This window comes from Methanoregula sp. (assembly GCF_035543475.1).
In the GTDB taxonomy this organism is placed as follows: Archaea; Halobacteriota; Methanomicrobia; order Methanomicrobiales; family Methanospirillaceae; genus Methanoregula.
On record NZ_DATKKA010000009.1, the window covers coordinates 1 to 56996 of the forward strand.

Consider the following 56996-nt stretch of genomic DNA (forward strand, 5'->3'; position numbering starts at 1 on the left):
TTACCAAGGACACCAAGAAGGTCCGGCTCACGATCAGCTGCTACACCTTCGCCCGCGCCAACATCGCCCAGGAGCACGCACTCCGGAACGCGATCACGGCCGCCCTCGCTGCCCAGGCGCAGGCATGGGACCTAAACGCGCTCGTCAACGGAATCGTCTCGGGCGAGATCTCCAAGGATCTTTTCAAGAGCGTAAAGACCCTCTACCCCACCCGCCGGGTCGAGATCATCAAGTCCAAGGTCGAGCAGGTCGCAGCACCGGTCTCCACCGCCTAAATCTACCCTTTTTTGTTTCCCGTTTCCACCGGCCATTCATCCCCCTGAGGCATACAGAGGACTGTTTTTTCGCGGTCGATAAAACCGGGAAACATAATTAATCCGCGCGTCCAACCATTCCGTAAGAATGACCGCCCGCAGGATCCTTTTCATCGTCATCGACGGGTTGTCCGACCGGCCCTGCCCGGAACTGGGCGGACGGACCCCGCTTGAGGCGGCGCATCATCCGGTGCTCAACCGGCTTGCTGCCGAAGGGATCTGCGGGATCATGGATACGATTGCAGCCGGGGTCCGGCCCGGTTCGGATACGGCCCACCTCGCCCTGCTCGGTTACGACCCCCATACATACTACACGGGCCGGGGCCCGCTCGAATGTGCAGGCTCAGGGATCCGGATGGAACCGGGTATGATCGGGTTCCGGTGTAACTACGCGACACTCTCGCCTGCAGGACTTGTAACCGACAGACGGGCCGGGCGGATAGCGGACACAAAATCCCTCTCGCGGGCGGTGCAGGAGGGAGTCGATCTCTCCGGTTTTGGCGTAGAGTTTGTCTTCCGGTCCGGCGCCGGCCACCGTGCCGCCCTCGCCCTCAAGGGCGAAGGACTGGGCCACTGCGTCTCCTCCAATGACCCCAAAAAGGATCATGCAGCCCCTCTTGCCATCGTCCCGGTCCGGGACAGGGTGCAGGACCGAAAGACTGCAGAGGTCTGCAACGAGTTCGTGCGCCAGTCGCAGCGGATCCTCGTGGAGCACCCGGTAAACCGCGAACGCCTTGCCCGGGGCGAAAATCCGGCAAACATTGTGCTGATGCGGGGTGCCGGCGAGATGGGCAATTTCGAGCCGTTTTCGAAAAAGTACGGCATGGAGGGGAGCGTGATCGCCGCAGCACGCCTGATCGCCGGCATCGGCAGTGCCGTCGGGCTTGAAGAGATCCCCGTGGACGGGATTACCGGCTCACAGGAGAGCAACCTTGACGGGAAGATCGCGGCAGCGGTCCGCGAGCTCGCGAGAAAAGAGTTCGTGCTCGTCAACATCAAGGGGGCCGATGAATCGGGACACGACGGGCTTGTCGCCCAGAAAAAGGCCTTTATCGAGAGGGCGGATGCAGCCCTTGCACCACTTACCAGTCTCCGGGACTGCCTGATCGTGGTCTGTGCCGACCATTCCACGCCCTGCGCAATCAGGGACCATAGTGCCGACCCGGTGCCGGTGCTGATCCACGGGGACGGTGTCCGGGTGGACGACGTGACAGAATTCGGGGAACGCACCTGTGCACGGGGCGGTCTCTGCCGGATCACGGGGGCAGGACTGCTCCCGATCGCCCTTGACCTGGTCAACCGGGCGCACAAGTATGGGGCCTGATATGGTGAAACGGAATATTTCGGGGGATCAATGAAGGGAGAATCGGTGAAGAACTGGCACAGGCACTGCCTCCTGCCGGACGGGACGGAACTCCAGGAGCACAGCATCAAGACCGACCGGGACATCGTGGTCGGGGAATTCTGCCAGATCGATTACGGGCTGCGGGGCGCTGATGTGTACGTCGGGGAATCCACGAAGATCCGGGAGTACGTTTGGGCAAACGGCGACGCGAGGATCGGCAATCTCTGCGAGATCGGAAGCGACGTGGTTGCAAAACAGGACGCGTACATCGGCGAAGGAGTAAAGATCGCCGGCAAGCTCGTAGTGAGCGGGGCGCTCGATATCGGCGAGAAGGTGGAGATCGCCCAGGGATTCGAGGCGACCGGGGAGATCGCGGTCCGGAATCCGATGCCGGTCATTGTCTTCATCCTCATCTACCTCATGACCATGCTCCATATTGAAAACGAGCGGGAGCTCGACCGGATCCTCGACAATCTCTTCTCCGAAGACGACGCGAAGGTTGAGGTACCGCTCATGATCCCGGCCCGGTCCCGGCTGAATATGAAGGTTTTCTCCGTTCCCTCGTCGATGAAGATCGGGAGGAAGTGCCGGCTGCATGGCAACATCCGGGCCGGTTCCATCGAAGTTCTTGAGGGGACCGTTATCTTCGGGAGCCTGCGGGCCCGGGGCACCATCAGCGTGTCGGGCGGCGTCACTATCCACGGGAACGTGGAGGGCAGCGGGAAGGTGTACGTAAAGAGAGGAGCCCATATCCTTGGCGACGTGATCGCCAAGGAGATCTTCCTTTCCGACGACGCGAAGATTGACGGGATCATCGAGGCCCCGCACGGGATGCATATCGGAGGGGAATGAGCACAAGAGCAGCCACGATCCTTGAGCTCGAAGCCGTCACGTTCATCGAGCCCTCGTTTGCCGCTCTCACCGACCCGCTGTACACGGACCTGCTGGCCCGGGACAACGCGGATGAAGGCCGGATGCTCGTGGACGAGAGGAACGATCCGGTTGCGGTCGCCTTCCACGAGCCCGGCGGCTGGATCGCCGGCTCGTTTACCTGCCGGCCGGCGAGTGTCGCCCTGATCGATGCGTTCGAGCAGGTGAATGGCGAGATCTACCAGGAAGACCGGGCGGTCTGGGAGGCTGCAATACGGGAATATTTCTCCCTCCGGCTCGCTGCAGAAGTTCCGGCGGCCATGGAGGACCTCAACCCGGCACGAAAGGGCATCCTTGCGGATGTGATCACCGGGGTCTGGGGAAAGGGGGCCGGGGAAACCTGTATCGACTGCGGCTGTGGATCCGGCGTGGGTTCGCTCGTGCTCCGCGAACTGGGCTTCACCCCGCTCTCGTACGACAACGATGCGTCACTCTTAACTCTCGGTATCGGGAAAGGCCGGCTGCTCCCGGAGGAGACAATGTGCATCGATGCCACGCAGGTCGCAGCCTATACCCGGCCGGTGCCCCGGGGCATCGGGATCATGATGGGGGAGATCAACTCTTTCTCGCAGGAGATGTGGCAGCAGATAGCAAACGGGCTCTTTTCCGTTACCGGCGAGACGCTGATCACAGTGGGAACTGAGCCGGAGGCATTGCAGATCCGGGAATGGGGCAACGAGGCCGGCCGCCCGGTCGAGATCCGGGAGAATCCCGGGGATTCCTTCTACGACCACTGGGTCTGTATTGCCCGACCGGCGGGCACAACCAGGTAGGGGCAATCTTTTTTGAACATTTCCGGCTTATCGGCCATTTGTTTCCGGATACCCGGGGATGTTCCAGGATCACCGCAATGGTGACGGGTATCTGGGAAACCGTTGTCCCACCGCGGTAAACACCGGCTCCTTTTCCACACCAGCGGCCAGGGACTCATGCGGGATCAGAGTATGTTGCCCTCAATAGTGATCGTCTTATCTACCACCGGGATCGTCTTTCCGGATTTTTCCAGTGCCTGATCGACGACATACCGCACGCCGCTGCAGCACGGTACCTCCATGTGGACGACCGTGATTGACCGGATCGTATGAAGGGAGAATATCTGGCTGAGTTTCTCAATGTACCCCTCGATATCCGTATCCAGTTTCGGGCAGAAGATGATCACGATCTTTCCTTTCAGGAGCTCTGTATGGAACCCGGCACAGGCAAACGGTACGCAGTCAGCGGAGATCAGCAGATCCGCGTTGTTGAAGTACGGGGCTGACGGGTGGAGCAGGCTGAGCTGGATTGGCCACTGCCGGAGCTCGGAATCGGTCGTCCCGCCGACCGGCTGGCGGGGCCCCCGGCCTCTCCGGATACTCCGTGCAGCGGCGCCGGGACACCCGGCGAACGGGTGGGCCCCGTGGGGCCCGGGGTGACAGACACCCGGGACAGAGGCAGCGGATCCCGATCCTTTTGCTTCTCCGGTCTCTGCGGCTTTCCCGGTACCGGATTTGTCCGGCCCAATATGATCGGGAACCGGTATTCCCTTTTCGGTGAGGTACCCGATTGCCTGGTTGTAGAACGGGATCTGCCCGTGGCCTGCAAGGTGTTCAAGATGGGCCCGGATGACCGGGGCACCCTGCTTTACGATGGTCTCCATCACGGCTTTTTCATCGTACGGCACAGCCTCCCGTTCGACCACCGAGATGGCTCCTTCCGGGCAGGTCCCGATACACGCCCCGAGCCCGTCGCAGAACAGATCGGAGACCAGACGTGCCTTTCCGTCAATAATCTGGAGTGCTCCCTCCGGGCAGTCCGGGATGCACTGGCCGCATCCCGTGCATTTCGTCTCATCGATGCTGATAATCTTTCGTTTCACAGGTCTCATCCCTCACTGGAGTTTTAGAGTACACAGATCTTGCAGTCCTGGCCACCACAGGGGATATTGTCGATCTTCCACCTGAGTGCCCACGTCTTGATCCCGCGGATCACATTCACGAGTTCGAGGCCGCTTGCGGTCAGGGTATACTCGCTTTTCACCGGGAAGGTGGTGGCATCCACCTTTTTCTGTACAATCCCCTCGGCCTCGAGCTCTCTCAACCGTTCCGACAGGACCTTCTGGGTGATCCCGTCCAGCGCATCCTTGAGGTCAGAGAACCGGCGGGTATAGCCCTCTCCCTTGTAGAGCTCGAGGATGATGAGGAGCGTCCATTTTTTGGTCAGGTACTTCACGGTCAGGTTGACCGTGCACGATTCGTCCATGGTATAGTTTCTGAAACTCTCGGCTATTTATAATTTAGTATACAAAAGAAACCTTGTAGGAAAAAGATACGAGAGGCTGACAAACCATGTTCTGTTACCAGTGTGAAGAGACCGCAAAGGGAACCGGCTGCACCGTCAAGGGTGTCTGCGGGAAGGAAAGTGTTACTGCAGGGCTCATGGATGTCCTGATCTACCTGTGCAAGGGGATTGCCGAACGAAACATCGCTGCCGCAAAGGCAGGAAAGGAGAACAGGGAGGCCGGCCTGTTCATCGCCGAGGCACTCTTTGCCACCCTCACCAACGTGAACTTCGATGACCAGCGGTTCCGGGCAATGATTGCGCAAGCGATCGCGATCCGGGACGCGCTCCCTGTCTCGGCTGCCCATGAGCCAACTGCCTGCACGTGGACCCCCGGGAACGATGCGGAGATCGCGGCAAAGGCAGAGGAGATCGCCCGGGAGTCAAACGTAAACGACGATGTCCGGTCCCTGCGGGTCCTCCTCGTCTTCGGACTCAAGGGCGTAGGTGCGTATTACCACCACGCAGCGATCCTAGGATACACCGATGAGAAGATAACCGCGTTTATGGAAAAGGGGCTCGCATCCACCCTCCATGACCTGCCGGCAGCGGAGATGACCGGGCTCGTGCTCGAATGCGGCGCGATCGGTGTCGCAACGCTTGCCCTGCTCGACGCGGCAAACACGAAGACCTACGGCATCCCGCAGATCACCCCGGTGAAGACGGTTGCGAAAAAGCGCCCGGGCATCCTTGTCACCGGCCATGATCTCAAAGACTTCGAGATGCTTCTTGAACAGTCCAGGGACAGCGGCGTGGACATCTACACCCACGGAGAGATGCTGCCGGCGAATGCCTACCCTGCGTTCAAGAAATACGCAAACCTTGCCGGGAACTACGGTTCCTCATGGTGGCACCAGAAAGAGGAGTTCGAGAAGTTCAACGGGCCGGTGCTCGTGACCACCAACTGCCTTGTGCCCCCGAAAGACAGCTACAAGGACCGGATCTATACGACCGGACCGGTCGGTTACCCCGGCGTGAAGCATATTGCTGCCACAAAGGACGGGAAAAAGGACTTTTCCGCGCTGATCCAGCACGCCAAGACCTGCCAGCCCCCGCAGGACCTCGGCTCGCCCGGCCGCGACCTCATCACGGGCTGCGGCCATGACGCGGTGCTCGCCCTTGCCGGGACTGTGATCGCGGCGGTGAAGAAAGGGGATATCAAGCGGTTCGTGGTCATGGCTGGCTGCGACGGCCGCCATGCGGAGCGTGAGTACTACACAAAGTTCGCCCAGGCACTGCCCAAGGACACTGTCGTCCTGACGGCGGGCTGCGCCAAGTACCGCTACAACGGCCTTGACCTCGGCACCATCGGCGGCGTCCCCCGGGTGATCGATGCGGGCCAGTGCAATGACTGCTACTCGCTCGTGGTGATCGCCCAGGCCCTTGCCGGGGCATTCGGGGTCGGGATCAACGAACTCCCGGTCTCGTACAATATTGCATGGTACGAGCAGAAGGCAGCACTTGTCCTCCTCGCTCTCCTGCAGCTGGGCGTAAAGAATATCACGCTCGGGCCCAAGCTCCCGGCCTTTGTCTCACCCGGTGTGCTTAAGGTGCTCGTGGACAACTTCGGGATCGCAAAGAACAGCACAATCGAGGCTGACCTTCCCCGCCTTGTCCCGGGCGCGACGGTGTAGAACAGGAAATGAATCTGTAAAAATCTCTTTTTTAAGTTGTACTCCCCCTTACGCCAGCCCTGCCCCCAGGGGGGAGGGGGCGTTTGCGATGCCTCTGTATTACTACCTGTGTCAGGATACAGACATGAGTACAGGTAATACGGCATTATCGCTCAGCGGGGGATGCCCACGCGGCGGGGGCGGAGGCATGCCGGAGCCCCCAAGAGCGTTCACTAGCTGTTCAGAAGGTCTCCAAAATCAAAATATTATGACCAAATCAGGAGAATTACCGTCTCCCGCGACCCTTTTTGTGCCCGGGAGCTGCCTTCCCGCCCTTTCCCTTTTTCTCTGGTTCGCCATCGAGACCCTCACTCTCCAGCTCCGCGATAATATCAAGGGGATCGTCGAGCTCTTTGACCAGATGCATGACCTCAAGAAGCCGTTCCAGACCGATGAAATGCTCGGACATCACCCGGGCGAGCGGGGAGAGGACCAGTTTTGTCCCTTCTTTATGTACGAGCCTGTGTGCGACCAGTTCCGGCAGCACCGGCTCCATGCTCCCTACCATCGTGGTGTTGATCCGGGCAAGGTCCGCCTCTTCGCCCCCGCAGGCAACCGCGTTTGCCACGTACTCTTCGGAGCTCTGCTCGAGGTCATGGACAGGCGCCACCTCCTCCATCTCCCCTTTGAGGAGTTTGAGCGCAATCTCCTCTTCCGTACCCCGGCTCTCGCGGGAATAGCTCCCGCCAGGCTCGGCAAGGAGCACAACTTTCCCGAGGTCGTGGAAGTCCGGCCGTCCGGCACGACCGGCCATCTGGTTGAACTCCTGCACAGTGAGCCATTCCCGGCCCATGGCAAGGGCATCGAAGATCACCTGCGAGGCAGGGAAGTCAACCCCGGCCCCGAGCGCTGCGGTGGTGACGACCGCCATCAGTTTCCCTTCAAGGAACTTGTTCTCGACTTCCCGGCGCTCCTGGCTGGTGAGCCCCGCGTGGTAGGCCGCGGCCCGCATCCCCAGCGCATCGGCGATCGTGTGGCACCGGGCCCGGGCATTGGTGAAGATGATCGTCTGGCCCCGGAAACCTTTCGTGGAGGTCTTTGCGTACTCTTCCGTGGTCAGCTTCTTGATCGTCGGGATCTTCTGCTTTCTCTCGGTAAAGAGAAGGTAGCGTTCGAGCGCTACCGGGCGGTCGTCATACCGGACGAGCTGGCAGTTGAGCTTCTTTGCGAGCAGCCTAGGCACCCCGATTGTGGCCGAGAGATACAGGAACTGGGCCTGCGGGGCGAGATACTTGAGCCGGGCGACAAGCCCGTCGAGCCGGTGGCCCCGGTCGGGATCCTCGAGCATCTGCACCTCGTCGATGACGACCGTGGCGATGTTGGACATCTTCTGGCCGCACCGGATCATGTTATCCACGCCCTCGTAGGTGCCCACGAGGATCGGGGCCTGCGGGTTGCGGTCCCCGACCTTGCGGGTCTCGGGGAGGTTGAGGCGCGAGACTCCGGTCAGAAGGCCGGTCTTTGCAAGGGCGCCGTACCGCTCGGAGAACCGCTCGTACTTCTGGTTGGCGAGAGCCACAAGCGGCACGAGAAAGAGCATCCGGCCCCGGCCGGCAAGGTAGTTCTTCATCCCGGCCATCTCGCCGATGAAGGTCTTGCCGCTTGCCGTAGCCGCGACCACGAGGAGGTCTTTTCCAAACAGCAGGCCCGCCTCCACCGCAAGCTGCTGGGCCGGCATGAGTGATTCCACCCTGCATGCAGTGACAAAGGCATGCGGGAGCGGCAGCTCGGTGATTTTCGCGGTGGTAAGAACCGGGTGAGCCTCGATCCGGTCGAAAAGCGCCGCCTTCATCGAGACCTTCTCCGGCTGGACGAGCGCGATCACGCGGTCGAGGTTGCGGGTCGCTACCAGCAGCTCCTCGAAGTGCTTCAGCGTCTCCCGCCCCATGTGCCCGATCGGGGCGATCTCGCGCCGGAGCTCCCGGCGGGCGCAGTCCAGGCAGATCTTCTCGTTTTTACCGAAGATCACGAAGTTGTCATCATTGATCGGGGTGTACCTGTCATCGAGCAGGCAGATCCGGCAGGCATTGACGGTGCCGGCCCGGATCTGGAAGGCGTGCAGGAACTCCTCGAAGACCGGGTCGGGGCGGACCATCCGGACGTCCGCCTCGCGGAGCTGGGCAACAAGGTCCTTCGTGGGTGTTGCCCGGTACTCCCTACGCGACCCCCAGCGGAGCCGGTACCGGACGGGCCGTGGCCCCTTGGGGGTCTCGGTCATGTCGCAGATACCGACACCCATTACGTGCCCATCGTCGTAATAGAGGAGCTTGTAACTGCCTTTTGTCGGCTGGACGAGGATCTTCATGGGGAGATCAGGTCCACGATGCTGTACGAGAGGCCGACACCCTCGAGCCTTTTTAAGAAATCCGTGAACTCTTCGTCAACGATCACGATCACGCAGTCAATCCCGTGGAAGGCCGCTTCGATGACCCCTTCCCGGGCCCCGAAGAAGAGATCGGGCTTGTGGCCGGCAGCCCGGAGGGCGATGTATGCCTCAAGGCCCACGGCCGCCACCATGCCGGCCGGCCTGGCGAGATCCCTGAGCCGGTCCAGGTGCACCCGGCGCGAGCCCCCGTGCTGGACCCGGGGTACCTTGCAGATCGTGATCGCACCCTCGTGGTGCTCGATGATCCCGTTGAGCCGGGCCACTCCCACGTCCTCGTCCTTTTTCGCATCTGCCACAACCAATCCCATGGCGGGCTGCGGCTTTTTTGTGGCGTATAAAAAGCCGCCTTTCATGAAGACCCCGACCTCGTCACCGGCGCTGAGGTTCTCGGCCGCAATTGCCGTCCAGATCGAGACCTGCTGGATGATGTCGCGCCGGATGTGGCGGGCATAGGCCTCCAGTGACTCGGCGTTTGCAAGCACCCACTCGATACCGGCCTTCGTAACCTCGTAGTTCCCGCGGCCGCTCGCCGAGACCATGCCCTCCTCGGTCAGTTCGCGGATATACTCTGAGATCGCCTGCGGTGTCACACCGAGCTTGGTGGCGATCTCCTGCTGGCGTACCGCCGGCTGGTGCTCGGCGATCTCCACCAGAATCTGTAATCGTGAGACTTCGCGCTTGCTGCGCAGGATGGAATAAAGAGGATCCTTAGCGTCCGGTGTCAAGGAGCACCAGTCCCTGTCCCTTCACGTCCAGGTGAGGTATCCTTTTCGCGAGGCCCCGGATGAAGACCGGGCTCACGCCGAATTTGCGCGAGAGATCGGAGATGGAGGTGTTGCCGTTCCCGAGTTCGGCCTCGATCCGGCCAACCACATCACGGAGGTTCTCATCGTTCGAGAGCGAGATGTAGAGGATATCGGAGAGGTCCTGCAGATTGCACTGGAAGTTTGCCCGGAACTTGTTGTAGGTTCCCCGGAACTCCTTTACCGGTTTCTCGCCGGGCTTGGGCATCCGCCACTGCTCCTCGACAAGGTTACCTTTCTTTAAGATCTGGAGGCAGACCGCGACCGATTCGTCGTTCACCTGTGCCTGGATCTCAGCCTCGGTCATCCATGACTTGCTCAGTAGATCGTACACCTTCTTGAACGCAGGACTGTTGAAGGTCATGAGAAGGGGGACCAGTTCGACAGGATCGTTGACAATTCGGATGTGTCCCGGCACAGTGAAAACCCTATACATATATGGCCGTGTAATTCAATAAATTTTTGCGGCTTTTCCATGCAGACAAAGGGCAAAATACTGGTTCGCGGCATCGTCCAGGGTGTCGGGTTCCGCCCTTTTGTCTATGCCCGGGCAGTTGAGCTCGGGATTTCCGGCCGGGTCAAGAACCTCGGAAGCGAGGTGGAGATCTATGCCCGGGGAGAACATTTTCCCGAGTTCCTCGCAGCAGTCTCCCGGGGCCCGCGATTGTCCCGGATCGATTCGGTCGAGGTGTTTGATACCGATGCAGCAATCCCCGACGGGTTTGTGATCGAGAGCAGCGGGAGCGGCTCCTTCTCCGGCATGATCCCCCCGGACATTGCGATCTGCGACGACTGCATAGCCGACATCTTCACTCCCGGGGGGCGGTACGAGGGATACTGGGCCACCTCCTGTGTCAATTGCGGGCCCCGGTACAGCATCATCCGGGCAATCCCCTATGACCGGGAGCGGACATCCATGGATGAGTTCCCCATGTGTCCTGCCTGCGCCGGGGAATACGGCGACCCGTATTCCCGGCGCCACCATGCGCAGACGATCGCCTGCCATGCCTGCGGCCCGGCCCTCCGGCTCCTGGACCGGGCAGGGTCAAAAATCCCGTGCGCGGACCCGGTCCGGGAGGCTGCAGCACTCCTTGATGCCGGGAAGATCCTCGCGATCCGGGGCGTGGGGGGCTTCCACCTGGCCTGTACAGAGGAGTCCTCCGGTGAACTCAAAAAGCGCCTCGGCCGCGTCGAACAGCCTTTTGCCGTGATGACGCGGCCGGGCTATACCGGAACAATAGCCTATGTCTCACCGGCCGAGCGCGGGCTGCTCGAGAGCCCGGTCCACCCGATCGTGGTGCTCGAGAAACGCGATCATGCCGCGCATTCCTCTATCAGCAACCTGCACACCATCGGCTGCATGCTGCCCTACACCGGGCTCCATCACCTCCTCTTTGCACACCTGACCCACCCGCTCCTGATCATGACGAGCGCGAACATGCCCGGCTACCCGATGATCACGGACACGGACATTGCACTCGCAAAACTCGCAAAGGATGCCGATTATTTCCTTGTCCACGACCGCACCATCGAGAACCGGGTGGACGATTCGGTGATGCGTGACGGGCTGATCCTCAGGCTCTCCCGGGGGATCGCCCCGAAACGGACGGCAATTGACCTCGGGACCCGCTGCATCCTCGGGGTCGGTCCCGAGCTGAACGCGAACGCCACGATCTACAAGGGCGGGTTTGCCATCACTTCTCCCCACGTGGGCAATGTGCGGAACCCGGCAACACTCGCCTATCTCCAGGAGACCGTGGCAAAACTCCAGCGGTTGCTGGGGGCCGAGTACGAACTGGTGGCCCACGACCTCCACCCGCAGTTCCTCTCCACCCGGTTTGCCCGGGAGATTGCCGAAGAGCGGGGGATCGGGCTTGTCCCGGTCCAGCACCACCGGGCACATATCGCCGCCACCACCACCGAACCCTGTATCGGGATCGCGATCGACGGCGTGGGCTACGGGGACGACGGCACGGTCTGGGGCGGCGAGGTCTTTTGCGGGCAGGTACCGGATCTTGCCCGGGTTGCCCACCTCGAACCGGTGGCGATGCCGGGCGGCGACCTTGCCACCCGGTTCCCGGAGCGGATGTTGTACGGTATCCTGCCCGACGATGCGGTCCTCGGCCTCCTCCGCGGCCGGGGCTGGTCGGAGGTGGAGATCGGGGTGATGAAAAAACAGGTCGCAACCGGTTTTAACGTTACGATGACGAGCAGCACCGGGCGGGTGCTCGATGCAGCGGCAGCGCTTCTTGGGATCTGCCGGGAGCGCACCTATGACGGGGAACCGGCCATGAAACTCGAGGCCGCCGCTGCCGGCGGGACCGCCGAGGCATGGGAGCTGGTCTTTACCCGGCTGGGCGGGTGCGAGTGCCTCTCTACCCGGGCGATCCTCAGTACAGCCCTTGACCGGTTCTCCGCTAACCGGGCATCGGTCCGGGATATCGCGGCATCTGTCCAGTATAACCTTGCCCGGGGGATCGCGGCGCTCGCCATCCATGCAGCCGGGAATGAGGGCATTTCCCGGGTTGCTCTGAGCGGGGGCGTGATCGCCAACCGTGCCATCCGGGAGACCATTCGTGCGGAGGTCACCGGCGCCGGTCTCTCCCTTCTCATCAACGAGGCCTACCCGCCGGGCGACGGTTGCGTCTCCTTTGGCCAGTGTGTCTGGGCGGGGATGCTTGAACGGCAGCAGAAATAGATGCCGGCAACGCGAAAAATCCCAAAACAAGCATTTTTCTTAACAGAAGTATAAAGATGAGATCAACGTTCGATGTATCCGCTGGACATCATTCAGGAACAGGAAAAAAGGATCCAGAGCCTGGAAAAGGAGCTCACCGAGCTCCGGCAGGGACTTGCGGCCGTACACGACTATTTTCTCCAGATAAAGGCCCAGGCCGATGCACAGAGCATCTCTGCGGAGATCAATCTCGGGATTGTCCGGCCGCAAAAAGACGATGATGCTGAGTTCGAGGGGATCTGGGACTTCCACGAAAAAATGCTCGTGAGTGATCCCAAGGGCACGATCCCGCTTGACATCATGTACGACACCTATGCCCAGTTCTGCCGGAAGAGCAACAAGAAGCCGGTAGACAAGGACGCCTTCGAGTACCTCCTTCCGCAGATGGAGAATCCGCGGCCGGTGGTCTTCCGGGGAAAATGGCAGGGATGCCGGTTCCGGTAACCGCGCCTGCCGGGCGGGCATGAATCATGGTACATGTCCGCATCACCGCTGATTCAGGTATCCCGCTCGTGGGATCGCTCTATTTTGGGGTCATTGACCGGGGCACAAGCCTCCTCCAGGTACGCCCGAGCTGCGGATGCAACCTCAACTGTCCCTTCTGCTCGGTGGATGCCGGTCCGGCCTCGACCACGAGGGCCGCAAGTTACGAAGTCGAGCTGGAGTACCTCCTCTCTGCCGTGGAGGAGATCGCCCCGTTCAAGGGTACAAATGTCGAGTGCCACATTGACTCCCCGGGCGAACCGCTGATGTATGCCCGGCTCCCGGAGCTCGTGGCGGCGCTCAAGGCAATTGAAGCTGTCTCAGTCGTCTCCCTCCAGACCAACGGGACACTCCTTGACGAGAAGAAGATCGAATCACTCGCCGCGGCCGGTCTTGACCGGGTGAACCTCTCGCTCCATGCTCTCGATCCTGCGCTTGCCCGGGAGCTTGCCGGGGTGGAGTGGTACGATATCGAAAAGGTAACGGATGCAGCCCGGGCGGTGGCGGTGAGCTCTATGGATCTCCTCATCGCTCCGGTGTACATGTCGGGAATCAATGATGCCGAGATCCCGAAACTGATCGCCTTTGCCCGGGAGTGCGGGGCGGGAAAGAGATTCCCGCCGCTCGGGATCCAGAAGTTTGAACGGTACAAGTACGGCCGGACGCCCAAAGGCGTGAAAGTCCAGAGCTGGTGGCAGTTCTTCAACCGGAGCATTAAGGAATGGGAGAAAGAGTCGGGTCTGCACCTCCGGCTCAATCCCGAACGGGACTTTGGAACCGTCCGGCGCCCCTCGCTCCCGCAGGTCTTCAAAAAAGGCGAGAAGGCGACCGTCGAGATCAAGGCGCCCGGCTGGATCCATGGTGAGCAGCTGGGCATTGCCCGGAACCGGGTGGTCTCGGTCTTTGGCTGCGACAAAACACTGGGGCAGGTCCGGGTGAAGATCGTAGCCACGAAGAACAACATCTACGTGGGCGTGCCGGTATAAGGTACGGGAGCCTCCGCTCGATGGTGAGGCGGATGCAAAGAATCGATCGGAAAACAGCTTGCCTGCGGGGATGCAGGAGAAAGAAAAAGGATTAGCCGAACAGGGCACCGAGCCCTGCCATGCCGCTCTCTTCTTCTGCCTTCTTGTCCTCTTCCTTGTGCTCTTCCTTGGCCGGTGCTGCGGCTGCGTGGCCTGCTGCGGGTGCGGCTGCAACGGCGACCGGTGCTGCGGCTGCCTTGCTGATAGCCTCCTCAATGTTCACGCCGTCGAGGGCTGCAATAAGCGCCTTGATGCGGGACTCGTCTGCTGCTACACCTGCGGCGGTCAGGACTGCCTTGACGCCGTGCTCATCGACCTTCTTGCCTGCCTTGTGCAGGAGAAGTGCTGCATAGATATATTCCATCTCTAATTCACCTCAAATACTGTTTATTTTACCAGGCTCTTGATTGCCTGGCTTTCTCTCTGGGCTTTACCAATAATCGCATCGATAACGTCCTTTTCGTAGACGTCTGCCTCGATCGCAAGGCCGCGTGCATCCCTGACGGCCTTCGTCAGGATCGCTGCCATGGTCTCCTTCGTCGGGATCGCCGCATTCACCGACAGGTTGAATGCCTGCTGACCCGCGAGCTGGAGCTGGGCGAGGAGTTTCTCCTCATCCACCGCGAGCACGGACGGCTCGTAGATGGTGCCATCGTGGAAGGCTACCTGGAGGGCGAGCCCCACGTCCATGGGCTTGATGTCGAGCTTGACGAGCACTTCGGCGAGCTTTGCCGAGATGACTGCGCCCTTCTTGACAACGGTCTTGGTCTCCCTGATCTTGACCTTGCCGCCTTCGATGGCTGCGGGAATGCCGGCCTGCTGGAGTTCACCGACAATCGGACCGGGCTTGAAACTGGTTGGGCCCTTCTCGATGACGATGTCCTCGGGAGCGGTCTCACCCGCTTTTGCGGCCATCTTGGTCTTGGTCTTTTCGAGCTGCTTGTAGAGCTTGAACGGGTTGTCGTTGGAGAAGATCACCGCGGAGTGACCCGAGATGAACTTCGTGAGTCCCTTTGTGTCCCCGCCGATCTCGGCAAACGCGTGCTCGATTAAGGTGTTCCTCGTGACCTTGATGACTGCCTTGCCCCGGAGGTTGCGCCGGATCTGCTGCACCTGCTGGGCGGGGATGCCGTACATGTCGACAAGCCCGATCAGGGTGAACTCCTTGGCGTGCTTCTTGATATCCGCGACCTCGTCTTTTTTCCACGCGGGCAGGTGGTGCGTGTAGACTGCCATTTAGACCAGCCTCACGGACGGACCCATCGTGGTCTTGACATAGATCGAGCGGACGTTCAGGTGACCCTGTTCGAGGACGGACTCGACACGCTTGACAATCGCGTCGATGTTCTCGGATACCTGCTCCGGTGTCATGGCCGTCGAACCGACCTTGGTGGAGAAGACCGTCTTGTCCTTGGTCCTGATCTTCACCGAGTTCCTTAGGCGCTCGACAATCGGGCGGATATCGGTCTGCCCGGGGATCGGCATCGGCATCCTGCCCCTCGGACCGAGCCGGGGACCCAGGAAACGACCGACCTGCGGCATGACCGCGGTCTCGGCAAGGAAGTACTTGTAGGTACTCGCGACCCTGCGTGCTTCACGCGGGGCGCCTCCGAGCCGTTCTACCTCTTCAGGGCCGATAATCAGATCAACCTTGGCTTCCTTTGCCTGCGTGACGATATCGCCTTTCCCGATAACACAGATACCGGTCTTTTCTCCGGTCCCGTTCGGGAGCAGTATCGTCTCGTCGATACGATTTTTCGGCTGCGCCATATCGATATTCTTGAGATTGATGGTAATATCGATGCTTTCGGAGAACTTCCGCTTTGGCGCCTTTTCAATCGCCGTTTTTACGGCTTCCAGAATTTTGGCCCTTTCTACCATCAGATTCCTCCATAGTTTGCGACCGAACCCTTCGATCTCCTATGGTGTTTTCCTGACCTATTTCAGAAGGACGCTGTCATACTTGCCAGCAGCGATGTCGGCGAGCACTTCTTTTGCGCGCTTGCCGTCAACGTTGACTCCCATGCTCACGCACGTGCCCACGACTTCCTTGGTGGCAGTCTTGAGCTCGTAGGAGAGCATGCCTTCGAGTTTCATCTTGGCAATCCTGACAGCGGCCTCGAATGGCAGGTTTCCTGCCACTTTGGCGTTGGGCTCTGCGGAACCTTTCTCGATACCGGCCTCTTTCTTGATGAGAGCCGTCGTCGGGGGGATACCCACCGTGACCGTGAACTGCTTTTTGTCGTTGACTTCGACCTTGACCGGGACCTGCATTCCGTTGAATGACGCGGTCTTGGTGTTGATCTCATCGACGACTGCCTTCACGTTGATACCGAGTGGTCCGAGCGCGGGTCCTAATGGCGGACCTGCGGTTGCCTTCCCGCCGGGTACTAAAACCTCGACCACTTCTGCCATAGTTTTGCACCATGCCGTCCCGCCTATGTACGGGCACTCAGCTTGGGTCTGTTACATTTGACGTGAAGGGAAATAAAGGTGATCGTCTGGTGGAGATGGGATAATTTATACCAGCGAGGTCCCGATGAGGCGGCCGGGCGACCCCCGCAGGGGGTGGGCAAACTCGTTATCTTTCGTAACCAGATTCCGAGATTAACAATCTTCCCGGCTCAGCACTTTTGGATAACGTGACCCACCTCACGCCCGTCCTGCATCCCGGTCCCACAATCTCACTCAATTTTCTCTCTTAAAATGAATGCCACGACCGGCCAGAATCCGTGCAAAAACACAGGACCCCTGATGGGGGTCACACGATCCATTTCTGTACAGGGCAGCTGCAGACGCTTCAAAAATAATACATTTTTATGACGTGAATAATCCGGATATGCCCTGACGCAGCAGATCACTTTGTACCAATGTGACCCCCTTTACAGGTTGTGAACCGGATGGGCCGGGTAACGTTTACTTTTTTGACCCGGGACAAGTGGATCCGCGGGGATTCCGGGCCGCATATTCACCGGCCAGCATCCCGTAATAGCAGGTCGAGCGCCAGTGATCACGCAGCCAGACGTTCTCGCGGAGCGTACCCTCGTACACGAGGCCACCCTTCTCCAGGCAGTGGGCCGAGGCCATGTTGAGCTCGTCGCACTTCCCGTATAACCGGTGGAGGCCGAGCGGCCCGAACCCGAACTCGAGCAGCGCCCGGAGAATTTCCGAGGCATAGCCGTTCTGCCAGTACTCCGGCCGCAGGATGCACCCGACCTCGGCAGTGGTCGGCTGCATAGGGTCGATCTCCAGAAGAACGAAACCGGCGAAATCCCCGGTTCCCGGGATCCGGGCCGCAAGGATGTACCTCTGACGATCCGGCCGGGCCGCCTCTGTGATCGCGTGGCGCACGAACCCCTCAACCTGCTCCTCGTTCTCGAGCCAGATCCAGACAAACTTCATGACCGCATGATCGCGGGCCATGCGCCGGACAGGATCGAGATCACGCTCGGTCATGTCCTCTAAGATCAGCCGTTTCGTGGAAAGAGAGAAAACCATTACAATGCTCCGTGAAAAAGATCGGCGAACAGGTTCACCAGCCGTTCCTGATCTCTGTATACCGGTGATCGTTTCAGCCGGCATCGTATAACAATGGCGGTGAGTGAAAAATATCCGGCAGCTCTTTTCACCCTTCAGCCGGGGACTCCCCGGCCCGCTGCCCGCCAGCCGGTTCAGATGAGGGATAAAGCTCGGCCATGGTCCGGGGCCGGTGGTCCTCGAAAACCTGATCGGCGCACCACTTGGCCCCAAAGGCAAGGAAACCCGTGAGGATCGGGATCGTATCGTTCCCCTTTTCCGTAAGCTCCCATTCCACCACCCGGGGGCTCTCTTTGATGACCCGGGCCCGGAGAAAGCCCGCCTCTTCGAGTTCCTGCAGCCGCAGCGTAAGCACCCGGGGCGTAAGGCCGGGAAGGGAGCGGCGGATCTGGTTGAACCGGGTGATCTTCCGCAGCGCAATGTCGCGGAGGATAAGGAGTGTCCACTTCTTTCCCAGAACGCCAACCGCCGCGTGAATCGGGCAGGTCACGAACGGGACGGCCGGGCCTCCCGTCCGGCATACCGTGGGCAAAAGATGGTTCCGGTGCATGGTATACATTTGGTTCCTGCCATCTTAAAGTGATATTATTAGTATACTGGATCTGAGACACCGCGGATGAGTACGCGGGGGAAGGGGAATGACTACCGGAATATCCGCCACGGAGACAGTGTACAGGGACGAAGGCGCGACTGCCCTTCCCGGGCAGGCACCGGGCACCGATGCGGAGGAATTCCGCCGGGTCGCGACCAGGATCGCCACCGCACAGACCAGAGGGGAACTCGGGGCGATCCTTGCAGAGGAGATCGGCCGGTACACGCTTGCGGACCTCCAGGTGATCGGCGGGAGGCTGTACGCGGAGATGGTCCGGCTGCCCCGCCCGTACCGCGACCAGGTCCACCCGTATATCACCGAACAGATCCTGGGCGCGTACCACCGCCTCCTCCTCATGCACCGCGCTGGCACCTTTGCGTCCCTGACCGGGCCCATCGCCGACCGGGAGACATTTGCAAAGTTCTGCACCATGATCCCGGACGGGTGCTTCCGCTGGGACGAGGCAGCAGAGCGGACACCGTTTCCCTACACACCGCGTCACCGGTTCTTTTACTACCTGGTCTCGGCATTCACGATCTTCTTGCTCGACCGCCCGGGCCACCCGGTGGGAATGCCCTTCCCGGGGGGCTATAAGGTAGAAGAGCGCAATGGCACGTTTTACTGCCTCATCCGGGACCATGAAAAAGAGGTCCCCTTCTCGATCTGTAACTTCTGCCCTGCCTGCCAGACCCCGGGCGTGTAAGACCCGGTCACTCACAAAAAGAGGATTAAAAGATGACACCGCACCATCAGGACAAAACGGACAGAAACGATCCTGCTTTATGGATCGAAACCGCCATCCGGGAATTCTGCGAGACTTCCCCGGAAAACGACATGCATTATCCCGAGCGCGAACCCCTCGCCGACGAGCCGTTGGTCGGGTTCTCCTCCGCAGCTGACCCGCTCTACGAGCATCTCAAACAGGATATCGGCGCCCCGTGCATGACCCCGCTCGAACTCTTCCGGGCAGCATTCCCGGACACCGATGCGGATGCCGGCGATCTTACGGTCATCAGCTGGATCCTGCCCCAGACCACGCTCACCAAGGACGAGAACGGCAAAGAGACGCAGTACCCGTCGGAACGCTGGGCACGGGCCAAACACTACGGGGGCATATTCACCATCGCCCTCATGAAGTATCTCACCGGTGTGCTGGCCGATCGGGGCATCCCGGCCGTGGCCCCGGCCCTTTCCCCGGAGTGGACGCTCGGTGTCTCGGAAAAATACGGCATTGCCTCGTCCTGGTCAGAACGTCACGCAGCGTATGTCTCGGGCCTCGGGACGTTTGGCCTCTGCGATGGCCTTATCACACGAAAGGGCAAGGCCATGCGGTGCGGATCACTTGTCGCCCGCATCACGATCCCCCCAACCCCGCGGCCCTATACGGATCACCGCGCCTGGTGCCTCTATTATGCCAAAGGCACCTGTAAGCTCTGCATCAAGCGGTGCCCGGCGGGGGCGATCTCCGAACAGGGGCACGACAAGAACCGCTGCCGGGAGTACTGTTTCGGTGTTGCCCAGGATTATGTCCACGAGCAGTACCATATCGACAATTACGGGTGCGGGCTCTGCCAGGCCGGTGTCCCCTGCGAATCGAAAAATCCCGTACGACCCAAGAAAGGGGACAGGGCCCCGGCGTAAGCGCCGGTACTGCAGCCCGCGGGGACCGGCATGTACGCTTCCGAACTGCTCTCCCGGATCCGCTGCGATCTGGATACGATCCCGGAGTACATCGCCCGGATCGAGCGGGAGCGTCAGGCCGTACGGGAAGATCCGCCCGGGACGTTCACCCTTCTTGGGGACTACAATTACGCCACGTACACCGAGATCCGGGGCCGTTGCGCCGTTGATCCGGATTTTGCCATTGATCCCGGGGCTGTAAAGGAATGCGAAGACGTGCTGGACCGGTACCTTGAGCGGTATGCCCCCGGGAACGAGAACCTGAAACACTACGTTACCGCTCTCTCGCTCTACCTGGCCTTTATCGAGCAGAGACCGCTCCATCCGCCCGGCGTACCGTTCTCTGATGATATCCGGATCGTGAAGAGAGGGGACGGTTACTATTGCACCGGGAAGAGACGGTACCGGGACGATCCCGCCGCGCTCTGCCGCTTCTGTATCTGTAAACCGGTTTCCCGGTAATTTTCCCCGCCGGGCTGGTCTGACTGGTGCTTATCTGATCATCCCAGATGAAAGGGATTGACGGAGAACCAGGTTTACCTTTGCGGTACATCTCCCGCAAACAAAAAGATACCCTCATATGATCCCGCCCGGTAACAATTGTACAGGAAACCTTACATGGACATCATTGAGGCTGATCATCTCAGCAAGTCCTTTGATTCTTTTTCGGCTGTTGACGATGTCAGTATCTCCGTTAAAGAAGGGGAGATCTATGGTTTTCTGGGCCCGAACGGCGCCGGGAAGACCACCACCATCCGGATGCTGACCGGGGTCCTGACTCCGGATACCGGCGCTGCCCGTATCTGCGGGATTGATATCGGCAGGCACCCGCTCGAGGCCAAGCTCAAAATGGGGATCATTCCCGAGAACGGCACGGTCTATTCCGACCTCACCGCCGAACAGAACATCCTCTGGACGGCAAAGTTCTACGGCATGGACCGCACCTCCCGCAAAAAAAGGGCAGAGGATATCCTCGCCTATCTGGGACTTACCGAACGCAAGGATGATATTGTCCGCACCTTCTCCAAAGGGATGCGGCAGCGGATCAGTATCGCGTGCGCCATTGTCCCCTCGCCGCCGGTGCTCTTCCTAGACGAACCCACGGGCGGCCTGGACGTGTTCAGCCGCCGGCTCGTGCTCGATACAATCCGCCGGATGAACAACGAGGGAAGCACGGTCTTTCTGACCACGCACAACATCGAGGAAGCAAACGAGCTCTGCACGGTTATCAGCGTCATCAACAAGGGAAAGATCGTGGCAACGGGCAGCCCGGAGCGGCTTAAAAAGACGTTTGATACCGCAAAATACGTGGAGGTCGCGTTCGAGCAGCCGGTGAGAAGGGAGCTGCTCGAAGCGGGGGGAGCCTTCCGGGTGGAGCCCCACGGCGACAAGTGGCGGCTGTACACGGATGACGCTGATCCTGCCGTCAAATACCTCGCCGCTCTTGCCGAACGGGAACACCTCAAGATCATCTCGGTTGCGACCTCAAGCCCGACGCTCGAAGAGGCATTTGTCCAGCTCACCAGAGGTGCGTGATGGATCCCCGGCTCTTTGTACGGAGCGTCCTCCTTGTGGCCGAAAAAAACATGCGGATCTACTATTACAAGGGAGCGGTCGTGATCTTTGGTCTCCTCTTTCCCTTCCTCATGTTCCTGACCTTCTTTATCGGGCGCAACCTCGACCTCGTCCTCTTCTTCCCGGCGTTCCTGGGCATGATGCTCTTCTTCTCCTCCTCCTCAACCGGCCCGCTGATAACGCCGTGGGAGAAGCGGGAAAAGACCTACGAGCGCCTCCTCTCCCTGCCGGTGACACTGGAGAGCATCATCCTGGGCGACATCCTTGCCGGGGCGCTCTTTGGGATCGTGATCACCACGATTGTCTGGAGTGCGGGAACCCTCCTCCTCCACCTGCCTCTTGCCCATCCCCTGCTCCTCGCGGTTACGCTCGTCCTTGGCGGGTTTACCTTCGCAGCGCTCGGCACTCTCCTCTCATCCCCGGCCATGAGCAACCCCTCCAACGTGATGATGGTCTCCAACCTCATCCGCCTGCCCCTGATCTTTGTCTCGGGCATCTTCATCCCGCTCGCCCAGCTCGGGAGCTGGAGATGGACAAACGAGCTCTCCCCGCTCACCTACCTGGTCGACTTGTTCAACGGGGCGATCACCAACACCGGGGTCTACTCCCCGATCATGGATATTGCCGTCCTTGGGGTCGTCATCGTGGCATTCGTTATAGCGGCAAAACTGATCCAGCAGTACAACCTTTCAAAAGGGATTTAGGAGAGAGGGCCGGGTTAAACCCCCTTTTACCTCGGGGCGCATTCGTGTATTCTCCGGTGCGGCCGGAACCCGGTCGGGAGAGAGGATGAGGACCCGCGGGAGTGTCAGGTAATATCCACGGGCACTTCCTCAACAGGTTCCGGTCCTTCATCCGTATTCCCGCGCCCTGCCTGGTTCTCGTAGACAAAACGCGAGCCGGTCATGGAGGCAAGAACCGCCGCGATCACCGAGAGCAGGGCCCCGATGTAGAATGAGAGCCTCAGCGAGGGCATGAACGCATTCGCGAGCGTTGTCGGGAACCACGTGGTGCCAGTCAGGACCGCGACCGTTGCCGGGCTGATGGCGGCAACGGTTGCCTGGGGGAGGGCGGCAAGGATCGTGTGGACCGGGTTGTAACCGAGGAAAGCGGCAAAGAGGGCGCCGGTCGGCGGGATCGCGCTCATGGGAACGATCAGTTCCGGGGCTCCTGCAGTGGTCAGCGATGAGGCCAGTTCCGGCGGGAAGAGGTGGGTGAGGCTCACGATCACGATGGTAAAGAAGAGTGCCATCGAGACCACCATCCCGCTGTTCTGGAGCATCGACCGCATGCCCGAGGCCACGCCCCGGTCTTCGGGGGGAACCGAGTTCATGATGGACGCGATGTTGGGCGACCCGAACATGCCGTTTCCTATCCCCATGATGAGGAGAGCCACGGCAAAGACGGTATAGTCGAAGTCATAGGGCAGTGAGGCGAGGATGACAAACGAGAGAGCAATCAGGAGCAGGCCGGATGTGGCAAACCACCGGGCACCGTACTTGTCCGAGAGCCATCCGGAGAGCGGGCCCATGATCACGAAACCTGCCGTGAGCGGCAGCATGAAGATTCCGGCCCAAAAGGGGGTCGACTCATAGCTGTAGCCGTGAAGGGGGAGCCAGATGCCCTGCAGCATCAGGATCAGGATAAAAAACATGCCACCCCGGGCAAGGGCGCTCAGGAAGCCGGCGGCGTTCGCAAGCGAGAAGACCCGGATCTTAAAGAGGTTGAGCCGGAACATCGGGTCCTCGACCCTGCTCTCGATGATCGGGAACGCGGCTAACAGGAGGAGACCGGCGGCAATCGCCGCAATGACCCACGGGTTGCCCCAGCCCATCGGGTCGTTCCCGTAGGGAAGGAGCGCGTAGGTGATGCCGATGAGGAAGATCGTGAGCCCCGCGACGAAGGTGATGTTGCCCCAGATATCGATCTTCCGGGCCTTTTTGGGAAGCGGGGTCTCCCGGAGCTTGAGGTAGGCCCAGATTGTGCCCAGAACGCCGACCGGCACGCTCACCAAAAAGACGTACCGCCAGTTGTAGAACGCCAGGACACCGCCAAGGATCAGCCCCACGAACTGCCCCGACAGAAAGGAGATTGTGTTGAGTCCCAGCGCCTTGCCCCGCTCATCGGGAGGAAACGCGTCAGTCAGAATCGCTGCGCTGTTGGAGAAGGTAAACGAGGCGCCCACGCCCTGGACAAGACGGAAGATGATAATCTCAAGGGCGCCTGCGTTCCCCTTGTCCGGTGTAAGGAAGAGCAGGATGGACCCGAGGGTAAAGATCGCAAAGCCGAGATTGTAGAGCTTCACCCGCCCGTACATGTCCGAGAGCCGGCCGCAGGAGAGGAGAAGGGTGGCAGTAACGAGACTGTAGCCCATCAGCACCCAGATGAGGTACTGGAACGAGGTGAGCGGGTCGATATTGATCCCGTTGAAGATCGCAGGCAGCGAGATGAGCGTGATGCTCCCGTTCACGGAGACCATGAACATCTCGATGGTCGTGATCGAAAGGACGATCCACTTGTAGTCGATCCCCTTTTTTACGGCCCCGGCCTCCTGTGTCTGGGTGGTTTCCATGCGCTCTCCTCTCCCGGTCCTCTGTACAGGTGCCGGGAGATGTAAAATACAGTTTACAGGGTTGATCGTGGGGGGCTATAATGATTATAGTTCCCGCATAGGATGCAGAAATCTGCCGTGAGAGGAAACCTTGAAACCCCTCACGGTTAATCACTCCACAGAGGTGGGATGCATGAAATACGCTGATATCGACAGGATTTACCAGACCCTGCCCCTCGAAACAATTCCCTGGTACAGCGAGACTCCTCCCGATGCGCTGGTACAGCTGGTGCAGGAAGGCATTGTCCGGCCCTGCAGGGCCGTTGACCTGGGGTGCGGTGCCGGCAGCTATGCGATCTATCTTGCCGGTCTTGGGTTTGATGTCACGGGTGTGGACAGCTCCCCTGCCGCGATCCGGATCGCACAGGAGCATGCCAAAAAACAGGGGGTCCGGTGCAGATTTATTGTCGCAGATCTGCTCGGCGACCTGCATGAGGTGACCAGTACCTTTGACTTCGCCTATGACTGGGAACTCCTGCACCACATATTCCCGGAAGACCGGGAGACGTATATCAGGAATGTCCATAAAATCACCAGGCCGGGCGCCTTGTACTTCTCGGTCTGCTTCGATGAGAGCGACCCCCAGTTCGGCGGAACCGGCAAATACCGCACCACCCGGATCGGGACGACTCTCTATTTCTCTTCGGAGACCGAGATCCGGGACCTCACCTCCCCGTATTTTGACATCCGGGAGCTCAGGACCGTGGATATCCGGAGTAAATTCGGCCCCCACCGGGCCGTATACCTGCTGGCTATCCGCCGCTGAAATTAAAAAGGTCTCGTGAAATCATTGAGCCTCTTATTATGGCGCTCTTGGGGGCTCCGGCAATTCCTGCCTCCGCCCCCGCCACTGGGGCATCCCCCGGTTGCGATGATGCTGTATTATCTGTACAAAAATTTCCGAAGTCCACATGAATACCGGTAACAGGGGGTCATCGCACGCGTCCCCGCCCCCTGTGGGGGCAGGGCTGACGCAAAGGGGGGCTGCATATCCGGAAAAAGAAAAATCCCCCCGGCCCTACTTAACCAGATGGCGGGGGAAGGCGACCTGCGGCCGGCGGGTAATGAACGAAGCATCGAGATTTTCCACCATCCGGGCGGCCATCCCCGCGGGGATCCCGAGCGCCATCATCTCCGGCGGGAGGGAATGGTTCTGCGTGGGGTCCTGCGGGCCCATGAATGCCGTGTTTTTCGGGGTGTTTTCAGCGAGACCCGCCGGGAAGGTAATAAAAGTAGAGCAGGCAGAGCCCCACGGGACAATGACCGGCGAGAACGGGTCGTCCCGGTCGAAATGGATCAGGGCCGCCATGTTCCGGATCTGCTCGCCATTCCCGAAGATGCAGAGGGAGAGAACGTCGGGCATGGAGTCGGGGAGGGCATCGCATGCCTGCACGACAAGATACTTCCCCGGCGGGTGGATCGGCCCGGCAGCCACCGAGCAGCGGTCAACCAGCTCGGGACTTGCCTTCAAAAATTCCGCTGCCCCGCCGCGGACATCCTTCCTCCCGGTCGAGACGAAATATTTGATATCTGCCGGTACCGGGATGTATCCTGTGTGGAAGAGCCCGCCCATGCAGCAGCCTTCGGTTGCCCCATCACCGATATAGATCGCCGAGAGCTCACGCCCGGCCGCCATCCGGTACAGGGAGACCGCAAAACACCGGTTGATCCCTGCCATCGGGGGAATACCTGCAGGCAAAACATCCGTCCCGTACACGGCAAGGGGGCGCGTCTGGAGCCGGAATGCCGAGGTAAGTTTCGATCCGATCTCGCGGAAATCCGCTTGTTTCATGATATCACTCCTTTCTTCTCCTTTACCAGACCCTTCCAGATCGGGCCGTCGAAAACACCGTCCCGGGCCTCCTCCTCCATCTCACGGTAGAGCGAGTACGGCACCGCGAACGTGAACATGTTTTCCGGTATGGTCTTTCCCACGTTTTCCCGGGCTGCAAGGTCGGTGTACCCGAGCACGGCCCGGGGACACTCCTTTTTCGCCTCGTCGTACACGAAGGCCCCGATCTGCTGGCAGGCGGCCATAGGCGGGACCCGCACGGGATCCGTTCCCTCGCGGACAGCGCCCACGAGGGTAACAAGGCCGGTTACCTGGAGGGGATCGGCAAGGAACACCACGACCACCGGCCGTTCGCCGGGTTTTACTTTGCTTAAGGGAGTAAAGATCACGTACTTCTCGGCGATATCCGTGATCGGGAGGTCTGCGGTCATGAACCGCTTTGCCTTCTCTGTATCCCTGTGGAGGCGCTCGCCGTGGATGAACTTCTCGCGCTCCCGTTCAGGGATGTGCTGCAGGGTGGCGCAGTAGGCCTCCGGGTTTTTGCTGCTCTCCGCTCCTTTCACAAAGAAGGCGGACATAAAGTCCACTCCGGCGCCGCCGAAGGCATCGTAGTACCCGTTCCCGAAGCCGAGACCGGCCCGGGCACCGGGACAGCCATAGCTCTCCCGGTCGAATACGGCGGTCTTCCCTTTCATTGCCACTTGGGCAAAAAAGGGCATGATGCAGGCATGGCCGTGGGGCTTTATCTGGAGCGCCCCTTCGGGCTTTGTGTTGCTCCAGAGGATGGCCACGGGTTCGTGGGCAAGCCCGAGTTTTTCCGCGGTGAGGCTCTTCATGGCCGCTTCTCCCGGCTCACTTCATCCAGCCCATCTGTTCGTACCACTCGTATTCGTGTGCGAACCGGTCCTTGTTGAACTTGACCAGCTGGCAGAAGTACTCCCGCTTCTGCCGATGGATCTCGTCCTGTTCGGGATAGGTGATCTCGCCCCGGATAGCCTGTGCAAGCGTCTTTCCGAGCGTATGGGCGTCCCCTTCCGCTCTCCCGAGAGCCGAGGGATCACGGCCGATCGCCACGCCCACGCCGCCAACGGTGGATGCCCCGAGCGTGGAGAGTGCCTTGTTCATGTACCCCATCACCTCGTTCTCACCGGCACCGCCGGCGGTACAGACCGAGCACCCGAACTTGCCGGTAAACATCTGGCAGTGGATTGCGTCCGCCATCCGGTCAAAGAGCGCCTTCATGGGGGCCGGCACGCAATCGATGTAGTTGGGAGCCCCAAGAACGATCCCGTCAGCGTTCATCATCCGGTCAAAGAGGTCGGAGAAATCGTCCAGAAGCGTGCACTCGCCGGTGGCGTAGCAGGTCCCGCAGGCCGTGCAGTACTCGATGCGCAGCGTGTAGAGATCGATCAGTTCTGTTTCCGCTCCTTCTTCCTTGGCCCCTTCAAGAACTGCGTTTGTGAGCCGGAGGGTGTTGCTCTCCTTTCCGCGGGGGCTTGCGTTTATTCCAATGACTTTCATGGTTATCTGCTCCTGCAAAGAGGGGAATCAGAGGAGGACGCTAATAAACATATTGGCTTGCACCTGATGGACTCCGGTTTTAACAACGGGCCGGAGCAGGAAAAAGAGAGAGCCGACCGGGACCTACTGCCCGGCTGCGGTTGTCATCATGGCCATGGTCTGGTTACCATGGTGGAAACTCCCGGCCGGGAAGCCGAAGGCCGCCCGGAGCTGGTCCGGGGTCACACCGAGCTGGTTCGCTGCATCGGTGAAGTTGACCCGCTGCCCGTTGGTGGGCGTGAGGGCGTTTTTAAGGTCCTGCTCGGGAACACCGAGCTGGGCTGCAGCCGAGCTCATCAGGGTCTCGTTCGTTAAAAAGCCCTGCCCGGAGAACTGGTGACCCCCGTAACTCGCGTTGCCGGCATACGTACCGGCTGGCGTGACCTGCTGGTTGTCTGTGGCTGCAGGGGCGCTGCTGCCGGATTCCTGCGTGCATCCTGCCACGAGAACCCCGGCGAGCACCAGGGATACGGCAAGGAGCATGATAACGGATATCGTGATTGGCTTCATGGGTGGATATCTCCACAAAGGCACCCGGAGGGTGCCGTTGTAATGTATAGATTACATTTTGTAATATAAAATTGATGCGGTAACAACATCTTTCCCGGAACCAGAAGGGCCGGGGGAGCAACCGGAGGGAGATGGATACCGGTACATCTGTGGAAGGTGCAAGGAGATCGGGTATGAAAAAAGATTAGCGGTCGCTGACCTTGTCAACGACACGGACATTGTCGCCGCGGACCGTGATCGGGATGGGGACCACGCTCTCGTACAGTTCCACCGTGATCTCTTCCTTGGCGGAATCGACACGCTTGACCACGGCCTTCTCACCCTTGAACGGCCCTGCGATCAGCTCGACGATGGTGCCCTCATCGATACCGGAGACCACCGGCTTGGGGATCAGGAAGTGTCCGACCTCGGCAAGGGTGGTCTGGCCCTTGGCCACTGCACGGGCATGGGCGATCATCTCCACGAGCTGTTCGATCCGGTTGCGCTGCTCCGGGGTCTCCACCAGGACATACCCCTGGAGTTCGTTGGGGACTATGATCGAGGTGACCTTGATGTCGGTCGCCTTCGTCTCGATCGCCTTGAGGATATTGTCGGCAACGGTCCGTTCCTGCTTGGAGGTCGTCTTGATGGCAAAGATGCGGTTATTGAAGACCTCGGGGGCGGCAGGTGCCGCTGGCGCCGGCGATACGGGGGTAGGTTCTGCTGTCATGGCCATCAGGATCTAGAATCCCAGCAGTTTCTTGTGTTCGAAGAACAGGTAGATGATGAATCCAATCAGCCCGATGAGGAGGACCCCGGCCGCCGCTACGGTCGCGATCTTGGAGAACTCCTCCCGGGTGGGTGTGCGCGCGAGTTTCAGGACCCGGATGTACTTGCGGAATAACTCCTCGTGCACATCGACTTTGATATCTGGTTTCGATATTTCCATAACTACTCACTTGAGAAAATCAATCTCGTACTGTTTCTGTACTTTGGGGGTAAGCTTCTCATTGCGACCATATATTTGTGGCGACCGTACGCCCGTGACCACCAGGAGCGTCCGCATCTTGTTGGACATCGTCGGGTCGATCTGCGCACCCCAGATGATCCGGGCATTCTGGTCAACGCGCGAATAGACTTCCTGCACTACACCCTCGGCTTCCGCCATGGTCATGTCCGGGCCGCCGACCACGTTCACGAGCGCTGCGGTGGCGCCGGAGATATCCACGTCAAGGAGCGGTGAGCGGATCGCTTTCTTCACCGAATCTGCCGCTTTGTCCTCGCTGTCGCTCTCACCCATGCCAATCATGGCAACGCCGCCGCGCTCCATGACCGTGCGCACATCGGCAAAGTCGAGGTTCACGAGGCCTGGCATCGTTATCAGTTCCGTGATGCCCTTGACCGCCCGCATGAGCACCTCATCCGAGACCTTGAATGCTGCAGAGAGAGGGAGCTTGGGAACAACCTCGAGCAGGCGATCGTTGGGGACCACGATCACCGTATCCGCCACATCCCGGAGGCGTTCGAGGCCGGCCTCCGCGTTCTCCATCCGGATCGCACCCTCGGAGGCAAAAGGCAGGGTGACAACCGCGATGGTGAGCGCACCTTCTTCCCGGGCGGCTTTCGCCACCACGGGGGCGGAGCCCGTGCCGGTACCGCCACCGAGGCCGACCGTGATAAAGACCATGTCGCAACCGGAGACGATCGCCTTGATGTCCTGCTCGTTCTCGAGCGCCGCTTCCTCACCGATCTGCGGGATGGAGCCGGCGCCGAGGCCACGGGTCCGCTGGCGGCCGATCAGGACACGCTGGTCGGCATGGGTACGGATCAGGTGCTGGGCATCCGTGTTGATGGCCACGAGCTTTGCGCCATGGATACCCTCTTCCATCATGCGGGTGACGGTGTTGGATCCGCTGCCTCCGCAGCCGATCACGGTGATCTCCGTCTTGAGTTCGCTTAAGATCTGGTCCAGATCCTCGTTATTCTGCGAGGACGCTGCAGTCTCGTCTCTCGCTTTGGTAAGTGCCTCTTCAACAATAGACCTCATGAGTAGTTCTCCAGTCCCGGGATGTGGATTCTGGTCTCGGTAATGACGGATACCCGGTCGGGTGTAATCACCTGGCCCTCATACTCCACTGCCTGCCCTGCGGCAAGCTGGCGGTAGGCGGGCCCGGCCGGCACACCCAGTTCGCGCGCTTTTACGGGGTCGAACCGGACCCTTCTGATGACCAGGTAATCGTTTTCCGTCGCTGTGCTTTCCTTATTACGTAAGATTTTCACGCACAATGTATTTAAAGCATTTATTATTTCCGAAGAATTTTTACTTAATACCACGAATCGGGGGAGCAGCCGGTTGTCCTGCGTTGCAAGGTGGGCGACCGGCAGCAGGGAGAGACCAGCGACCAGCTCAGCCTCCCCGGTCTTTGCCGCTTCCGCCACGAGCACCGGATCGAGGGAAACGAGGGTGAGCGGACCGGTACCGGCAAGGGCATGGATATAGCAGCGGGTACCAGGTGCCACGGTCCCGGCCAGGTCCCGTATGGCACGGTAGGTCTCCCAGGGAAGCCGGCCAAGGGAGGCAAGCTCGCTCTCCGAGAGGCGCGGTATCCCAAGACTGTCGATGATGCCGGTAAGGCGTTCAAGGTCGCCCCGGTCCAGGGATTTTTTATCGATATACGCGGCCACCGCCCCGCACTGCCGGATCATCTGCTGCACCATCTCCCGGTCAATGTCCGCAACCTGGCGCCGGGAGCTCGCGATGTGGCCGAATGCCCCCCGGGTTGAAAGTGCGATCTCCGTCTCCCGCACCGCGTAGTGCGTCCCCCCAAACCCCACGAGGGGGACAGCATCGGGAAGGGGAACGGCATCCAGCACCGCCTCCGCGACAGCCCGCCCGGCTGCCGGGTCAGCCCACTCCCGCTCGGTGCTCCCGATCTCGACAAAGAACGAAGGGTGGGAGAGCCCGGTCGGGCCGTGGTGGGTGACCTCGTACGAGATCCGGTAGCCTTCGGGACAGTGCCGGGCAAGCGCCCGCAGGGTTGCCTGCATCATGGCAGGCGCTGATGGCGCAAGCACCCGGGAGATCCCGCCCAGCTGCGCCTCGCCAAAATTCCCGGTGGCGTGGACGGTGAGGACCGGCACCGGGTTGACACTCGAGTGCCGCGAAAGGAAGATCACGAGATCACAGTCGATGGCTGCGTCGACACCCTCCGCGTGGATAAGCCGGCCACCAACCTCGAAAAAATCGTAGATCCTACCGTTTTTCCGGCCCGGATCTTCGGCAAGGCACTGTTCGATATGGTGCCTGATGGTACAACCCGCCCGGTCCTCGCGGGAGTTGATCAGCGCAACCTTCATGATCATACCGTAGGCTGTATCTCACAAAAAGCCTCTCGCTCTCTGCCTGGACCGTTCCGGGAAATACTATTGAGGCATGAGCGACCACCCCTCAGGTACATGGACGAAAAGACGATCGAAACGGCATTTGCACACGAGAAGATCGTGAAAGTGATCCCCTGCGAGCAGGCATTTGCAGTTGCCGAAAAATACGGCATAAAAAAGGATGAACTCAGCGCATACTGTAACACGCATGGGATCAAGATCCGGGCCTGCCAGCTGGGCTGTTTCAAATAATACCCTGCCCGTTTTTCCCGCACGGGATGGGGCACCGTCAGGTAAAATCTCCCCGTCTGAATACATAAATTAAATAATTTATTTAATATGGACAACCAGTATCTGGATACATACCGGGGGAATTTTCATGGCACAGACTATCTCCCTTCTCTGCATCGATGACGAACCCCTGTTCCTGGACGCCTTCAAGGCCCGGCTCGAACAGGAAAAAGACCTGGCGATCACGACGACCATGTCCGCCGCCGACGCACTGGACCTGCTTAACCGCCAGTATTTCGATGTGATCGTCTCCGACTACTCGATGCCCGATATGGACGGGCTTGTCCTCCTTAAGGAGATCCGGGCGCGGGGCGGGCAGTCGATCTTTGTCATGGCCACGGCAAAGAGGCTGGCCCATATCGCACGCGATGCCCTCAATTCGGGGGCTGATTACTACCTCCAGAAAGGTGCCGATATGGCAGGCGAAGTCGCACGCCTGGTCGATTTTATCCGGGTCCGGGTCCCGCAGAAGAACGCCGAGTACGAGCTGATCGCCTGGGCCCGGTTCTACAACTCAATTGTGGACAGCGGTGCAGATCTCGTGGCGAGGATCAAAGCGGACGGATCTTTCACCTTTGGTAACGAGCGCTGTGTCCACCTGTACAAGAAGCCCTACCGCCAGCTGGTCAAAGAGAACTATTTTGCCTTTATTCCCGACAGCGAGCGCGGCGAGATCCTTTCCCGCCTCCAGGCACTCACCCCGGAGAAGCCGGACTGCCTCCTCCAGCACCGGGTTATTGCCGGAGACGGGAGGAGTGTCCTCCTCGAATGGGCATACCATGGCTTCTTTTCCCCTGCCGGCGCGATCCAGGAGTACCAGGTAGGCGGCAGGGATACCTCGGGCCTGATACGGATTGGCGCCGGAGCCCCGACTGCTGCAGAAGAAGCGGGTGCAGCCGCAACAGACGGGGAGCACGTCAGCGCACCCGCGGAAAAGGCTGAGGAATGGAGCGACCTGATGGCTACCCTCCAGTCGCTCGATGCTCCGGTCTTTGCAATCGACACAAAAGGCGTAATCATTGCCTGGAGCGCAAAGCTCGCCCAGCTGACCGGCGTACCCGCGGCCGAGATGATCGGCAAGGGCGGCCAGGAGTACGCGGTTCCCTTCTATGGCAAGCCGGGACCCATGCTGATAGACAACGTGATCCGGGCACCTGGAAGCAGGACGGACCGGATTATCCCCCCGGCCCAAAAGGTGGGGGATACCTATATCGGCGAAAAGGAGCACGTGGCAATCCGGGGCAGGCCCATGATCCTGCAGGCCAAGTGCTCGCCGCTCCAGGACGCAACCGGCCAGGTGATCGCAGCAATCGAGGCGATCACGGTGAGCGAGGAAGAGGCGCAGGCCCCCGGCGGTGCCAGGACAGAAGAATATCTCGGGGGAATCTCGAGCCTGACCCTGAAGACGGCAACCGAGGGAGTAAGCGGTGCGATCGCCGGTGCAATCGGGTCTGCTATGGGCGGGTTCGGGATCTATGCCACCTCCCGCAGGCTCTTTATTATCCGGAACCCGGACCTTGATGTCAGCGGGCCGCAGGGAGGAGTCCAGTTCGGCACGTTCATCATGGACGAACTCTTCGGGACATCTTCCGATACCAGCCAGAAAACTCTCGGCGAGCTCGAAAGCCTCCGGGTCTTCGAGGCTGATAGGGAAGACCTGGCAAAGATCGTCCTGAAAAAGCCGGTCCTCCTCTCGGGGTACCTCGATATCCGGAAAACGGACGGGACAAGCTTCCGTATGTATATCGATCACAAGAAAGCGTATACCTATATCGAAAACCTGCTGAAGATGTTTGCCCCGGACATTCTCAGCTTCGAATAACCCGAAAAATCCTTTTTTTAGTGAGGGTAAAAGTCACATGCCGGCTTTCCTTGTTGACCCTGCCGGTTGATCACAGCCGGGGCTCGGCCATCTTCCCTAGTGCCTGCCGCGGCCCTTTGCGCCCAATAACGGACCCCTTGAACCGCCATACGCACAGGTTTGCCCGGAAGGGGGGATATCATGGACCGGCACGCAACCGGCCTCCGGCATCTCGTACGCGCCGGTTACCCGGCCGCAGAAAGCAGCACGGAGGGGGAATGCCTCCGATATGCCGGCCTTCGGGAAAAATGTCGTTTTATGTCACCAGCACGTACGTGAACAGGTAAAATCCGATGAGCGGGAGGAAGAGGAGAAGATAGAGCGGGCGGTTCCATCTCCACACCGCAAGCCCGTCCATCGTTTCGATGGGGATCAGGCTGTACACTGCAGTGACCAGGTTAATGCTGAAGCCGATCCCACCGGCAACCGCAAAGACCCCGCCCCACGTGATCAGGTACAGGAACAGGAACATCAGGGCAAGGCTTACCAGGGGGCCGGCAACACTCTCCACACCCGCTTCCCGGGTTTCCTCCTCATCTTCCTCCCTCTTCACCAGATTCCGGTACGACTGGGCAAAGGCATTCCCGTACAGCCACGCGGTCACAAACATGATCACAGTCCCCAGGCCCCAGAACCGGGTATCTGCATCATGGCCGTGCCGGGTTGCAAAATAGCGGTGGGCCATATCGTGGAGTACAACGGAGAGAGCACCAACGGCGATATAGATCAGGACCATCTGCAGCGTGAGCGCGGCCCTGTCCGCGAGGAGGAACGCGAGCGCGATCATGATCACCGCCGCTTCAATAACCAGCACTTCCGTTGCTGAAAAGCCAAGGAAATGCTGCTCTGTCCTGCGGGCCTCGAGCCTCCGGAGCTCTATCTCCTTGTCATTCAGTTTCTCCACCGCGTGGCCACCTGCAAGATCTGCAAAGAATTTTGCCACTTTCGGGACAAACTGGGCGAGGGCACTGATGTTTGCAATAACAAACTGGATCAGGACAATCGCAAGGCTCGTGAGCATCGCGGCCACTGCCATGAACTGCTGGGGGATGAGCCCCGCGGTCGGCAGGTTCTTTTCCGTTGTACCGCGTGCCTCCCGGATCAGATCCACAAATCCCTTGGGTTGCTCCCCGGAAATGCCGGTCTGGTTGGCCGGGACCACCGGGGGCGGCGGACTCACCCGGAGGAGGTCCGGACGGCTGACTGAGGCCTCCCCATAGGGATTCCAGACATGCAGGTGCACCGTATAATTGCCGGGAGCAGAGTACACGTGCACCGGGTTTTCCCCGGAGGACGAACTGCCGTCACCGAAATCCCATGACCAGTTAGTGGGCACGTTCGTTGACGTATCGGCAAAGGATATGGCCAGTGGCGCAGTTCCGCCGGATACGTTGGTGGTGAAGTCCGGTACCGGGGGATCACCCACGCCAATATATGCCACCCGGGTCAGGGTGTCCGAGCCATACTGGTTGGTGACGGTCAGCCGGACGGTATATTCCCCAAGGGAAAGGTAGGTGTGCGAAGGATTCTCCATGGTGGACGTTGAGCCGTCACCGAAGTCCCAGAGATAGGTACGGGGCGTCCCCCCGTACGAAGTGTCGGCAAAACTGACGGTGAACGGTGCACTGCCGTAGCGTGTGCTGGTAAAAAAATTCGCGGTAACGGTATTAGTGACCGTGATGTATCCCTGGCCGGAGACCGGGCCCACACAACCGAGGATAACAAGGACCGCGAGCAGAAAGAGGATACGTTTTGTCATCAGGCACTGACCTCCCCAGAGTGGATCAACCACATCTTTATTTTTTGGATCTTATGTTTTCTGCGGTATGTATGGGCCGCTCACAGTACAGCAGTTCTGACAGGATGAAAAAGAGGGGATTCAGAGGAGCGGGATGTTTTCAGTTTTAAACCGCTCAACCACCTGTACGTTCAGGTAGTCCCGGATCACATCGTCATACATGAAACCCCGGGCATACACGGTAACGATAAAGGTCATGGCGGATTTTTCCACTTTCTGCAGGTAGATGGTGGGGGCTGGATCTGATTCAAGCATATCGCTGCGGGCCTGCACTGCGTCTGCGGTTACCATTCCCAAGACCTTTTTCACCCTCGCGATCTCCACGGACGCCGGTACCGTTATCGGGATCTGGATCCGTACCTGGGGATTTGGCTGTGAGTAGTTATGGACGACACTTGTGACGATCTTCGTGTTGGGGATGGTGACAATGTCCTTGTCAAGGGTAAGGATGCGGGTGCTCCGGGGCCCGATTTTGATGACATCGCCAACCACATCGTTGATCAGGACGCGTTCCCCTACCTGGAAGGGCTGGTCGGTGATGATCACGGCCCCCCCGAAAAAATTGGAGAATATATCCTGGGCCGCAAGCGCGATGGCAATACCCGCGATGCCGGCACCGGCAAGCAGCGGGGTAATATTGACATTGAAGAGCGAGAGGATGTACATCAGCCCGATGAACCAGATCAGATATCTTCCGATCTTCTGGAGGATCTCGATGATCCGGTCGTCAAGCTCAGACTCTGTCTTCTGTGCCAGCGTCATCCCGTAGGTCTGGAGGAGATCGTTTGCGAAGGTTGCAGTCACCCATGTACCAATCAGGATATAGAGGGAGATCAATAACCTCGGATCTGCAAGCCACGAGTCCTGGGGGAAGAGTGCGATTGCCTGCTGCAGTGCCAGGATGAACGGGATAAAGAACCCGAGGAGGGTAACCGGGGAGGCAAGGGAATGGACGATGAGGTCGTCAAATTTTGTCTCGGTCAGCTCGACTTTCCTTTTGAGGAAGGCAAAAAAGAAATGAATGGCTGTTGCGGCTATGACACCTGCGGCCAGGTAAGCAACAATGAGTGTATACACGTTGTCCATGGATCCTCCGTACTAAGGTTCACACGCGGGATATTTTCAGGTTTTCTTTTGAGATCACGATAATTACTTTGTGCCATAATGCCAACACTGGTATACATACCGGCGTTCATCCGGAGACCAGTAGAGGGATTTTGTGAAGGAAGTCACCGCGAACTTTTCTGCAAAGGATATTGAGCGCAGAGTCCAGGACTCCTGGCGCACCAACGGGACCTACCGGGCGGTAAAGGATCTCCGTGGTGCCGGCAAGGCCTTCTTCTTTGTGGACGGGCCGCCGTATACTACCGGCCAGATCCACCTGGGAACCGCGTGGAACAAGATCATCAAGGACGCGCTCCTCCGGTTCCACCGGATGAACGGCAGGAACGTGATCGATCGCGCGGGCTACGATATGCACGGCCTCCCTATCGAGGTCAAGGTCGAACAGGCACTCGGGTTTGCCTCAAAAAAGGATATCGAGACGTTCGGGATCGAACAGTTCATCGGGAAGTGCCGGGAGTTCGCGGTAAAGAACAAGAAACTGATGGATGCCCAGTTCGAAAACCTCGGGGTCTGGCTGGATTTCCCGGGCGCGTACCAGACGATCACCCCGGGATACGTCGAAGCGGCATGGTGGACGCTTGCCCGGGCCCAGGAGAAAGGGATGCTGGAACGCGGGCACCGGGTCGTGAACTGGTGCCCCCGGTGCGAGACGGCGATCGCGGACGCCGAGGTCGAGTACTGGGACGAGACTGACCCCTCTGTTTTCGTGAAGTTCCCCCTGAAAGAAAAAGAGAACGAGTACCTCGTGATCTGGACAACGACCCCGTGGACGCTCCCGGCAAACGTTGCGGTGGCGGTCTCGCGGGACTTTGCGTACGCAAAGGTCCGGGCCGAAAAAGACGGGCACACTGAAACCCTCTGGATGGCTGAACCGCTGGTAAAATCGGTGCTCAAGAAAGGGCGGTACCAGAAATACGATGTGCTGGAGACAAAAAAAGGCGCAGAGATGGTGGGCTGGGAGTACGACTCCCCGCTCCGGGACTGTGTGCCACTCCAGCGTGAGATTGCCCACCGTGTCGTGGAGGCGGACTTCGTGGCGCTGGAGAACACCGGTATGGTGCATATCGCACCCGGCCATGGCTGGGACGACTATGTGCTCGGGACAAAGGAGAAACTCGCAATTGTCTGCCCGGTAGACGGGGCAGGAAAGTTCCGGCCCGAGGCCGGGGCATTTGCCGGAAAGGTGGTCCGGGACTCCAATGGCGAGGTGCTGGAGGCCCTGGGCAGCCACCTGCTCGCCACCGAAAAAATTGTCCACCGGTACGGCCACTGCTGGCGCTGCAAGACCCCGATCATCTTCCGGGCTACCTCGCAGTGGTTCCTGAAGGCATCGGAGATCCGCGACCTCATGCTCTCTGAGGTGGAGAAGGTCACGTGGTATCCCGAGTGGGCGGGCAGCGCCCGGTTCTACGACTGGATCAAGGAGGCCCGCGACTGGTGCATCTCCCGGCAGCGTTACTGGGGTATCCCGATCCCGGTCTGGGTCTGCGAAAAGTGCGACACGTACCGGGTCATTGGTACGATCGCCGATCTCGAAAAGGCGAGTGGCGTGGCGGTGCCCGATCCCCACCGCCCGTTCGTGGACAAGGTGACAATCCCGTGCACCTGTGGCGGTACGATGCACCGGGTCGGGGACATTTTTGATGTCTGGTTCGATTCCGCGGTTGCCTCGTGGGCAACGCTGGGGTTCCCGAAAGAGACCGCAGAGTTTGAAAAACTCTGGCCGGCTGACTTCATCACCGAGGGCCAGGACCAGACACGGGGCTGGTTCTACTCACAGCTGGGCGCGAGCACTATCGCATTTGGGAAGGCGCCGTACAAGAGCGTCTGCATGCACGGCTTTGCCCTTGATGCCGAGGGAAAGAAGATGTCAAAGAGCCTCGGGAACGTGGTGACGCCCGAGGAAGTGATCGCAAAAGTGGGCGTGGACGTGCTCCGGTTCTACGTGCTCTCCTCCTCGGCCCCGTGGGATGACCTTAAGTTCAACTGGGACGGGGTGGCGACCGTCAACCGTGCGATAAACATCCTCTGGAACGTGTACCGGTTCCCAATCCCGTACATGGTCCTTGACCAGTACGAACCGCAGTCACCGGAGGGAGTCTGGGACGGGGCGTTTGTTGCTGCCCGGCTCCGCGAGCTCCCGGACGAGGATCGCTGGATCATCTCCCGGATCAACTCGGTTGCCGGCATCGTGGATACAGCCACAAAGGAGTGCCAGCTCCACCGGGCAACCCGGGAACTGCAGAACTTCATCCTCGAGGACCTCTCGCGCTGGTACGTCCAGCTCGTGCGGCCCCGGATGTGGCTCGAGGGCGAGTCGCAGGAGAAACTCTTCGCCTACGAGACTATCTACTACGTGATGCGCCGGCTCATGGGCCTCATGGCACCCTTCTGCCCCCATATTACCGAGGAGATCTATGGCAATATCCGGTGCAGAAACGATCCGGCAAGCGTGCACATGCTCGACTGGCAGGCCTGTGATGACCGGCTGGTGAACGCAGAGCTGGAGCACGCGATGGAGCTTGTGCGCTCGTTTGACGATGCGGTGCAGAACGCCCGTCAGGCAGGAAAGAGGAAACTGCGCTGGCCGGTGGACGAGGTCGTTGTCGTCACGGAGAAAACCGGGGTAAAGGACGCCCTTGCCCGGCTCAATGATGTCTGTAAGGACCGGGCCAATGCCCGCAAAGTCACGGTCGTGATGGGCCGGTGGGACCGGATCGGCTGGCACGCGGAGCCGGTGATGAAGGCGCTCGGGAAAGGGTTTGGCAAGAACTCCTTTACGGTAAAGGGCTTGATCGAAGCCGCGGACGGGAACGCCATCAGGGTCGCAGTCGAGGGCGGGCGGACTTTTACCCTCACGAGCGGCACCGCGACGTTTGAAATCGGGGCCGACCACGTCACGTTCACCGAGAAACTCCCGGCGGATATCTTCTCGGCCCCCATGGAAGACGCGACCGTGTATGTGGACGTGGCGCTCACGCCCGATCTCGAGGCCGAAGGCTATGCCCGCGAGGTGATCCGCCGGATCCAGGAGATGCGCCGGCAGCTCGATCTCGCGGTCGAGGACTTTATTGCAGCCGACGTGGCTATTGCCGATGAGCGCATCTGCGGGCTCCTTTCCACCGGCTGGAAGGCAGGGATCGCAGATGAGGTCCGGGCAAAGGACCTGTCCCTCCGGCGGGATGGCGAGGGTAGCACGCCCGTGCACCAGCTGGCAAAGGACTGGGATGTCGAGGGTGTTGCAATGACGATCGGCATCTCGAAAGCGGCGTGAAAATACCGTCAATTTTTTTATTCGTGAGATTGCCGGACGCCAGTTGCTGCTCCGGAGTGCGTTTGCCTGCGGGGACCGGGCATTTCCCGCAATCCGTTTGCCTGCTCTTTGCGGTACACAGGATACCGTTACTTTGTTGTCACGGTCGTGACAAAACGCCAGTACCCCACCGGGATCCGGAGCTCGAAACGGGCACCTGTCCCGTATATGCCGTTTTCTTCAATGGTTATGCCGGTAATGGCGAGAATCTCTGCAGTCAGGAATAATCCCATGCCCGTATTCTTTCCGACGCCCCGTTCGAAGATCTCGCGTTTGAATGCGGGTTCAACGCCCACACCGTCGTCTTCAAAAACGAGAGAGAGTTCCTTATCGGAAACAACTGAATATACTGATATGGAGGTAATTTTCTCGCCGTATCTCACTGCATTATCGATAAGGTTATAAAATACTTTTTCGAGGAGGGGATCTGCATAGATCTCGATATTCTCAAACTCGTAGTGAAACGTGATCCCGGAATGTGCAAAGTTTTGGGCCGTCCGGGTGATCAGGTCATGGACATCCTGCCATTGCGGCAGGTGGACACCGACTTCCTGGTACTCCCGTGTGAAAGAGATCTGGCGCTGGATGACAAGAGTCAGATCCCGGATATCGTTGAGCAGCTCCACCCCTTCCTGAGGGAGGCCTCTGGATTTCAGCATGTCAATACTCCCGAGCAGCCCGGTAATGGCGTTGATGATGTCATGACGGGTAATCTGGTTCATCAGGTTCAGTTTCTTATTGGCAATTTCAATGGCATCTTCGGCTTTCTTTCGTTCGGAGATATCACGGAGGATACCGTAAATCCCGACCGGTTTTCCTGATTCGTCCAGCCGGAGCGAGCTTTTCTCCTCGAACCAGTGGGAGGTGCCCCATTTGTCGACGAGCCGGAACCGGGAATTAAACTGGGCTCCGTTTTTAATTTCCCGGGAAAAATTGCTCTCTATCTCTGCAACATCTGCCGGGTGGATGAACACGCGGAACGGTTTCCCCACCACGTCTTCCTCAAGGAAACCGTATTGGTTGATCTGCGGTGAGGCATAGGTAATAATCCCGTTCATATCCGTAGAGTAGAGTATGTCGGGTGTATTTTCTGTGAGAGCCCGGTATTTTTCCTCGCTCTCCCGGAGCGCCTCTTCGAGTTTCACCCGTTCGGTAACATCGATCACGCTGCCACGGAACCCGGCTGCGGAACCGTTACGGAATATGGCCGAGGTATAAATGATGGCGCTCATGATAGTCCCGTCAAGCTTTTTTAAGTGGTAAATTTCGCCGGAAGACTTTGCACCGGATAAGATGTAAGCCAGTCCCTTGTGCATGCGTTCGATTTCCTCAGGGACAAGGTAATCGCGGACCCCCGTCCCCCTCCGGATTCTTTCCGGGGTGATACCGAATACCTCCTGGCCGGCGCGGTTAACATAGGAAAGAGATCCCTGCAGGTCCATCTCAAAAATCGTCTGGGGGAGGAGTTCGGCAAGGTCACGGAACCGCTCCTCGCTATGAACCAGGCCCTCATGGAATTTTTCGATGGTCTCAAGCATATGGTTCATCTCCCCGGCCAGATCGGAAAACTCGTCGGTACCTCCAATACGTATCCGCCGCGAGAGATTGGTCTCCCGGTCAATATCATGCACTTGGCGGCTCAACGCATGGACCCGGGAGAGGACGAGGCGGTTGAGGAGGAGGAGCATCACAATGCCAAAAAGGAGCCCGGCCCCGAGGACGATGAGAACGTACTGGAGAGTTGTTGATAATCCCTGCTGGTAAATATCCCGGGGTTCCTGGATCTCGAGAGCCATGACACCCCTCCTGTTTACATCCCTGATGAGCGCGTATCCCGCAATCTCACTGCTGTTTAAGGGGGTGACAACGAAACCGCTCTGGTTCTCACCCGGTGAGAGGGACATGAGGAACTCCCGGGGAAATGCGGGGGAGTCGGACGGGATAAAAGAAAGGTCCGGCTTTGTCAGTTTGGCAAGCTCGGCCACCTCTGCTGAGCCAAGGTACCTCCCCATAATGACCACTCCCGTAGGGGTCCCGGAAAAATCTGAATGGATAATGGGGCGGGATGCAACGATAAAGGGTTTTTTGTCCAGTATCAGGACACCTGTCGTTGTCGCCATAGGATCGGTCATGTTAAGCAGGGGATTCGATGGTGTCAGCTCTGTGCCAAGGCTTTCCGGGACGGGAATCATGGTATTGTTACTGAGGTCATAGAGGCCGGCGTAGACAATGTCGCCGCTCGTGTTGGTCATGACGATAAGGTTGACCCTCAGGTTGGTGTAGGCTGCCGGCAGAAGGTTCGTGGAGACGTAATCGGGTTTTTCCCCGTTGACAAAGGCATACGTGTCGTCCCAGGGCGCCCAGTCGGAAACGATCGAGGTTAGGGAGATATATTCGTCATTGAGCCTGTTTACGGCCTGGTTGACATCCTGCACCACGTACCGCTGTTCCAGGGCATTATAACTGGCCATCGAGACAAATGAGACAAAAATACTGATTATGGCAAGGAGGACAATGAAAAGGATCACGATGATAAGGCTTGTCTTTTCCTGGAGTTTCATGGATATCGGCGGATATGTTCCCGATTACGGCTGATCTGATAAATATCATTCTATATGATCGCCAGTCCCCGGCACTCTATAAAATCCCCTGGCGGGTCCGGAACAGGAGCGGTCATCAGACCTTCCGGTTCTCGTGGTGAGGTTCCGTCTAGTGGTGCAGGTATCAGGAAAAGAGGGATTTAAACGCGGGACAATGACGAAAAATTTTCTCATTCCCCGGAGATCAGTGCCCTCAGGAATGCCTGCCCTTCCGGGGTTGAAAAGAGCGGGAGCTCACGGTCTTCCGTAACCCTGCTCCGGGAGACGGTCACATGCTCCTTTGTCACCGGGTTGAACCCCTCTTTCTCCACCTCTTTTTTGCAGACCAGGATTCCCCGGCGCTGCCAGGCCGGGGTTTTTGCAAGATTCACCCCGCGTTTGTGCATCATCTCGTGGAGCTCCTGCGCCGGCATCCCTTTGAGCCGGGCCGCTGCATCGGCAGCATCCATTCCTTCCGTGATCAGGGCCTGCTGGCAGTAGGCATTGAGGTGGTTGCGCCACGCTTCGTCCTGCCGGCCGGTCATGTACGCGATCGCGGTCTCCGGGGTTGCCTGGACGATCCGTGAGTCGAAGGCAAGCGGTTCGTCCGCGTCGAGGGCGATGGTCAGGGCGCTTGCCGCATACGAGGCAGCCACCGAATCGATCTTCTCCACCCGGCCCGAGAAGGGGAGCATAGTGAAGTACAGGCTGATCTCGTCCGAGAAGGTATAGGCAAAGACCGGTGCAAGGCCGCTCTCGGCCACAAGCACCCGGCAGGCTGCCACCATCGCTGCAGAAAAGCGGTCGTCAAACGGCCGGGCAAACCCGTACTTCTTTGTCAGCCCGTGGAACGCCCGGCCATCGAGCCGGACAAAGACCGGGGGGATCGTAGCAAGATTAGCAAAGATCTCGAAGTTATCCATGGAACACCCCTTATGATTGCGGGAGAGAAAACAAAACGGCGGGGGTTCCCGCACCGCCCGGAGAAATTCACCGGAATAAAAAAAATCCGACTTATTCTTCCTCGAGTGTCCCGGATCCGGCAAAGGCGCCCGGCAGGTGGCGGATGAGCACGATATCGTCGATGGCGCTGATGATCCGGTACGGGATCTTGAGCCCCTTGTAGTTCTTGAGCTCGAAGAGCTGGTCGTTGACCTTACCCACGACGAGCGCTTCGATCTTCTTTGAGTCCACGTCAATGACTACATCGTCGACCTCGCCGATGTACATGCCCTTGTCCGTGTAGATCGCAAGCCCGAATAAGTCCGTAATCTGGGTTTCCATCGTTATCAGATGAAAGTATATACCATATGGGTTAAAAAGATAATCCATACTTTATGGATGGATCTCTTCGGATCGGGCGGCTTTTCGGGATCCCGATCCTGCTCCACTACACCTTCCTGCTCATCATCCCGCTCTTTGCGTTTATCATCGGCAGCCAGATCGATGCTACTGTCGATATGCTCCAGCAGATCTTCGGGATCGCCATCGATAAAAGTCTCATCACTGCAGGGTTCTTGCCTTGGATCCTCGGGACGGTCGTTGCCCTTGGTCTCTTTTTCGGGGTGCTCGTCCACGAGCTCGCCCATTCCCTCGTGGCCCGCTCCAAGGGCATAAAGATGCAGAGCATCACGCTTTTGATGTTCGGCGGTGTTGCCCAGATGGACGAAGGGATACCGGAGCCCCGTACGGAGCTGCCCATGGCGCTCGCCGGGCCGCTCATGAGCCTTATCTTCGGCCTGTTCTGCTGCGGTCTCGTGTACGTCACACCGGAGATGACCCCGGACCCCGCCCTGCAGGGTGTGCTCGTTTTCCTCTTCGGGTACCTGGGCGTCCTCAACGTCATCCTCTTCGCTTTCAACCTGATCCCTGCCTTCCCCATGGACGGCGGCCGGGTGCTCCGGGCTGTGCTCGCCACGCGGATGCCACTCGACCGGGCCACCCGGATCGCGGCCAACGTCGGCAAGGCATTTGCAGTGATCTTCGGGATCATCGGGTTGTATTTCTTCTCGCCGTTCCTGATCCTGATCGCCCTCTTTGTTTATATCGGGGCGAGCCTGGAATCGACCGCTGTCCAGTACAATGTCCTTTTACGGGACGTGACCGTGGGCGAGATGATGAGCAGCCCGGTCATCACGGTGCCCTCAAACATGCCGCTTACCAAAGTGGTGGAGATGATGTATACAAGCAAGCACCTCGGGTTTCCCGTCACCGAGCGCGACACGCTGGTGGGCATGCTGACACTTGCTGACGTGAACCGGACCTCACCTATCGACCGTGAGGCGATGCAGGTAAAAGACGTGATGACCCGTGATGTGATTACCCTCCCGCCCACGGGCTCGGTGATCGATGCCCTCCGCCTTATGTCCACCCGGAACATCGGCCGGATCCCGATCGTGCACGAGGACCGGATCGTCGGGATCGTGACCCGCACCGATATCCTGAAAGTGACCGAGCTCAAAAAAATATGAGAGCTAAAAATCGCATCACCGTTGTTCTTTTTTCTGATCTGTTGAAATCCCGGATGGATGATGGGCGCTCTTGGGGGCTGCCGTGCCCCGCAAGGGGTCCTGAGGCGGGGAGCCATCGCTACATTCTCATGAGTCACTGTTCTGCCGCCAGCATCGCCGACGGAAAATTCCTCAAACCTCCAAAAACCGGTCCAGCGGCGAGCTTCCTGCGATCTTTGTAAATGCCGCCACATCGGCAAACGGCCTCTTTGCCATCACGGCAGCCACCCGTTTCTTTCCCACGCCGGGCATCCAGCGGAGGACGGAGGCCGGCATCGTGTTGACGTTGAGCGGGAGCGGAAGCGCAGTGATCGAACGCATGCCCCAGTCTACGACGACCGTATCAACCACAGTCCGGACAGGGAGATTTGCCGGTATCCCGGCGAGAATCGGGTACGAGCCCGGCTGCCGGCCAAACGAGAGTTCCCCGGAAATTTCTATCCGCACATCACGGAGGATGGTCCCGACCGGGTACACCCGCTGGAGCATGGGGAGATCGATCTTCTGCCGCACAAACTCCTTGAATGCCTTGAACCGCCGCTCGTTCCTGCCGAGGGTATTGTCCGTGTATGCCGGCGTCCCTTCAAAGGGCATCACCTGCCGGATGTTGACGCGCCGGACCACGAGGCCGGCTGCGAGAACCCGGGTGAGGAACTGTTCATTTGCATCGTAGGTCCCCGGTGTCTCCCCCGCAAGCCCGCAGACAAAGTTGAGGCCGGGGAGCAGCTCCGGGATCCCGTCCCGTCGTACCCCCCCGACCTCGTTCGTGATCTCTATTGCCCGGAAGACCTCGTCCGGCTGTGCCTTGAGGTTGTTTGCCGCGATCACTGCGGGGTCAGCGGTCTCCATCCCGAACGCGGCCACGTCCCCGGGCGTATGGTACCGGATGATTGCGGCGAGGGCCTCCCGGCTCTTCTCTTCGTGCCGGGCAATCGTAGCCGGGTTCGTGTTGTCGATGTGGAGGGTTTTGAGATTGGGTGCCGATGTTCGGATCGCGGAGAAGAGCGCCTCAAGGAGATCCGGCCGGGGGGCGGGATACTCTCCTTCCCCCGCTCCATAGGCAAGAATATCGGGCTGCCGGCCCACCCGGAAGTGCAGTGCACCATGGGAAGCAAGCGCCGCAACCTCGGAGGCGACACCGGCTACTGAGCGGTACCGGGGCCGGCCGTAGAACGGCTCAGTGCAAAAGGAGCAGCCGCCGGTCGCCCCATGGGAGCAGCCACGGGCGGTCTCCAGCTCGCACATCACGAACGGGAAGTCCGGGTGTTGTGCGATGATGCCGGCGCCTGCCACACTCCACGGATCTGTCAGCGTATAATCAAAGACCCCGGTCGGATCTCCCCCGGCAAGATACCGGTCAAGCGCCACAGCCGGATCCCCTTGGAGCAGTGCATCAAAACCGGCGATTACCTGCCGGACGGCTTTCTTCCCTCCTTCACCGGCGTACCCGAAACCGATGGGCCCGCCGATCAGTTTTTTTGGCCCACGCAGCTGGTGGCCCACCTGCTGGATCTCGGTAAGCGTGGCGGGTGTGCCTCCGAGATACTTGCCCGGCACCGTGACTCCCGCAATCATGACCAGCAGGCCGGCCCGGTCCATTGCATCGAAGAGTTGCGGGTCGTTCCTGAGCTGGTCGATGGTAATGTACCGGACAAAAAAACCATGAGCGCTGAGGGCCCCTGCAACCGTCCGGATATAGGGCGAGAGGTACGGCGGGACCCCGAGGCATGCAGGTTCGTCCACGTACCCGTCAAGGATAACGGCTGTCGGCTTCCGGGTATCAGAGGTCATGGCCGATCAGGGCAAGCAGTTTCTTTGCCCACTGGAGTTTTCCCCTTTTCACCGGGTCAACGTTTTTGTCATCGAGATCGAAGCCGATAAGCGTGATCGTTTTTGCCCCGAGAGCATCGGCCGCAAAGACCGCCCGGTCCCCATCGGAAAAGCCACCGAAGTTATGGACGTGTTCGAGCGGGGTGCTCTGCGTGGTGGCGACAAGAGGGCCGGGCAGTCTCTTTACCCAGTGCTGCAGGAGCGGGATGTTGTCGCCGTGGGCATGCACCACCACAATGGTCCCCGCCCGGTTCATCTCAATGAGATGATCGGTTGCGCCGTCAAGGTCGGTGAATACTGCATCCGGCCGGATGCCGCGGGCAAAAAGGACATCGGCAGCGGCATCAGCGGCGAAAACCACGCTGCCGGGCGTGATACGGGTGAGATCCCGGGCAAGGCAGGGGGCGTTTCCGCAGACCACCACGTCACGGCCTTGTACCAGCATTGAGAGCGCTAAAAGATCATCGCGGGTACCGACAAGATCGGCAAGCAGCCGGGCAGCCCGCTCGTCGTCCTCCCGGGAGAATCCGAAGTACGCGAGGATCTCGCGGTAATGCGGTTCCCACGCGGAGAACTTCATACCTCACCGGCACCCGGCCGCTGGAGAGGGGCGGGGTACGGTCTCACTCATTTTTCCGGTCCTCGTTCTCCAGGCCCACGAGGTTCTTGAACTTCTGGAGGATCGGCTCGATGGTGATCTCAAGGAGCGCTACCTTGTCGGCCACATTCCCGAAGTAGTGGAGCGGGAGGTTTGCCGCCGCCATGTTCGGGTGGCCTCCGGCGTCCCCCATGTCCCCGAACGCTTCGGCAAGGGCGTTCCCCACGTGGAGCCGGATATCCCGGTTCCGGGCCGAGATCACAATCGACGTGTCCGTGATCCCGTACACCAGCGCCGTGTTTACCCCTTCGAGCGTGATCAGGAGGTCTGCCGCCTGCGGGAGGGCGTCGCGGTTCATCACGTACCCGACGTTGGAGAAGAGATACCCGCTCTGGATCTTCCGGTTCTGGATCGCCTTCCCGATGACGTCAATCGTCTCCTGCGACATGGACGGCGACATGATCTTGTCGAGGAGATCCGCGTCCGTGAGGGGGAGCAGGAAACCGGCATTCCCGAGATCCTGCGGAGTCACGTTCCGCTTGAACTCCTTGGTATCGGTCCGGATCCCGTATAACAGAGCGGTCGCCACCCTCTTGTCGACCGGGATATCGAGCTCCTGGAGGTACTGCGTCAGGATGCTTGCCGTCGCCCCGATGCCGGGCCGGATATCGGTGAACGTGCCCTGCGCAGTGGCGTGGTTCCCATCCTTGTGGTGGTCGATGATGATCTGGATCTTTGTCTGGGGCGGGACATCGTTGTTCGCCCCGGGTCCCGAACAGTCCACCATCGCGAGGTAAGCGCATTTCTGGAGCGCCTCGGGAGTCAGGTGCTCCATCTTGATATCGAGGAGGTTGACAAATGTCCGGTTCTCCTGGTGGCCGATATTTCCCTCGTAAAAAATCCGGGTTGTGAGCGTTTTTGAATTCGCGTGCCGGGCGATCTCGGCAAGGGCCATGGCGCTTGCGATCGCATCCGGGTCCGGGTTCTTGTGGGTGATGATCCCAAGGATGCCGTCCCAGCCGGCAAGGAGCGAGAACAATTTCTGCGAGATCCGGCTCGCATGCTGCTTTTTTATCTGGAAGACCGCGGTCTTTGCCACGACCTCCTGCGGGTAGAGGACAAGGTCAGCCCCGGCGGCCGTGAGCCGGCCGCCGGTCACGGGATCCACGGCGCGGGCGATCACCTGGCCGGTCGGGTACCGTTTCCTGATGGTTGCTACCGCAGCAAGGTTGGCATCCGCATCTCCGCTCATCACGAACGCGATCTCGAAGGGGGGAAGGCCTGCCAGCATATCTGAGGCAGTGATGTCCCGCACGTACGCATCGTACTTCTGGTCGCGGAGGTGGCGCACGCGCGTCTCATCGCGGTCAACGACAATGGCACACTCGTTCTCCTTTGCCAGTTCGAGAATGATGTTGTACCCGCTTGTACCGCACCCGAAGATGCAGTATTTTGTCGGACCTTGCGGCTCAAACGCGGCGGTATCGGGCATGTTAGAAAAAGATGGGCGAAACCCACGTATAAAAGGATTCTACCGGCCATGCCGGCCTCCGTGTTCCAAAACATTTATTCGGCCGTACCGGCCACATTATTAGGCTACGTGGGTCTGTAGCTTAGTTCGGCATAGCGGCGGACTCTTAATCCGCAGGTCAAGGGTTCAAATCCCTTCAGGCCCGCTTCTTTTATCGTGGTTTTCTTCATCAGGGCAACCGTGTTCACACCCCGGTTCCGGCATCGTTCCCCACTCTTCTGTCGCACCGCCGGTCGTGCTGCCACTATCACAATATTGATGATGGCAGGATCCTATCGTCTGTTGAAACGGGTGTGCCGGCAGGGCACCTTCCCGGAACCCAAATCCAGAACAGGTGATACAAACCATGGAATTTATCGGCAGTAAAACAGAGAAGAATGTCCTTGCGGCATTCGCCGGGGAGTCCCAGGCCCGGAACCGGTACAGCTACTTTGGCAGGATAGCAAAGGACGAGGGGTACGAGCAGATCGCAGCCATTTTCCTGCAGACGGCCGAGGAGGAGAAGGAGCATGCGAAACTCTTCTTTTCGTTCCTGAAAGGCGGGATGGTGGAGATCACGGCCGCGTATCCTGCCGGCGTGATCGGAAAAACAAAAGAAAATCTCAAGGCAGCCGCCGATGGTGAGCTGATGGAGTGGGGTACGCTGTACCCGACCTTTGCCGGAACCGCAAAAGAGGAGGGTTTTCTCCCGATCGCAAACCTCTTCCGGCAGGTAGCAGTTGCCGAGAAGTACCACGAGCAGCGGTACAACCGGCTCCTGGCAAACCTGGAGAAGGGAACCGTCTTCAGACGCGATGCACCGGCCCGGTGGTACTGCCGGGAGTGCGGGTACGTGATCGAAGGCACAGCCGCCCCGGCAAAATGCCCTGCATGCGGGAAACCGCAGGCGTATTTCGAGATCTACGCGGAAAATTTCTAAAAAGGTAGTTCCGGCGGAATCATTCCGCCGGTTTTTTTTGGCGCCCGTTTACTCTTTTACGATACCGGCGAGCCTGCCCCGGAACTGGCTCATGTAGAGATCGTAGTAAAACCCTTTTCTGCCCATCAGCTCGGCGTGCGTCCCGCGTTCCACGATCCGTCCCTTGTCGATGACCAGAATCTGGTCAGCATGCCGGATCGTGGAGAGCCGGTGGGCGATGATAAACGAGGTCTTCTCCTTCTGGAGGGACAAAAGGCCTTCCTGGATCAGCTTCTCGGTCCGGGTATCGACATTGCTTGTTGCCTCGTCAAGGATGAGCATCCGCGGGTCGGCCACGATCGCCCGGGCAATGGTGAGCATCTGGCGCTGCCCCTGCGAGAGGTTCGAACCGCCGTCCACGAGCACCGTGTCGTAGCCTTTGGGCTGCTGGAGGATGAACCCGTGGGCATTGGCCTGCTTTGCCGCACGGATGCACTCCTCATCCGTTGCCCCCTCCCGTGCGTACTTCAGGTTTGCCATAATCGTATCGGAGAAGAGGAACGGCTCCTGGAGCACCTGTGCGATCTGGACCCGGAGTGTGTCCTGCTGCACCGACCGGACATCCGTCCCGTCAACCCGGATCGCGCCACCCTCGATGTCGTAGTACCGCGTCAGGATATTGATGATCGTGCTTTTGCCGGCGCCGGTGGGGCCGCAGAGGCCGAAAACCTGCCCGGGCGCCGCGTGGAACGTGTTGCCGGAGAGCACCCGCCGCCCTTTGATATACGAGAAGTCCACGTGGTCGAACTCCACATCCCCGGTAACAGGTGCCATGGCCGGGGCTTCGGGCAGATCAGCCACGGCCGGCGTCTCGTCCATGACCGCAAAGACGCGGGACATCCCGACTATCGCGTTGAGGATCTGGGCATACACCGAGAAGATCGTGGTAAAGGAATTTAAGAGCGAGAACGAGAAGCCGATGAATGCAATCAGGGTGCCGATCGCGGCCATCCCGTTCATCACTAAGAGGCCGCCCACGACAAGGAGCGCTACAATGAGCACCGTGGTAAAGATCGATGAGATCTGCTGGCTGATGAGCGCGGAGAACTGGGCCTTCTCGCCGATCGTGGCCACCCGGGTGCTGATCGCGGAGAACCGCTCGGCAGCCTCTCCCTGCTGCCGGCTCGCGATCACGGTCTTTTCTCCCGAGAGCCACTCCTCGGCAAACCCGTTGAGGTCGCCGGTCTTTTCCTGGAGCAGGGCAAACGCAGGCCCCGAGGTCTTGGTGAGCAGCCACGAGACCCAGACAAGCCCCAGCACCACGATGTAGGCAAGGACCGTGAATTCCACATTGACACAGAGCATGACAATGCTGATGATCACGATTGTCATGACGGCCTGGCCGGTCTGGAGGGCCCCGATGCTGATGTACTGCTCGATCACCTGCGTATCGTTGGTGACCCGGCTCATCAGTTCGCCAATCGGGCGGCGGTCAAAGAAGTTAAGCGAGAGCGTCTGGATGTGGGAGACAAGGTCACAGCGGAGGGAGTACAGTGCATCCTGCGCGATATCCGAGAGGAACTTCTGGGAGACGACCCCGACAAGCCAGATGACAAGGGCCGCTGCGGCAAGGGCTGCGATCACTTCTTCGAGCGGGGCAAGCGGACCCGGGCCTGCCGAGATCAGGGTGGTGGCTTCGCCCATCAGGAGCGAGAATGCGGCAGTGAGCAGGGCCGAGAGCGCCATAAAGACGATCACAAGCGCGAGCCTGAACCGGTGCGGGGCCATGTACCGGAAGAAACGCCGCACGGTCGGGATCATCGGGGGGAGCTGGTCCGCGCCGGGAGACACCGCATCTGCGGTCATGATGGAACTCTCCCGACAATGCCCCGGCCCAGCTGCGAATCATAGATCTCGCGGTACTCCGGGCTTATTGCCAGCAGTTCCTCGTGGGTGCCCGAGGCAACGATCTTCCCGCTGTCAAGGAGGAGGATCCGGTCCGCGGCGATCACCGTGCTGATCCGTTGTGCCACAAGGATCTTGGTAACACCGGCGAACCGCTGGTTGATCCGGTCCTGGATCCGGGCCTCGGTCGCCACATCGCAGGCGCTCGTGCTGTCGTCAAGGATGAGGATCTTCGGTTTTGCCGCAAGGGTCCGGGCTATGGCCAGACGCTGGCGCTGCCCGCCCGAGAAATTTGCCCCATGCCGGGCCACGGCATCATCATATCCCCGGGGAATGTTGGTGATAAACCCTGCAGCATCGGCATCCTCGGCAGCGGCGATCATGTTTCCGTCCGACCGGTCGTCTGCGCCAAAAAGGATGTTCTCCCGGATCGTACCAAAGAAGAGGTTGGGCTGCTGGAGGCAGATGGCAACGGTCCGGCGCAGCGTGTCCTGGGGGATCTGCCGGATGTCGGTACCGTCCAGGGTGATCCTGCCTTCGGTGACATCGTAAAACCGGGGAAGGAGATGGATGAGCGTGGACTTTCCCGAGCCGGTTGCGCCAAGGATCCCGATCGTCTCGCCCGGTTCAGCGATAACGGAGATATCGCGGAGCACAAGCGGCCCCGGTGTGCCCTCCGGGGTCCGGTACCCGAACGAGACATGGTCAAAGACCACCCGGCCTTTCACCGCTGCCGGGTCAAAAACCGCAGGCCTTGCCGGGTCGGTCACTTCAGGCTGCGTATCCAGCAGCTCGTAGATCCGGTCAAAGGATGGCCGGGCTGCAGAGATTGCCGGGAGCACGGTACCGAGGATCATAAACGGCATGATCAGGAGGAAGAGGTACTGGATCGAGGCGATCACTTCGCCGATGGAAAAGCCCGTGCCCGAGAGCACACCGGTGCCGCCGATAAAAAAGATTGCGGCAAGCCCGAGGTTTACCACGAGCAGCATGGTCGGGATAAGGATGGCAATCGAGGTCTGGGCGCGGAGCGACGCCCCTCGTACCTCCCCGGCAACCCGGGAGAACCGGTCGTTTTCCAGCCGCTGGCGCACAAATGCCTTGACCACCCGGACACCGGCAAGGTTTTCCTGGAGCCGGCCGTTCATGGCATCGTACTTCTCCTGGCGCACGGTAAAGACCGGCAGCACGAACCGGAGGTAGGCTGTAAGGAGGATCGTAAAGACAACCAGGAGGACAACCATGAGACCGATGAGGGCCGGGGTGTGGAACGCAATGAGCAGGATGGTGATAATGAGCATGACCGGGACGAGCGGGAGGTTGAGGATTCCCTGCTGGATCGCGATCTTGACATTCTGGATATCGTTTGTCAGCCGGACGAGAAGATCGCTCGGGCGCATCCGGTCGATGTTCCCAAAAGAGAGATCCTGGATATGGCGGTACGATTCGGTCCGGAGATAGCTCGCGGTTCTCTCGGAGAACTTGACTGCAATCAGCGTATTTGCCACCTGGCACCCTGCGGCCACCATGGTGAGCACGAGCATGTACCCGCCGTATTGGATGATCACGCCCAGGTTATTGCCAAGGATCCCCCGGTTGATAAGGGCCTGCGAGAGCAGGGGGATGGCAAGAGTGCACAACGCCCCCGCAATGGTCAGGACGAGGGAGAGAACAAGCCATTTCCGGTAACCGTTCCATACTGTCAGGATACGCCGATGCCAGTTTGCCGCCATGATCTTTTCCGTATTGCTGTACTTGAACGATGCCGTCCAACCTTGTTAAGATTCCGTGACGGGAGGCCACGGAGGGGTCTCAAGGAAGAAAAGAAAAAAGGAAGTCCGGATTTATATCCAGCCCATCCGCACCCATCGCTCGTACTCGTCGATGCGGAAGTCCCGGTTCTCTTCAACGATGGTTCTGAAATACGCCCGGTTCTCTGCAATCACAGCTTCCTGTGCCGGGTCGGCATAGCCGTTCCGGACCGCATCTGCAAGTTTCTTCCCGAGGGCCCGGGCGGCAGGTTCCGCGGCATCGACCGCATCCGGGTTTCCCCCGGTGGCAACGCTCATGCCCCCGACCGAGACCGCTCCCAGATAATTGAGGACATGGTTAAGGTATCCGGCCACCTCGTCACCACCGGACTCTGCCGTGGTCACCACTGCACAACCGTATTTCCCGGCACACTGCTGGTAATGGATCGCATCCGCCAGCCGGTCGAAGAAGACCTTCATCTGGCCGGTAACATTGTCGATGTAGACCGGCGAGCCAAAGACGAGCGCGTCAGCCTCTTTCATCCGGACCAGCAGGTCCGGCATAGTATCGGGGTTGACACAGATACCGTTGATACTGCATGCCTCACAGGCAGTACAGGGAAGGATCTGGTAATCGGTGAGATCGATCATCTCCGTCTCTGCGCCGGCCTCTGCCGCCCCGGCAAGGACAAAGCCGGCGAGCTGCCGGGTCATGCTCCGGGTCGTGCGCGGGCTGCCGTGAATCGCAAGAATCTTCATGGTTGGGGTTCCCTGGCGTACTATGGGGTGCCATGAGTTATGAGATTCACCCCGGGGCAGGGACTTCCGTCACAGCTTTTCGTCTTTTTTCGTGCAGAACTCAAAGACGCATTTTTTATCGCCGGGATGGTGAGCCTCGTGGGATTTTACCATAATGGCCGGTTCTGCAAACCCGGCTGCCATCATATGCCGGACGATCGCGGAACGGGGAGACACCCGGGGCGGTCCATGCTCGTCCGGGGAGCAGGCATCGCAGTCCTCGATCCCGAGCGTGGAGCCGAAGAGAACGCCCCCGTGCCGGAGTGCCCGCCATGCGTTTGCCAGGTACCCGTCAAGCTCGGCATCATCGGCAATCACGTGGATGACCGATCCGGAATAGATCGTATCGAACTGCCCTTCTCCAAAGGGAAATGTGTCCTGTACCACGAAGAGATCCCGCAGGGCGTCCCGGTCGCGGTACAGGTCGAAACCGAGATCGATGCTCTCCCAGGAAAGATCAAAGCCGGTGATATGATCCCGGGGAAATCCATCGCGGAGGAGCTGCCGGATGTTATCGCCGGTCCCGCAGCCGTAATCAAGGAACGGACCGGTCCGCTGCAGGGCAGTTTTGTAATAAAAGTGACCGAGGATCCGGGGTTCTCCCAGGATGGTAAGGATATGCGGGTAGGGCACACCACCCTTCCTGTACTTCGCAACCAGCGTCTCGTAGTAATGCGCCGGGTATATGACGCCGTGTGCCTCCACCCGGTGCATGGCGGCGGCAAGTTCGCCTTCGAGTGTCTTCCCGTCACGGAAGCTGCGGGAGTGTGGGGCTGGCATGAGTGAAAGAGATGTATGCTATGCTTTCCATTTCAGATTTTGGCCAAAGAAGACGCAGGTACGCAGCGTTATTCCCCGGGATCCGTCAGGTTCCTGCGCACGTCCAGAAAATCCGCGGATGTCGAGAGCAGGTGGACAACTTCCGGGAGCGGGTCGGAGAAAATGCCGGCAAGATCAGCTTCGCCCGGCTCGGTGGGGACAAAGGCGAGCTGCTCGTCCGGTGGCGTAAATGCCGCGTTCACCCCGGCCCGGTTGCCCCGGGCGTCCGCCCGGTACCAGCCATATTCTTCGAGCCAGACCGCGTTGAAACCGTGGAGGTAGTAGGCCGGGCCCACGTCTGAGTGGTTTTTCAGCCGCTGGTAGCAAAACCCGGCGGGGATGGCGTTGGCCCGGAGCAGGGCAGCGAGCAGGTGGCTCTTTGCAAAACAGTAGCCTGTTTTGTGCTCAAGCACCGCCGATGCGGAGAGCGTGACCGGGTTTTCTTTGGAATCCCAGCTGTGGTGGATCTCGTCGCGGACAAAGGTAAAGCAGGACCGGGCTACCTCCACGTCACCCGTACAGCCCTTTGCAAGGGCAAGTGCCTGCCGGCGAACGGCCGGGTGGTCGTGATCGATGACCGGGGTCGCACGGAGAAACTCTTCATGGCCTGAATGTTTCATTGCCGGAGATCTTTTGAGCGCGGAAGGTAAAAGGGACGCGGGCGCGAAAAAGATCAGCAGAAGTCTTCGGTAATGTACACCTTGTCGTCTGCAGCAACCGCGACCCCGATCCCTTCGCTCTGGAACGTAGAGGTCAGGATATTTTTCCGGTGCCCCGCGCTGTTCATCCAGCCGGAAATGGTGGACTGCGCAATTGCTTCCGGGGTGCTCCACGCGTAGGAATAAACCCCATTCGTGTCTGTCACCGAGGTGTAGAGGTTGTTCTGGTAAAGATTCTCCGCGATCCCGTACGTGTAGTACGAGCCATAGTCCTTGATGCAGAAGATCCCGCTCGCGTTCCCCCGGGCGGTCGGATCTTCCCCGGCAGGATCGACATGCGAGAAGTAATTGTTCTCTGCCATGTCCGTACTGTGGTTGAGGGCAAGCGTAGCTAGCGCCGGGTCGTACGAGAGCGGGGCAAGGCCGTTTTCCGCCCGCTGTTCGTTGATCAGGTCATGGATCCGGCCGGCAAGTGATGAGGCCTGGAGGGGATACGGGTCATCGGAGACACGGCCCGTTACGAGGGGAAAGGGCGGCGTGGCAGTTGCCGGTGGAGAGGTCTCTGTGGGGGTCGTCAAGGGGGGAGACGGGGTGCAGGCCAGGGTGAGCGTGGGGGGAGGTGTCAGGGAGGATGTCACGCCGGGTGTGGCCGGGGGTAGAGTGGGTGCTGCTGTTCCTGTAGTGGCGGGAAGCGTGAGGGGCAGCGCAGGTGTCTGCGATGCGGGAACCGTCACATTATTCCCTCCCGGCTGCAGGCACCCGCCTGCGAGGATAAAGATAAGGATCAGGAGGAACAGGATAACGAGCACCACCGCGATCCGGAAGTACGGGTGTTTCCAGAACGGCACGGACGCGGGTTTTTTGCCTTTCGGCGCTGCCGCGTACCCGCCACCGTACGCGCTCGCCCCGCCGGCACCGTACCGGATGCCCACGCCCGGCGCCGGTGTTCTCTTCCATTCGGCAAGGCCGGCACAGTCGTGGTTGGGGGGGAGCCGGTGCTCGTCGCAGAAGTTTTTGCCGCAGTACTGGCAGTGAAACGGAAGTGCAACGTTCTTCCCGCAGAATTCACAGCGTGGCATTGTTCTCTCTTCTCTCTTGCCCGTAAACTCATAAGGGCTCCGTTAAAGTGGCGATGAGCGAAAACGGGGTGGCCGGACGTATGCCCTCCCGTGTTCCCTTCTCCGACGGAGAGGCCACTGCACGGGATCCGGGCACAGAGGGTTCCAGTGGAAGGGGTGCCAATCCACTCCACGAATTTTTGTTTAAATCGTTATTTTTGCAAACAAGTCATTTTAATGAGGAATAGACCGTGCAATTTAGCGGCGTTTCTGCACGGGCAAAAAATGGCTCGATGAAATGGTCATGACATCACCCGGTAAGGGAAAAAACACGTTTATTGACCAAAATTAAAGGGGGTTGCCTGGAGGGGGAATGGGATCGGTTTTCTTCCCGGAAATTCTGAGATCTGCCCATACCGGGCTTCTGTGGCTGTGCAGGGAGT

The 56996-nt window shown here is 59.5% G+C and carries 52 protein-coding genes, 1 tRNA gene and 1 pseudogene; 20 read left to right on the plus strand and 34 right to left on the minus strand.

All coding sequences use genetic code 11. The features are described from left to right. The 4 genes and pseudogenes from VMS83_RS03775 to VMS83_RS03790 form a co-directional block, all read left to right on the plus strand. A pseudogene (locus VMS83_RS03775) lies at window positions 1-275 on the plus strand (30S ribosomal protein S3ae); the annotation flags it as partial. A 127-nt stretch (window positions 276-402) separates the two neighbouring features. Beyond that, window positions 403-1638, plus strand: a complete 1236-nt coding sequence (locus tag VMS83_RS03780; protein ID WP_325410022.1) for a 2,3-bisphosphoglycerate-independent phosphoglycerate mutase — start codon at window positions 403-405, stop codon at window positions 1636-1638. A gap of 30 nt (window positions 1639-1668) precedes the next feature. Next, window positions 1669-2511, plus strand: a complete 843-nt coding sequence (locus VMS83_RS03785) for a polymer-forming cytoskeletal protein (RefSeq protein WP_325410024.1) — start codon at window positions 1669-1671, stop codon at window positions 2509-2511. Then, window positions 2508-3362: a hypothetical protein gene (locus tag VMS83_RS03790; protein WP_325410026.1), complete on the plus strand. Its 855-nt coding sequence runs from the start codon at window positions 2508-2510 to the stop codon at window positions 3360-3362. Before VMS83_RS03785 ends, VMS83_RS03790 begins: the two co-directional genes overlap by 4 nt. 164 nt (window positions 3363-3526) lie before the next feature. Here VMS83_RS03790 and VMS83_RS03795 read toward each other — a convergent pair whose 3' ends face one another. Both VMS83_RS03795 and VMS83_RS03800 read right to left on the minus strand, forming a co-directional pair. Further along, window positions 3527-4444: an ATP-binding protein gene (locus VMS83_RS03795; RefSeq protein ID WP_325410028.1), complete on the minus strand. Its 918-nt coding sequence runs from the start codon at window positions 4442-4444 to the stop codon at window positions 3527-3529. Window positions 4445-4467: 23 nt separating this feature from the next. Next, window positions 4468-4827 (minus strand): helix-turn-helix domain-containing protein, encoded by a 360-nt coding sequence (locus tag VMS83_RS03800; RefSeq protein ID WP_325410030.1) that lies wholly within the window; start codon window positions 4825-4827, stop codon window positions 4468-4470. Window positions 4828-4913: 86 nt separating this feature from the next. On the opposite strand from VMS83_RS03800, the gene hcp reads away from it, so the two are divergent. Further along, complete coding sequence (hcp, locus tag VMS83_RS03805; protein ID WP_325410032.1) at window positions 4914-6539, plus strand: hydroxylamine reductase; 1626 nt, start codon at window positions 4914-4916, stop codon at window positions 6537-6539. Between the two features lie 265 nt (window positions 6540-6804). On the opposite strand, the gene VMS83_RS03810 is transcribed toward hcp, so the two are convergent. From VMS83_RS03810 to VMS83_RS03820, 3 genes are read right to left on the minus strand one after another with little or no spacing between them, the layout of a single operon-like run. Beyond that, the gene (locus VMS83_RS03810) at window positions 6805-8883 is read right to left on the minus strand and encodes a DEAD/DEAH box helicase (protein WP_325410034.1); all 2079 of its coding nucleotides are present in this window, start codon (window positions 8881-8883) and stop codon (window positions 6805-6807) included. After that, a complete protein-coding gene (locus VMS83_RS03815) occupies window positions 8880-9689 on the minus strand; it encodes a winged helix-turn-helix transcriptional regulator (RefSeq protein WP_325410036.1) in 810 nt (269 codons plus the stop codon). The genes VMS83_RS03810 and VMS83_RS03815 overlap by 4 nt, the downstream gene beginning before the upstream one ends. Beyond that, on the minus strand, window positions 9673-10203 hold the full coding sequence (locus tag VMS83_RS03820) for an ArsR family transcriptional regulator (RefSeq protein WP_325410038.1): 531 nt from the start codon (window positions 10201-10203) through the stop codon (window positions 9673-9675). The genes VMS83_RS03815 and VMS83_RS03820 overlap by 17 nt, the downstream gene beginning before the upstream one ends. 39 nt (window positions 10204-10242) lie before the next feature. Between VMS83_RS03820 and hypF the strand changes: the two genes are divergently transcribed. The 3 genes from hypF (at window position 10243) to VMS83_RS03835 (ending at window position 13973) form a co-directional block, all read left to right on the plus strand. Next, window positions 10243-12465 carry a carbamoyltransferase HypF gene (gene hypF, locus VMS83_RS03825; RefSeq protein WP_325410040.1) on the plus strand — a complete coding sequence of 741 codons (2223 nt, stop codon included), beginning with the start codon at window positions 10243-10245 and terminating at the stop codon, window positions 12463-12465. A gap of 72 nt (window positions 12466-12537) precedes the next feature. Beyond that, on the plus strand, window positions 12538-12948 hold the full coding sequence (locus tag VMS83_RS03830; protein WP_325410042.1) for a primase-like DNA-binding domain-containing protein: 411 nt from the start codon (window positions 12538-12540) through the stop codon (window positions 12946-12948). A 26-nt stretch (window positions 12949-12974) separates the two neighbouring features. Then, window positions 12975-13973: a radical SAM protein gene (locus VMS83_RS03835; RefSeq protein ID WP_325410044.1), complete on the plus strand. Its 999-nt coding sequence runs from the start codon at window positions 12975-12977 to the stop codon at window positions 13971-13973. A gap of 91 nt (window positions 13974-14064) precedes the next feature. Here the strand turns inward: VMS83_RS03835 and rpl12p are convergent, their stop codons facing one another. The 6 genes from rpl12p to VMS83_RS03865 form a co-directional block, all read right to left on the minus strand. Further along, window positions 14065-14376: a 50S ribosomal protein P1 gene (gene rpl12p / locus VMS83_RS03840; protein WP_325410047.1), complete on the minus strand. Its 312-nt coding sequence runs from the start codon at window positions 14374-14376 to the stop codon at window positions 14065-14067. Between the two features lie 23 nt (window positions 14377-14399). Next, window positions 14400-15248: a 50S ribosomal protein L10 gene (locus VMS83_RS03845; protein WP_325410049.1), complete on the minus strand. Its 849-nt coding sequence runs from the start codon at window positions 15246-15248 to the stop codon at window positions 14400-14402. After that, entirely contained in the window at window positions 15249-15893 is a 645-nt protein-coding gene (locus tag VMS83_RS03850) for a 50S ribosomal protein L1 (protein ID WP_325410051.1), read from the minus strand. It abuts the gene before it with no gap. Window positions 15894-15950: 57 nt separating this feature from the next. After that, entirely contained in the window at window positions 15951-16427 is a 477-nt protein-coding gene (locus tag VMS83_RS03855; protein WP_325410053.1) for a 50S ribosomal protein L11, read from the minus strand. Window positions 16428-16928: 501 nt separating this feature from the next. Then, complete coding sequence (locus VMS83_RS03860; protein ID WP_325410055.1) at window positions 16929-17510, minus strand: GNAT family protein; 582 nt, start codon at window positions 17508-17510, stop codon at window positions 16929-16931. Window positions 17511-17637: 127 nt separating this feature from the next. Then, window positions 17638-18099 carry a helix-turn-helix domain-containing protein gene (locus VMS83_RS03865; protein ID WP_325410057.1) on the minus strand — a complete coding sequence of 154 codons (462 nt, stop codon included), beginning with the start codon at window positions 18097-18099 and terminating at the stop codon, window positions 17638-17640. An 88-nt stretch (window positions 18100-18187) separates the two neighbouring features. Here VMS83_RS03865 and VMS83_RS03870 point away from each other — a divergent pair, with 88 nt between their 5' ends. The 5 genes from VMS83_RS03870 (at window position 18188) to VMS83_RS03890 (ending at window position 22100) form a co-directional block, all read left to right on the plus strand. After that, window positions 18188-18844 carry a DUF2115 domain-containing protein gene (locus VMS83_RS03870; RefSeq protein ID WP_325410059.1) on the plus strand — a complete coding sequence of 219 codons (657 nt, stop codon included), beginning with the start codon at window positions 18188-18190 and terminating at the stop codon, window positions 18842-18844. Between the two features lie 32 nt (window positions 18845-18876). After that, window positions 18877-19782 (plus strand): epoxyqueuosine reductase, encoded by a 906-nt coding sequence (locus VMS83_RS03875; protein WP_325410061.1) that lies wholly within the window; start codon window positions 18877-18879, stop codon window positions 19780-19782. 30 nt (window positions 19783-19812) lie between these two features. Next, the gene (locus VMS83_RS03880; protein WP_325410063.1) at window positions 19813-20283 is read left to right on the plus strand and encodes a DUF2115 family protein; all 471 of its coding nucleotides are present in this window, start codon (window positions 19813-19815) and stop codon (window positions 20281-20283) included. A 156-nt stretch (window positions 20284-20439) separates the two neighbouring features. Continuing rightward, a complete protein-coding gene (locus tag VMS83_RS03885) occupies window positions 20440-21357 on the plus strand; it encodes an ABC transporter ATP-binding protein (protein ID WP_325410065.1) in 918 nt (305 codons plus the stop codon). Continuing rightward, the gene (locus VMS83_RS03890) at window positions 21357-22100 is read left to right on the plus strand and encodes an ABC transporter permease (protein WP_325410067.1); all 744 of its coding nucleotides are present in this window, start codon (window positions 21357-21359) and stop codon (window positions 22098-22100) included. Before VMS83_RS03885 ends, VMS83_RS03890 begins: the two co-directional genes overlap by 1 nt. Window positions 22101-22204: 104 nt before the next feature. On the opposite strand, the gene VMS83_RS03895 is transcribed toward VMS83_RS03890, so the two are convergent. Then, window positions 22205-23968, minus strand: a complete 1764-nt coding sequence (locus VMS83_RS03895; RefSeq protein WP_325410069.1) for an MFS transporter — start codon at window positions 23966-23968, stop codon at window positions 22205-22207. Window positions 23969-24140: 172 nt separating this feature from the next. Here VMS83_RS03895 and VMS83_RS03900 point away from each other — a divergent pair, with 172 nt between their 5' ends. Next, complete coding sequence (locus VMS83_RS03900) at window positions 24141-24773, plus strand: class I SAM-dependent methyltransferase (protein WP_325410071.1); 633 nt, start codon at window positions 24141-24143, stop codon at window positions 24771-24773. A 252-nt stretch (window positions 24774-25025) separates the two neighbouring features. Here the strand turns inward: VMS83_RS03900 and VMS83_RS03905 are convergent, their stop codons facing one another. From VMS83_RS03905 to VMS83_RS03940, 8 genes are all read right to left on the minus strand, one after another. Then, the gene (locus tag VMS83_RS03905; RefSeq protein ID WP_325410073.1) at window positions 25026-25799 is read right to left on the minus strand and encodes a DUF169 domain-containing protein; all 774 of its coding nucleotides are present in this window, start codon (window positions 25797-25799) and stop codon (window positions 25026-25028) included. Beyond that, on the minus strand, window positions 25796-26635 hold the full coding sequence (locus VMS83_RS03910) for a DUF169 domain-containing protein (RefSeq protein ID WP_325410075.1): 840 nt from the start codon (window positions 26633-26635) through the stop codon (window positions 25796-25798). Before VMS83_RS03910 ends, VMS83_RS03905 begins: the two co-directional genes overlap by 4 nt. A 16-nt stretch (window positions 26636-26651) precedes the next feature. Continuing rightward, entirely contained in the window at window positions 26652-27320 is a 669-nt protein-coding gene (locus tag VMS83_RS03915) for a flavodoxin family protein (RefSeq protein WP_325410076.1), read from the minus strand. A gap of 123 nt (window positions 27321-27443) precedes the next feature. Continuing rightward, on the minus strand, window positions 27444-27869 hold the full coding sequence (locus VMS83_RS03920) for a hypothetical protein (protein ID WP_325410077.1): 426 nt from the start codon (window positions 27867-27869) through the stop codon (window positions 27444-27446). Window positions 27870-28053: 184 nt separating this feature from the next. Next, window positions 28054-28584, minus strand: coding sequence for a transcription elongation factor Spt5 (locus VMS83_RS03925; protein WP_325410079.1), 531 nt, complete (start codon window positions 28582-28584; stop codon window positions 28054-28056). A gap of 6 nt (window positions 28585-28590) precedes the next feature. Continuing rightward, window positions 28591-28797, minus strand: coding sequence for a protein translocase SEC61 complex subunit gamma (locus VMS83_RS03930; RefSeq protein WP_325410081.1), 207 nt, complete (start codon window positions 28795-28797; stop codon window positions 28591-28593). Between the two features lie 6 nt (window positions 28798-28803). Continuing rightward, window positions 28804-29895, minus strand: a complete 1092-nt coding sequence (ftsZ, locus tag VMS83_RS03935) for a cell division protein FtsZ (protein ID WP_325410083.1) — start codon at window positions 29893-29895, stop codon at window positions 28804-28806. Continuing rightward, window positions 29892-31205 carry a D-aminoacyl-tRNA deacylase gene (locus VMS83_RS03940; protein WP_325410085.1) on the minus strand — a complete coding sequence of 438 codons (1314 nt, stop codon included), beginning with the start codon at window positions 31203-31205 and terminating at the stop codon, window positions 29892-29894. The genes ftsZ and VMS83_RS03940 overlap by 4 nt, the downstream gene beginning before the upstream one ends. Window positions 31206-31304: 99 nt before the next feature. Between VMS83_RS03940 and VMS83_RS03945 the strand changes: the two genes are divergently transcribed. Together VMS83_RS03945 and VMS83_RS03950 are read left to right on the plus strand one after the other, a co-directional pair. Further along, window positions 31305-31481 carry a hypothetical protein gene (locus tag VMS83_RS03945; protein ID WP_325410087.1) on the plus strand — a complete coding sequence of 59 codons (177 nt, stop codon included), beginning with the start codon at window positions 31305-31307 and terminating at the stop codon, window positions 31479-31481. 127 nt (window positions 31482-31608) lie between these two features. Next, window positions 31609-33342, plus strand: coding sequence for a response regulator (locus VMS83_RS03950; RefSeq protein WP_325410089.1), 1734 nt, complete (start codon window positions 31609-31611; stop codon window positions 33340-33342). A gap of 295 nt (window positions 33343-33637) precedes the next feature. Here the strand turns inward: VMS83_RS03950 and VMS83_RS03955 are convergent, their stop codons facing one another. Both VMS83_RS03955 and VMS83_RS03960 read right to left on the minus strand, forming a co-directional pair. Further along, the gene (locus VMS83_RS03955; RefSeq protein WP_325410091.1) at window positions 33638-35140 is read right to left on the minus strand and encodes a PKD domain-containing protein; all 1503 of its coding nucleotides are present in this window, start codon (window positions 35138-35140) and stop codon (window positions 33638-33640) included. Between the two features lie 120 nt (window positions 35141-35260). Further along, entirely contained in the window at window positions 35261-36265 is a 1005-nt protein-coding gene (locus VMS83_RS03960) for a mechanosensitive ion channel family protein (RefSeq protein ID WP_325410093.1), read from the minus strand. Window positions 36266-36398: 133 nt separating this feature from the next. Here VMS83_RS03960 and ileS point away from each other — a divergent pair, with 133 nt between their 5' ends. After that, window positions 36399-39578 (plus strand): isoleucine--tRNA ligase, encoded by a 3180-nt coding sequence (gene ileS, locus VMS83_RS03965; RefSeq protein WP_325410095.1) that lies wholly within the window; start codon window positions 36399-36401, stop codon window positions 39576-39578. Window positions 39579-39706: 128 nt separating this feature from the next. Here the strand turns inward: ileS and VMS83_RS03970 are convergent, their stop codons facing one another. From VMS83_RS03970 to VMS83_RS03980, 3 genes are all read right to left on the minus strand, one after another. Continuing rightward, a complete protein-coding gene (locus tag VMS83_RS03970) occupies window positions 39707-42178 on the minus strand; it encodes a PAS domain S-box protein (RefSeq protein WP_325410096.1) in 2472 nt (823 codons plus the stop codon). A 209-nt stretch (window positions 42179-42387) separates the two neighbouring features. Further along, window positions 42388-43119 carry a tRNA(His) guanylyltransferase Thg1 family protein gene (locus VMS83_RS03975; RefSeq protein ID WP_325410098.1) on the minus strand — a complete coding sequence of 244 codons (732 nt, stop codon included), beginning with the start codon at window positions 43117-43119 and terminating at the stop codon, window positions 42388-42390. 91 nt (window positions 43120-43210) lie between these two features. After that, entirely contained in the window at window positions 43211-43480 is a 270-nt protein-coding gene (locus VMS83_RS03980) for a PRC-barrel domain-containing protein (RefSeq protein ID WP_325410100.1), read from the minus strand. A gap of 53 nt (window positions 43481-43533) precedes the next feature. On the opposite strand from VMS83_RS03980, the gene VMS83_RS03985 reads away from it, so the two are divergent. Then, window positions 43534-44667 carry a CBS domain-containing protein gene (locus tag VMS83_RS03985; protein WP_325410102.1) on the plus strand — a complete coding sequence of 378 codons (1134 nt, stop codon included), beginning with the start codon at window positions 43534-43536 and terminating at the stop codon, window positions 44665-44667. Window positions 44668-44838: 171 nt separating this feature from the next. On the opposite strand, the gene VMS83_RS03990 is transcribed toward VMS83_RS03985, so the two are convergent. Genes VMS83_RS03990 through VMS83_RS04000 form a run of 3 tightly spaced genes read right to left on the minus strand, consistent with a single transcriptional unit; the run spans window position 44839 to window position 48626 of the window. Next, window positions 44839-46497, minus strand: coding sequence for a radical SAM protein (locus tag VMS83_RS03990; protein WP_325410104.1), 1659 nt, complete (start codon window positions 46495-46497; stop codon window positions 44839-44841). Beyond that, window positions 46487-47116: a 6-hydroxymethylpterin diphosphokinase MptE-like protein gene (locus VMS83_RS03995; RefSeq protein WP_325410106.1), complete on the minus strand. Its 630-nt coding sequence runs from the start codon at window positions 47114-47116 to the stop codon at window positions 46487-46489. Before VMS83_RS03995 ends, VMS83_RS03990 begins: the two co-directional genes overlap by 11 nt. Window positions 47117-47159: 43 nt before the next feature. Then, window positions 47160-48626 carry a DHH family phosphoesterase gene (locus VMS83_RS04000; RefSeq protein WP_325410108.1) on the minus strand — a complete coding sequence of 489 codons (1467 nt, stop codon included), beginning with the start codon at window positions 48624-48626 and terminating at the stop codon, window positions 47160-47162. Between the two features lie 110 nt (window positions 48627-48736). On the opposite strand from VMS83_RS04000, the gene VMS83_RS04005 reads away from it, so the two are divergent. Both VMS83_RS04005 and rbr read left to right on the plus strand, forming a co-directional pair. Then, window positions 48737-48810: transfer RNA gene (locus VMS83_RS04005), tRNA-Lys, on the plus strand. Between the two features lie 201 nt (window positions 48811-49011). Beyond that, a complete protein-coding gene (gene rbr / locus VMS83_RS04010; RefSeq protein WP_325410110.1) occupies window positions 49012-49584 on the plus strand; it encodes a rubrerythrin in 573 nt (190 codons plus the stop codon). A 48-nt stretch (window positions 49585-49632) separates the two neighbouring features. On the opposite strand, the gene VMS83_RS04015 is transcribed toward rbr, so the two are convergent. The 6 genes from VMS83_RS04015 to VMS83_RS04040 form a co-directional block, all read right to left on the minus strand. After that, the gene (locus tag VMS83_RS04015; RefSeq protein WP_325410112.1) at window positions 49633-51429 is read right to left on the minus strand and encodes an ABC transporter ATP-binding protein; all 1797 of its coding nucleotides are present in this window, start codon (window positions 51427-51429) and stop codon (window positions 49633-49635) included. Further along, window positions 51426-53201, minus strand: a complete 1776-nt coding sequence (locus VMS83_RS04020; RefSeq protein WP_325410114.1) for an ABC transporter ATP-binding protein — start codon at window positions 53199-53201, stop codon at window positions 51426-51428. The genes VMS83_RS04015 and VMS83_RS04020 overlap by 4 nt, the downstream gene beginning before the upstream one ends. A 111-nt stretch (window positions 53202-53312) precedes the next feature. Beyond that, complete coding sequence (locus VMS83_RS04025) at window positions 53313-53978, minus strand: flavodoxin family protein (RefSeq protein WP_325410116.1); 666 nt, start codon at window positions 53976-53978, stop codon at window positions 53313-53315. A 69-nt stretch (window positions 53979-54047) separates the two neighbouring features. Further along, entirely contained in the window at window positions 54048-54797 is a 750-nt protein-coding gene (locus tag VMS83_RS04030; protein WP_325410118.1) for a class I SAM-dependent methyltransferase, read from the minus strand. A 68-nt stretch (window positions 54798-54865) separates the two neighbouring features. Then, entirely contained in the window at window positions 54866-55456 is a 591-nt protein-coding gene (locus VMS83_RS04035) for a transglutaminase family protein (RefSeq protein ID WP_325410120.1), read from the minus strand. Between the two features lie 53 nt (window positions 55457-55509). After that, window positions 55510-56574: a CAP domain-containing protein gene (locus tag VMS83_RS04040; RefSeq protein ID WP_325410122.1), complete on the minus strand. Its 1065-nt coding sequence runs from the start codon at window positions 56572-56574 to the stop codon at window positions 55510-55512. Between the last annotated feature and the right edge of the window lie 422 nt (window positions 56575-56996).

Bases quoted from the DNA above. Each gene is read 5' to 3' on its own strand.
- VMS83_RS03880 (WP_325410063.1), top strand. From the start codon at position 19,813: ATGTACGCTTCCGAACTGCTCTCCCGGATCCGCTGCGATCTGGATACG.
- VMS83_RS03785 (WP_325410024.1), top strand. From the start codon at position 1,669: ATGAAGGGAGAATCGGTGAAGAACTGGCACAGGCACTGCCTCCTGCCG.
- VMS83_RS03930 (WP_325410081.1), bottom strand. From the start codon at position 28,797: ATGGAAATATCGAAACCAGATATCAAAGTCGATGTGCACGAGGAGTTA.
- rpl12p (WP_325410047.1), bottom strand. From the start codon at position 14,376: ATGGAATATATCTATGCAGCACTTCTCCTGCACAAGGCAGGCAAGAAG.
- VMS83_RS04000 (WP_325410108.1), bottom strand. From the start codon at position 48,626: ATGCCCGATACCGCCGCGTTTGAGCCGCAAGGTCCGACAAAATACTGC.
- VMS83_RS03855 (WP_325410053.1), bottom strand. From the start codon at position 16,427: ATGGCAGAAGTGGTCGAGGTTTTAGTACCCGGCGGGAAGGCAACCGCA.
- VMS83_RS03900 (WP_325410071.1), top strand. From the start codon at position 24,141: ATGAAATACGCTGATATCGACAGGATTTACCAGACCCTGCCCCTCGAA.
- VMS83_RS03865 (WP_325410057.1), bottom strand. From the start codon at position 18,099: ATGCACCGGAACCATCTTTTGCCCACGGTATGCCGGACGGGAGGCCCG.
- ftsZ (WP_325410083.1), bottom strand. From the start codon at position 29,895: ATGAGGTCTATTGTTGAAGAGGCACTTACCAAAGCGAGAGACGAGACT.
- VMS83_RS03950 (WP_325410089.1), top strand. From the start codon at position 31,609: ATGGCACAGACTATCTCCCTTCTCTGCATCGATGACGAACCCCTGTTC.
- VMS83_RS03890 (WP_325410067.1), top strand. From the start codon at position 21,357: ATGGATCCCCGGCTCTTTGTACGGAGCGTCCTCCTTGTGGCCGAAAAA.
- VMS83_RS04030 (WP_325410118.1), bottom strand. From the start codon at position 54,797: ATGCCAGCCCCACACTCCCGCAGCTTCCGTGACGGGAAGACACTCGAA.
- VMS83_RS03820 (WP_325410038.1), bottom strand. From the start codon at position 10,203: ATGTATAGGGTTTTCACTGTGCCGGGACACATCCGAATTGTCAACGAT.
- VMS83_RS04015 (WP_325410112.1), bottom strand. From the start codon at position 51,429: ATGACCGCAGATGCGGTGTCTCCCGGCGCGGACCAGCTCCCCCCGATG.
- VMS83_RS03875 (WP_325410061.1), top strand. From the start codon at position 18,877: ATGACACCGCACCATCAGGACAAAACGGACAGAAACGATCCTGCTTTA.
- VMS83_RS03790 (WP_325410026.1), top strand. From the start codon at position 2,508: ATGAGCACAAGAGCAGCCACGATCCTTGAGCTCGAAGCCGTCACGTTC.
- VMS83_RS03810 (WP_325410034.1), bottom strand. From the start codon at position 8,883: ATGAAGATCCTCGTCCAGCCGACAAAAGGCAGTTACAAGCTCCTCTAT.
- VMS83_RS03860 (WP_325410055.1), bottom strand. From the start codon at position 17,510: ATGGTTTTCTCTCTTTCCACGAAACGGCTGATCTTAGAGGACATGACC.
- VMS83_RS03895 (WP_325410069.1), bottom strand. From the start codon at position 23,968: ATGGAAACCACCCAGACACAGGAGGCCGGGGCCGTAAAAAAGGGGATC.
- VMS83_RS04035 (WP_325410120.1), bottom strand. From the start codon at position 55,456: ATGAAACATTCAGGCCATGAAGAGTTTCTCCGTGCGACCCCGGTCATC.
- VMS83_RS03845 (WP_325410049.1), bottom strand. From the start codon at position 15,248: ATGGCAGTCTACACGCACCACCTGCCCGCGTGGAAAAAAGACGAGGTC.
- VMS83_RS04025 (WP_325410116.1), bottom strand. From the start codon at position 53,978: ATGAAGATTCTTGCGATTCACGGCAGCCCGCGCACGACCCGGAGCATG.
- VMS83_RS03830 (WP_325410042.1), top strand. From the start codon at position 12,538: ATGTATCCGCTGGACATCATTCAGGAACAGGAAAAAAGGATCCAGAGC.
- VMS83_RS03910 (WP_325410075.1), bottom strand. From the start codon at position 26,635: ATGAAGAGCCTCACCGCGGAAAAACTCGGGCTTGCCCACGAACCCGTG.
- VMS83_RS03960 (WP_325410093.1), bottom strand. From the start codon at position 36,265: ATGGACAACGTGTATACACTCATTGTTGCTTACCTGGCCGCAGGTGTC.
- VMS83_RS03955 (WP_325410091.1), bottom strand. From the start codon at position 35,140: ATGACAAAACGTATCCTCTTTCTGCTCGCGGTCCTTGTTATCCTCGGT.
- VMS83_RS03970 (WP_325410096.1), bottom strand. From the start codon at position 42,178: ATGAAACTCCAGGAAAAGACAAGCCTTATCATCGTGATCCTTTTCATT.
- VMS83_RS03980 (WP_325410100.1), bottom strand. From the start codon at position 43,480: ATGGAAACCCAGATTACGGACTTATTCGGGCTTGCGATCTACACGGAC.
- VMS83_RS03925 (WP_325410079.1), bottom strand. From the start codon at position 28,584: ATGGCCATGACAGCAGAACCTACCCCCGTATCGCCGGCGCCAGCGGCA.
- VMS83_RS03850 (WP_325410051.1), bottom strand. From the start codon at position 15,893: ATGGTAGAAAGGGCCAAAATTCTGGAAGCCGTAAAAACGGCGATTGAA.
- hypF (WP_325410040.1), top strand. From the start codon at position 10,243: ATGCAGACAAAGGGCAAAATACTGGTTCGCGGCATCGTCCAGGGTGTC.
- VMS83_RS03780 (WP_325410022.1), top strand. From the start codon at position 403: ATGACCGCCCGCAGGATCCTTTTCATCGTCATCGACGGGTTGTCCGAC.
- VMS83_RS03920 (WP_325410077.1), bottom strand. From the start codon at position 27,869: ATGAAGCCAATCACGATATCCGTTATCATGCTCCTTGCCGTATCCCTG.
- VMS83_RS03885 (WP_325410065.1), top strand. From the start codon at position 20,440: ATGGACATCATTGAGGCTGATCATCTCAGCAAGTCCTTTGATTCTTTT.
- VMS83_RS03945 (WP_325410087.1), top strand. From the start codon at position 31,305: ATGGACGAAAAGACGATCGAAACGGCATTTGCACACGAGAAGATCGTG.
- VMS83_RS03975 (WP_325410098.1), bottom strand. From the start codon at position 43,119: ATGGATAACTTCGAGATCTTTGCTAATCTTGCTACGATCCCCCCGGTC.
- rbr (WP_325410110.1), top strand. From the start codon at position 49,012: ATGGAATTTATCGGCAGTAAAACAGAGAAGAATGTCCTTGCGGCATTC.
- VMS83_RS03985 (WP_325410102.1), top strand. From the start codon at position 43,534: ATGGATGGATCTCTTCGGATCGGGCGGCTTTTCGGGATCCCGATCCTG.
- VMS83_RS03995 (WP_325410106.1), bottom strand. From the start codon at position 47,116: ATGAAGTTCTCCGCGTGGGAACCGCATTACCGCGAGATCCTCGCGTAC.
- VMS83_RS03800 (WP_325410030.1), bottom strand. From the start codon at position 4,827: ATGGACGAATCGTGCACGGTCAACCTGACCGTGAAGTACCTGACCAAA.
- VMS83_RS03905 (WP_325410073.1), bottom strand. From the start codon at position 25,799: ATGAAACAAGCGGATTTCCGCGAGATCGGATCGAAACTTACCTCGGCA.
- VMS83_RS04020 (WP_325410114.1), bottom strand. From the start codon at position 53,201: ATGGCGGCAAACTGGCATCGGCGTATCCTGACAGTATGGAACGGTTAC.
- VMS83_RS03870 (WP_325410059.1), top strand. From the start codon at position 18,188: ATGACTACCGGAATATCCGCCACGGAGACAGTGTACAGGGACGAAGGC.
- VMS83_RS04040 (WP_325410122.1), bottom strand. From the start codon at position 56,574: ATGCCACGCTGTGAATTCTGCGGGAAGAACGTTGCACTTCCGTTTCAC.
- VMS83_RS03915 (WP_325410076.1), bottom strand. From the start codon at position 27,320: ATGAAAGTCATTGGAATAAACGCAAGCCCCCGCGGAAAGGAGAGCAAC.
- hcp (WP_325410032.1), top strand. From the start codon at position 4,914: ATGTTCTGTTACCAGTGTGAAGAGACCGCAAAGGGAACCGGCTGCACC.
- VMS83_RS03990 (WP_325410104.1), bottom strand. From the start codon at position 46,497: ATGACCTCTGATACCCGGAAGCCGACAGCCGTTATCCTTGACGGGTAC.
- VMS83_RS03835 (WP_325410044.1), top strand. From the start codon at position 12,975: ATGGTACATGTCCGCATCACCGCTGATTCAGGTATCCCGCTCGTGGGA.
- VMS83_RS03940 (WP_325410085.1), bottom strand. From the start codon at position 31,205: ATGAAGGTTGCGCTGATCAACTCCCGCGAGGACCGGGCGGGTTGTACC.